At 68.9% G+C, this 56,915-nt stretch carries 52 protein-coding genes (1 of these 52 running past the window's edge); 29 read left to right on the top strand and 23 right to left on the bottom strand.

What is annotated here, in order from left to right:
• On the bottom strand, positions 1-1,157 hold the 5' portion of the coding sequence (locus VNS22_RS21675; protein ID WP_325736175.1) for a TolC family outer membrane protein. 190 nt of this gene lie to the left of the window's left edge; only the first 1,157 of its 1,347 coding nucleotides appear in the window; it begins with the start codon at positions 1,155-1,157; its stop codon lies off the left edge, out of view.
• Between the two features lie 168 nt (positions 1,158-1,325).
• Here VNS22_RS21675 and dinB point away from each other — a divergent pair, with 168 nt between their 5' ends.
• The gene (gene dinB, locus VNS22_RS21670) at positions 1,326-2,417 is read left to right on the top strand and encodes a DNA polymerase IV (protein WP_325736172.1); all 1,092 of its coding nucleotides are present in this window, start codon (positions 1,326-1,328) and stop codon (positions 2,415-2,417) included.
• Here dinB and VNS22_RS21665 read toward each other — a convergent pair.
• Together VNS22_RS21665 and VNS22_RS21660 are read right to left on the bottom strand one after the other, a co-directional pair.
• Positions 2,408-3,127, bottom strand: coding sequence for a hypothetical protein (locus VNS22_RS21665; protein ID WP_325736170.1), 720 nt, complete (start codon positions 3,125-3,127; stop codon positions 2,408-2,410). The two genes, dinB and VNS22_RS21665, sit on opposite strands and share 10 nt — an antisense overlap.
• 27 nt (positions 3,128-3,154) lie before the next feature.
• Complete coding sequence (locus tag VNS22_RS21660; protein WP_325736168.1) at positions 3,155-4,042, bottom strand: pyruvate, water dikinase regulatory protein; 888 nt, start codon at positions 4,040-4,042, stop codon at positions 3,155-3,157.
• A 426-nt stretch (positions 4,043-4,468) separates the two neighbouring features.
• Between VNS22_RS21660 and hemE the strand changes: the two genes are divergently transcribed.
• From hemE to rho, 3 genes are all read left to right on the top strand, one after another.
• Positions 4,469-5,530, top strand: a complete 1,062-nt coding sequence (gene hemE, locus VNS22_RS21655) for a uroporphyrinogen decarboxylase (RefSeq protein WP_325736166.1) — start codon at positions 4,469-4,471, stop codon at positions 5,528-5,530.
• Positions 5,531-5,687: 157 nt separating this feature from the next.
• The gene (hemJ, locus tag VNS22_RS21650; RefSeq protein WP_325736164.1) at positions 5,688-6,119 is read left to right on the top strand and encodes a protoporphyrinogen oxidase HemJ; all 432 of its coding nucleotides are present in this window, start codon (positions 5,688-5,690) and stop codon (positions 6,117-6,119) included.
• 834 nt (positions 6,120-6,953) lie between these two features.
• The gene (gene rho, locus VNS22_RS21645; protein ID WP_325736191.1) at positions 6,954-8,201 is read left to right on the top strand and encodes a transcription termination factor Rho; all 1,248 of its coding nucleotides are present in this window, start codon (positions 6,954-6,956) and stop codon (positions 8,199-8,201) included.
• 21 nt (positions 8,202-8,222) lie between these two features.
• Here the strand turns inward: rho and VNS22_RS21640 are convergent, their stop codons facing one another.
• Together VNS22_RS21640 and VNS22_RS21635 are read right to left on the bottom strand one after the other, a co-directional pair.
• The gene (locus VNS22_RS21640) at positions 8,223-8,549 is read right to left on the bottom strand and encodes a YnfA family protein (RefSeq protein ID WP_325736162.1); all 327 of its coding nucleotides are present in this window, start codon (positions 8,547-8,549) and stop codon (positions 8,223-8,225) included.
• A 1-nt stretch (position 8,550) separates the two neighbouring features.
• Entirely contained in the window at positions 8,551-9,717 is a 1,167-nt protein-coding gene (locus tag VNS22_RS21635) for an FAD-dependent monooxygenase (RefSeq protein WP_325736161.1), read from the bottom strand.
• Positions 9,718-9,813: 96 nt separating this feature from the next.
• On the opposite strand from VNS22_RS21635, the gene VNS22_RS21630 reads away from it, so the two are divergent.
• The 3 genes from VNS22_RS21630 to VNS22_RS21620 are packed head-to-tail and all read left to right on the top strand — an operon-like array spanning position 9,814 to position 11,580.
• Positions 9,814-10,419, top strand: coding sequence for a hypothetical protein (locus VNS22_RS21630; protein WP_325736159.1), 606 nt, complete (start codon positions 9,814-9,816; stop codon positions 10,417-10,419).
• A gap of 10 nt (positions 10,420-10,429) precedes the next feature.
• On the top strand, positions 10,430-11,179 hold the full coding sequence (locus VNS22_RS21625; protein WP_325736157.1) for a sulfite exporter TauE/SafE family protein: 750 nt from the start codon (positions 10,430-10,432) through the stop codon (positions 11,177-11,179).
• Positions 11,176-11,580: a hypothetical protein gene (locus tag VNS22_RS21620; protein WP_325736155.1), complete on the top strand. Its 405-nt coding sequence runs from the start codon at positions 11,176-11,178 to the stop codon at positions 11,578-11,580. The genes VNS22_RS21625 and VNS22_RS21620 overlap by 4 nt, the downstream gene beginning before the upstream one ends.
• Here VNS22_RS21620 and VNS22_RS21615 read toward each other — a convergent pair.
• Both VNS22_RS21615 and VNS22_RS21610 read right to left on the bottom strand, forming a co-directional pair.
• Complete coding sequence (locus tag VNS22_RS21615) at positions 11,570-12,541, bottom strand: quinone oxidoreductase (protein WP_325736153.1); 972 nt, start codon at positions 12,539-12,541, stop codon at positions 11,570-11,572. The genes VNS22_RS21620 and VNS22_RS21615 overlap by 11 nt on opposite strands.
• Before the next feature lie 39 nt (positions 12,542-12,580).
• Positions 12,581-14,617 (bottom strand): thioredoxin domain-containing protein, encoded by a 2,037-nt coding sequence (locus tag VNS22_RS21610; RefSeq protein ID WP_325736151.1) that lies wholly within the window; start codon positions 14,615-14,617, stop codon positions 12,581-12,583.
• Positions 14,618-14,718: 101 nt separating this feature from the next.
• Between VNS22_RS21610 and VNS22_RS21605 the strand changes: the two genes are divergently transcribed.
• Together VNS22_RS21605 and mnmE are read left to right on the top strand one after the other, a co-directional pair.
• The gene (locus tag VNS22_RS21605) at positions 14,719-14,988 is read left to right on the top strand and encodes a DUF6489 family protein (protein ID WP_325736150.1); all 270 of its coding nucleotides are present in this window, start codon (positions 14,719-14,721) and stop codon (positions 14,986-14,988) included.
• Positions 14,907-16,319: a tRNA uridine-5-carboxymethylaminomethyl(34) synthesis GTPase MnmE gene (gene mnmE, locus VNS22_RS21600; RefSeq protein WP_325736149.1), complete on the top strand. Its 1,413-nt coding sequence runs from the start codon at positions 14,907-14,909 to the stop codon at positions 16,317-16,319. Before VNS22_RS21605 ends, mnmE begins: the two co-directional genes overlap by 82 nt.
• A 26-nt stretch (positions 16,320-16,345) precedes the next feature.
• On the opposite strand, the gene VNS22_RS21595 is transcribed toward mnmE, so the two are convergent.
• The gene (locus VNS22_RS21595; RefSeq protein ID WP_325736148.1) at positions 16,346-18,853 is read right to left on the bottom strand and encodes a cation:proton antiporter; all 2,508 of its coding nucleotides are present in this window, start codon (positions 18,851-18,853) and stop codon (positions 16,346-16,348) included.
• A 106-nt stretch (positions 18,854-18,959) separates the two neighbouring features.
• Between VNS22_RS21595 and mnmG the strand changes: the two genes are divergently transcribed.
• Genes mnmG through VNS22_RS21570 form a run of 5 tightly spaced genes read left to right on the top strand, consistent with a single transcriptional unit; the run spans position 18,960 to position 23,875 of the window.
• Positions 18,960-20,819 carry a tRNA uridine-5-carboxymethylaminomethyl(34) synthesis enzyme MnmG gene (mnmG, locus tag VNS22_RS21590; protein WP_325736146.1) on the top strand — a complete coding sequence of 620 codons (1,860 nt, stop codon included), beginning with the start codon at positions 18,960-18,962 and terminating at the stop codon, positions 20,817-20,819.
• A gap of 8 nt (positions 20,820-20,827) precedes the next feature.
• Positions 20,828-21,445, top strand: a complete 618-nt coding sequence (locus VNS22_RS21585) for a 16S rRNA (guanine(527)-N(7))-methyltransferase RsmG (protein ID WP_349261860.1) — start codon at positions 20,828-20,830, stop codon at positions 21,443-21,445.
• Positions 21,423-22,241, top strand: a complete 819-nt coding sequence (locus VNS22_RS21580) for a ParA family protein (protein ID WP_325736142.1) — start codon at positions 21,423-21,425, stop codon at positions 22,239-22,241. Before VNS22_RS21585 ends, VNS22_RS21580 begins: the two co-directional genes overlap by 23 nt.
• Complete coding sequence (locus tag VNS22_RS21575) at positions 22,238-23,143, top strand: ParB/RepB/Spo0J family partition protein (protein ID WP_325736140.1); 906 nt, start codon at positions 22,238-22,240, stop codon at positions 23,141-23,143. The genes VNS22_RS21580 and VNS22_RS21575 overlap by 4 nt, the downstream gene beginning before the upstream one ends.
• 15 nt (positions 23,144-23,158) lie before the next feature.
• Positions 23,159-23,875 (top strand): class I SAM-dependent methyltransferase, encoded by a 717-nt coding sequence (locus VNS22_RS21570; protein WP_325736138.1) that lies wholly within the window; start codon positions 23,159-23,161, stop codon positions 23,873-23,875.
• Here VNS22_RS21570 and VNS22_RS21565 read toward each other — a convergent pair.
• The gene (locus VNS22_RS21565) at positions 23,872-24,669 is read right to left on the bottom strand and encodes a helix-turn-helix transcriptional regulator (protein WP_325736136.1); all 798 of its coding nucleotides are present in this window, start codon (positions 24,667-24,669) and stop codon (positions 23,872-23,874) included. The genes VNS22_RS21570 and VNS22_RS21565 overlap by 4 nt on opposite strands.
• Positions 24,670-24,703: 34 nt before the next feature.
• Here VNS22_RS21565 and VNS22_RS21560 point away from each other — a divergent pair, with 34 nt between their 5' ends.
• Complete coding sequence (locus VNS22_RS21560; RefSeq protein ID WP_325736134.1) at positions 24,704-25,213, top strand: hypothetical protein; 510 nt, start codon at positions 24,704-24,706, stop codon at positions 25,211-25,213.
• Here VNS22_RS21560 and VNS22_RS21555 read toward each other — a convergent pair.
• On the bottom strand, positions 25,204-26,982 hold the full coding sequence (locus VNS22_RS21555) for a long-chain fatty acid--CoA ligase (protein WP_325736132.1): 1,779 nt from the start codon (positions 26,980-26,982) through the stop codon (positions 25,204-25,206). The genes VNS22_RS21560 and VNS22_RS21555 overlap by 10 nt on opposite strands.
• A 137-nt stretch (positions 26,983-27,119) precedes the next feature.
• On the opposite strand from VNS22_RS21555, the gene VNS22_RS21550 reads away from it, so the two are divergent.
• Both VNS22_RS21550 and VNS22_RS21545 read left to right on the top strand, forming a co-directional pair.
• Positions 27,120-28,940, top strand: a complete 1,821-nt coding sequence (locus VNS22_RS21550) for a M3 family oligoendopeptidase (protein ID WP_349261859.1) — start codon at positions 27,120-27,122, stop codon at positions 28,938-28,940.
• On the top strand, positions 28,924-30,300 hold the full coding sequence (locus tag VNS22_RS21545; RefSeq protein WP_325736128.1) for an AarF/ABC1/UbiB kinase family protein: 1,377 nt from the start codon (positions 28,924-28,926) through the stop codon (positions 30,298-30,300). The genes VNS22_RS21550 and VNS22_RS21545 overlap by 17 nt, the downstream gene beginning before the upstream one ends.
• On the opposite strand, the gene VNS22_RS21540 is transcribed toward VNS22_RS21545, so the two are convergent.
• From VNS22_RS21540 to VNS22_RS21505, 8 genes are all read right to left on the bottom strand, one after another.
• Positions 30,272-32,212, bottom strand: coding sequence for a putative bifunctional diguanylate cyclase/phosphodiesterase (locus tag VNS22_RS21540; protein WP_325736126.1), 1,941 nt, complete (start codon positions 32,210-32,212; stop codon positions 30,272-30,274). The two genes, VNS22_RS21545 and VNS22_RS21540, sit on opposite strands and share 29 nt — an antisense overlap.
• A gap of 206 nt (positions 32,213-32,418) precedes the next feature.
• Complete coding sequence (locus tag VNS22_RS21535; RefSeq protein ID WP_325736124.1) at positions 32,419-33,885, bottom strand: aldehyde dehydrogenase family protein; 1,467 nt, start codon at positions 33,883-33,885, stop codon at positions 32,419-32,421.
• On the bottom strand, positions 33,882-34,316 hold the full coding sequence (locus VNS22_RS21530) for a type II toxin-antitoxin system VapC family toxin (RefSeq protein ID WP_325736122.1): 435 nt from the start codon (positions 34,314-34,316) through the stop codon (positions 33,882-33,884). Before VNS22_RS21530 ends, VNS22_RS21535 begins: the two co-directional genes overlap by 4 nt.
• Positions 34,313-34,564, bottom strand: a complete 252-nt coding sequence (locus tag VNS22_RS21525; RefSeq protein ID WP_191058378.1) for a FitA-like ribbon-helix-helix domain-containing protein — start codon at positions 34,562-34,564, stop codon at positions 34,313-34,315. The genes VNS22_RS21530 and VNS22_RS21525 overlap by 4 nt, the downstream gene beginning before the upstream one ends.
• A 54-nt stretch (positions 34,565-34,618) precedes the next feature.
• Complete coding sequence (locus VNS22_RS21520; protein WP_325736119.1) at positions 34,619-35,437, bottom strand: SDR family oxidoreductase; 819 nt, start codon at positions 35,435-35,437, stop codon at positions 34,619-34,621.
• Complete coding sequence (locus tag VNS22_RS21515) at positions 35,430-36,485, bottom strand: N-acetylneuraminate synthase family protein (RefSeq protein WP_325736117.1); 1,056 nt, start codon at positions 36,483-36,485, stop codon at positions 35,430-35,432. The genes VNS22_RS21520 and VNS22_RS21515 overlap by 8 nt, the downstream gene beginning before the upstream one ends.
• Before the next feature lie 155 nt (positions 36,486-36,640).
• Positions 36,641-39,910 (bottom strand): ATP-binding cassette domain-containing protein, encoded by a 3,270-nt coding sequence (locus tag VNS22_RS21510; protein ID WP_325736115.1) that lies wholly within the window; start codon positions 39,908-39,910, stop codon positions 36,641-36,643.
• Positions 39,910-40,800: an ABC transporter permease gene (locus tag VNS22_RS21505; RefSeq protein WP_325736113.1), complete on the bottom strand. Its 891-nt coding sequence runs from the start codon at positions 40,798-40,800 to the stop codon at positions 39,910-39,912. The genes VNS22_RS21510 and VNS22_RS21505 overlap by 1 nt, the downstream gene beginning before the upstream one ends.
• Before the next feature lie 174 nt (positions 40,801-40,974).
• Between VNS22_RS21505 and VNS22_RS21500 the strand changes: the two genes are divergently transcribed.
• Entirely contained in the window at positions 40,975-42,687 is a 1,713-nt protein-coding gene (locus VNS22_RS21500; protein ID WP_325736111.1) for a capsule biosynthesis protein, read from the top strand.
• Here VNS22_RS21500 and VNS22_RS21495 read toward each other — a convergent pair.
• Both VNS22_RS21495 and VNS22_RS21490 read right to left on the bottom strand, forming a co-directional pair.
• Positions 42,673-43,944, bottom strand: coding sequence for a glycosyltransferase (locus VNS22_RS21495; RefSeq protein ID WP_325736109.1), 1,272 nt, complete (start codon positions 43,942-43,944; stop codon positions 42,673-42,675). The two genes, VNS22_RS21500 and VNS22_RS21495, sit on opposite strands and share 15 nt — an antisense overlap.
• A complete protein-coding gene (locus tag VNS22_RS21490; protein ID WP_325736107.1) occupies positions 43,941-44,852 on the bottom strand; it encodes a glycosyltransferase family 2 protein in 912 nt (303 codons plus the stop codon). Before VNS22_RS21490 ends, VNS22_RS21495 begins: the two co-directional genes overlap by 4 nt.
• Positions 44,853-44,984: 132 nt before the next feature.
• Between VNS22_RS21490 and VNS22_RS21485 the strand changes: the two genes are divergently transcribed.
• From VNS22_RS21485 to VNS22_RS21450, 8 genes are all read left to right on the top strand, one after another.
• Positions 44,985-45,653 carry an acyltransferase gene (locus VNS22_RS21485; RefSeq protein WP_325736105.1) on the top strand — a complete coding sequence of 223 codons (669 nt, stop codon included), beginning with the start codon at positions 44,985-44,987 and terminating at the stop codon, positions 45,651-45,653.
• The gene (locus tag VNS22_RS21480) at positions 45,650-46,501 is read left to right on the top strand and encodes a class I SAM-dependent methyltransferase (RefSeq protein ID WP_325736103.1); all 852 of its coding nucleotides are present in this window, start codon (positions 45,650-45,652) and stop codon (positions 46,499-46,501) included. Before VNS22_RS21485 ends, VNS22_RS21480 begins: the two co-directional genes overlap by 4 nt.
• Before the next feature lie 2 nt (positions 46,502-46,503).
• A complete protein-coding gene (locus VNS22_RS21475) occupies positions 46,504-48,381 on the top strand; it encodes an NAD-dependent epimerase/dehydratase family protein (protein ID WP_325736101.1) in 1,878 nt (625 codons plus the stop codon).
• Between the two features lie 9 nt (positions 48,382-48,390).
• The gene (locus VNS22_RS21470; protein ID WP_325736100.1) at positions 48,391-49,188 is read left to right on the top strand and encodes an HAD-IIB family hydrolase; all 798 of its coding nucleotides are present in this window, start codon (positions 48,391-48,393) and stop codon (positions 49,186-49,188) included.
• A complete protein-coding gene (locus VNS22_RS21465; protein WP_325736098.1) occupies positions 49,185-49,628 on the top strand; it encodes a GNAT family N-acetyltransferase in 444 nt (147 codons plus the stop codon). The genes VNS22_RS21470 and VNS22_RS21465 overlap by 4 nt, the downstream gene beginning before the upstream one ends.
• Positions 49,625-50,569 carry a DMT family transporter gene (locus tag VNS22_RS21460; protein ID WP_325736096.1) on the top strand — a complete coding sequence of 315 codons (945 nt, stop codon included), beginning with the start codon at positions 49,625-49,627 and terminating at the stop codon, positions 50,567-50,569. Before VNS22_RS21465 ends, VNS22_RS21460 begins: the two co-directional genes overlap by 4 nt.
• A gap of 99 nt (positions 50,570-50,668) precedes the next feature.
• A complete protein-coding gene (locus VNS22_RS21455) occupies positions 50,669-52,015 on the top strand; it encodes an LLM class flavin-dependent oxidoreductase (RefSeq protein WP_325736094.1) in 1,347 nt (448 codons plus the stop codon).
• Positions 52,016-52,029: 14 nt separating this feature from the next.
• Positions 52,030-52,782, top strand: a complete 753-nt coding sequence (locus tag VNS22_RS21450) for a DUF427 domain-containing protein (protein WP_325736092.1) — start codon at positions 52,030-52,032, stop codon at positions 52,780-52,782.
• A gap of 15 nt (positions 52,783-52,797) precedes the next feature.
• Here the strand turns inward: VNS22_RS21450 and VNS22_RS21445 are convergent, their stop codons facing one another.
• Together VNS22_RS21445 and VNS22_RS21440 are read right to left on the bottom strand one after the other, a co-directional pair.
• A complete protein-coding gene (locus tag VNS22_RS21445; protein WP_325736090.1) occupies positions 52,798-53,175 on the bottom strand; it encodes a hypothetical protein in 378 nt (125 codons plus the stop codon).
• A 617-nt stretch (positions 53,176-53,792) separates the two neighbouring features.
• Positions 53,793-54,089: a GYD domain-containing protein gene (locus tag VNS22_RS21440; protein ID WP_325736088.1), complete on the bottom strand. Its 297-nt coding sequence runs from the start codon at positions 54,087-54,089 to the stop codon at positions 53,793-53,795.
• A gap of 141 nt (positions 54,090-54,230) precedes the next feature.
• Here VNS22_RS21440 and VNS22_RS21435 point away from each other — a divergent pair, with 141 nt between their 5' ends.
• Positions 54,231-54,500, top strand: coding sequence for a hypothetical protein (locus tag VNS22_RS21435; RefSeq protein WP_325736086.1), 270 nt, complete (start codon positions 54,231-54,233; stop codon positions 54,498-54,500).
• Positions 54,501-55,028: 528 nt separating this feature from the next.
• Here VNS22_RS21435 and pucL read toward each other — a convergent pair.
• The gene (gene pucL / locus VNS22_RS21430) at positions 55,029-55,883 is read right to left on the bottom strand and encodes a factor-independent urate hydroxylase (protein ID WP_325736084.1); all 855 of its coding nucleotides are present in this window, start codon (positions 55,881-55,883) and stop codon (positions 55,029-55,031) included.
• 71 nt (positions 55,884-55,954) lie between these two features.
• Between pucL and VNS22_RS21425 the strand changes: the two genes are divergently transcribed.
• Positions 55,955-56,374 (top strand): GFA family protein, encoded by a 420-nt coding sequence (locus tag VNS22_RS21425; protein ID WP_325736082.1) that lies wholly within the window; start codon positions 55,955-55,957, stop codon positions 56,372-56,374.
• 32 nt (positions 56,375-56,406) lie between these two features.
• The coding region (locus VNS22_RS21420) for a DUF599 domain-containing protein (RefSeq protein WP_325736080.1) at positions 56,407-56,915 on the top strand (509 nt) is incomplete at its 3' end.

The raw sequence follows: 56,915 nt of genomic DNA, 5'->3' as shown, positions 1-56,915 counted from the left end.
TCCTGCTCGGCATCCAGCACGTCGAGCACGGTCCGCGAGCCGACCTGCGCCTCCTGCTCCACGCCTTCCAGCGCGATCTGGTTGGCGCGCACCTGGGCCTGCCGCGAGCGGATGTTGGTCGTGCTGGTCTGCAGCGTTTCCCAGGCGGTGGTCACGGTCTCGGCGACGCCGCGCTGGGTCGCCACCAGCTGCTCATCGCGCTGCCGGGCCAGCTGCTTGTTCTGCCGGACCTGAGAGTATTCTGCACCGCCCTGGTAGAGCGGCACGGTGACCTGCACGCCGATCGAGGCATCGCGCTGCCAAGCGAGGCTGGTGGTCGGCTCGTCCGCATAGGAGGCGCTGGCGCGCAGGTCGACTTGCGGCAGCAGCCGGGAGAAGGCGACATCCACGTCGTCCCTGGCCGCGGCCAGGGAGTACTGGGCGGTTGCGATGTTCGGGTTGGCCGCGGCCAGCTCCTGCGCCTCCGCCTCGTTCGCCGGCAGGGCGGCGGGACGGCCCGGCTGGTCGACGTTTTCCGGCTCCTGGGCGATCACTCGCCGGAACGTGGCGATCGAGTTGGCCAGCAGGCCTTCCGCCTCGACCCGCGAGGCCTCGGCGGCGGCCAGGCGCGCCTCGGCCTGGGCGACGTCGGTGCGGGCGACCTCGCCCACGTTGAAGCGGTCGCGGGTCGCCTGGAGCTGGCGCTGCAGCCGCTTCTCGTTGTTGATCGCCAGCTCCAGCACCGAACGGTCGCGCCAGACGCCGGCATAGGCCTGCACGGCGTCATAGAGGACCTGCTGCTCGGTCACGATCAGGTTGGCGCGGTTGGCGCGGACGGTGTTCTCCGAGGCGCGCAGGTTCGCATCCAGCCCGCCGCCCCGGTAGAGCGGCTGGGTGACGCTCAGCCCGATCGCGGAGGAGTCGAGCGTGGCGCCGCCGGCACTCGTGTCGAGATCGACGATGTCGTAGCTCGCCGTGGCGCCGACCTGCGGCCGGTAGCCGGACAGCGCCTGGGAAACCAGCTCGTCCGTGGCACGCAGCTGGGCACGCGCGGCACCGAGGTCCGGGTTGGTGTTGTAGGCGTTGGCCAGTGCTTCCTGCAGCGTCTGCGCCTGCGCCGTACCTGCGACGAGGGCCCCCAGCGCCGAGGCGAGGACAAGAAGACCCTTCAACCGCATGCCTATCTCCCGTTGCGCGCGCCTGTCGGCGGCAATCCTGCTGGGACCGCCGTTACAACTTTGCCAGAGTGATCGCCACCCGCGGCCGGGGCAAGCATGGACAGTATGTCCGATCCGCTACACTCGGCCGCCGTGTAGGGAATGCCACATGATGCGGAGCCGGCGAAGGTGAGCAGGCGCGCCATCGTCCATGTCGACATGGATGCATTCTATGCGTCGGTGGAGCAGCGGGACGACCCGGAACTGCGCGGCCGGCCGGTGGCGGTGGGCGGGCGCGAGGGGCGCGGCGTGGTGGCGGCCGCCAGCTACGAGGCGCGCGCCTTCGGGGTGCGCTCGGCCATGCCGGCCCACGAGGCGCTGCGCCGCTGCCCGGAGCTGCACTTCGTGCGGCCGCGCTTCGACGTGTATCGCGAGGTGAGCAGGCAGATCCGCGCGATCTTCCGCCGCTTCACCCCGCTGGTCGAGCCGCTCTCGCTGGACGAGGCCTATCTGGACGTGACCTGCCCGCTGGACGGGCCGGCCGACCCGGTAGCGCTGGCCCGCCTGGTCAAGGAGCTGATCCTGGCGGAAACCGGGCTCACCGCCTCGGCCGGCGTATCGTTCAACAAGTTCCTGGCGAAGACCGCGTCCGGCATGAACAAGCCGGACGGGCTGACCGTGATCGCCCTGGCCGACGTGGCGCCCTTGCTGGCGGGCCTGCCGGTCGAGGAGTTCCACGGCGTGGGGCCGCGCACCGCGGAGAAGCTGCGCGCGGTGGGCATCGCGTCCGGTGCCGACCTGCGCGCGACGTCCGAGGCCTGGCTGGTGCGCCGGTTCGGCCGCCACGGGGCCTGGCTCGCCCGCATCGCCCGAGGTCTGGACGACCGGCCGGTGGAGCCTGACCGGCCGCGGCGCTCGGTGTCGGTGGAGCAGACCTTCCCGCGCGATCTGACCGACCCGGCCGCCCTGCTGGCGGAGCTGCGCAACCTGACCGAGGATCTCAACCGAAGGTTATCAACGACCGGCTTTCGCGGCCGCTCGATCGTGCTCAAGATCCGTACTGCCGACTTCGTCACCAGGACCCGCACCACCACGCCGCGGCCTTTTCCCCAGGATGTCGAAAATATGTGGAAAATTGCGGCCGGGCTGCTGGAGCGGCCCGAGCTGCCGCGAGGCCCGGTGCGGCTTCTGGGCCTGGGAGTCAGTGATGGGGGCGATGACGCCGATCCCCGCCAGCTCGACCTGTTCGGCCGTTCCCGGCAGAATCCTCCTCAGGGATAGGCACAGTCCTGCATCACCACCTCGATGCCGGGGCTTTTCGCGCCAGGCGCGAAGGTGAACCGGTACTCACGGTTCCCGTCGACCACCGAATGGCCGAGCGGCAGCACGCCTTTGACCAGTTCCAGGTTGCCGCCGATCCGCAGGAGCCGGATCTCCAGGGGCTTGGCCGGATCGAACCCCTCGCCCTGGGTGCCGTCCGCTTGCGTCATGGGCGACGCCGTGGCGCTGACCGTGATGCGGTTGTCGAGGAAGGCCGCGGTCTGCAGCGGGCTGACATCGCTCGGCAGTCGCGGCTGGAAGCGGCGGCGCTCGACGCCCTCGCGGCACTGCCGCTCCGCCCGGGCCTGGCTCACGACGAAGCGCAGCCGCTCCATGGGAACTCCGCCCTCCATCCGCGTGCGCAGCAGGTCGACCAGGGCACCGAACTCGCCGTCAGGAACGTGTTCCTTCAGTTCCCGGATCGTCCGGTGGGCGGCGGTCAGGGCATCGGCCTGACGCTGCTCCGCCTCGGCATGGCGCAGCCCGGCCTGCCGCTCGCGCTCGTCCAGCTCGGCCAGCCGCGCATCGAGCGCCTGCACCAGAGCCTCGCTTCTGGCACTGCCCACCTCCAGGCCGAACCAGAAGACCAAGGCCAGGGCCAGGAGCCCCGCCCCCGGCAGCAGGACCCAGCGATGCCATGGCCGCCGGCGGTGCAGCCGGTGGCTGCTCACCGGCAGCCTCGCCGGCGGCGGCGCTGCTCATTCATCGTCCTGCAGCCAGTCGGCAGCGGCGATCGAGCTCCTGGGCCCGGTCCCCAGCGCCGGGTCGCGCCGGGCCTGCAGGAGCTGCAGCACCGCGGCGGCGGTCTCTTCCACCGAACGGCGGGTCACGTCGATCTCGGGCCAGCCGAACCTGCGGAACATCCGCCTGGCCATCACCAGCTCCTCGCGAACCCGGTCCGCCTCGGCATAGTCGCCGCCGAACTGGCCCTCATCGCCGACCCCCATGTGCTTTTGCCGGTTGCGCCGGATCGAGGTCAGGTGCTCGGCATTGATGGTGAGGCCGACGATGAGCGGCCGCTTCAGCTTCTCCAGGTAGCGGAGCTGCGGCATGTCCGGGACGATCGGGACATTGGCCGCCTTGATGCCGCGATTGGCGAGATAGACGCAGGTCGGCGTCTTGGAGGTGCGTGACACCCCCACCAGCACCACGTCGGCCTCGTCCAGCCGTTCGGGCGCCTGGCCGTCGTCGTGGCGCATCGCGAAGTCCATCGCGGCGATGCGCGAGAAGTAGCCCGCGTCCATCTCGTGCTGCTTGCCGATCTTCGGCATGCCCGACGAGCCCACCATCTGGGTGAGCGCGTTCATCACCACGTCCAGGACCGGGACGCAGGGTACCTCCATCTGGGCGCAGCGCTCCTGCAGGATCTGGCGCAGGTCCGGCGAGATCAGGGTGAAGATCACCATCCCCGGCATCATGCCGATGATGGAGAGCACCTTCTCGAGCTGGGCGCGGGTCCGGACGAAGAACCAGACATGCTCGACCGGGACCACATCCTCGAACTGGGACACGGCGGCACGCGCCACGGTGGTCACCGTCTCGCCCGTGCTGTCCGAGATCAGGTGCAGGTGCAGCCGCAAGGTCATCGTCCCGTCCGCTGGCCCCGGCACGTCATCGGAGCTGTGGATGGATGGTGGATAATTCCACGCCTCCACGGCGGGCCGCCGAACCGTCCGCATCTCAGCCCGTCCATCCACCCATCTCCCGATATTCGACACCCATGGGGAAAGCTTCGACGACCGACGATGCACGCACGGACGATAGCGTCGGACAATCCCCCACTTCCACCGAATCCTTATCCCCCGGGCAAGACGCGGAATGAACTGGCTTTTTTACGGATGTTCCAGCATTTGTACCCAGGACGCGGCGCCCAGCTGGAGGCTGGGCAGATGGCAGGGAGATCCGGGGGACCATCCGGCAATCCCGGTTCAGGCCCTCCCTACAACCACCCCTACAACCTGTTCTTCTCCATTCGAATCGCAAAAGAACAGATTCTTAGGAACTGTTGACCTGTGGACAAATCCGGCTCACCGATCCATTCGGCTGACAAGCTGCTGATCCGGTCTCTCAAGGGTCAGCCGACGACACGCCCGCCGTTCTGGCTGATGCGTCAGGCGGGACGCTATCTCCCGGAATATCGCGAGATACGTAAGGACGTGCCGGACTTTCTCTCCTTGTGCTACAATCCCGCCCTGGCGGTGGAGGTGACCCTTCAACCGATCCGGCGGTTCGGCATGGATGCGGCCATCCTGTTCTCCGACATCCTGGTGGTGCCGGACGCCTTGGGCGTGCAGGTCGCCTTCGCCCAGGGGGAGGGGCCGGTGCTGGCGCCGGTCAGGACGGCTGAGGATCTGGCGAGGCTGAGCCTCGATCAGTTGCACGATCGCCTGAGCCCGGTTTACGCGACACTCAGCCGACTCAGGCGGGAGCTACCCCCGGAGACGGCGCTGATCGGCTTTGCCGGCGCACCCTGGACGCTCGCGGCCTACGTAGTCGAAGGCGGCGGCTCGAAGGACTTCGCGGCCGCGCGCACGCTGGCCCGCTGCCAGCCGGAGCTGTTCGGCCGGCTCATCGAGCTGCTGACCGACGCGGTGATCGCCTTCCTCGACCGGCAGGTGCAGGCCGGTGCCGAGGTGCTGCAGCTGTTCGACAGCTGGGCCGGCGCCCTGCCGCCCGACCAGCTCGAGCTGTGGGCGATCCAGCCGGCACAACGGATCGTGGCGGAGCTCAAGGCCCGGCATCCCGACATCCCGATGATCCATTTCCCGCGCGGTGTCGGTCTGGCGCTGCCCGAGGTGGCGGCCCGGGTGGGAGCCGACGGGCTGAGCCTCGACACGAGCGTGCCGATGGCCGAGGCGGTACGGCTACTGCCGCGCAACCTGTGCCTGCAGGGCAATCTCGACCCTGTCGATCTGGTGGCCGGCGGGGAGGGCATGCTGACGCGCCTTGCGGCGCTGGCAAAGGCCAATCAGGGCCGGCCCTGGATCTTCAACCTGGGCCACGGCGTGCTACAGCAGACCGATCCCGGCGAGGTGCAGCGGCTGGCCGACGCAGTGCGGGCGCTGGACGCCTGATATCGGTCAGAACCCTTGAAATCTTCACCGCTATGGGCCATTGATCAGGGGCGGCACCCTTGCCGTCCCCTGAAAACTTCCCGCTTCATCGACGTTCGCCAGGCTCCTTGATGGAGCCCGACAGGATCGTACGATCGGAAGCGCACGCGAGGTCCGGTTGAGCGACTGGTCGCTCTGGCTGAAATCCCTGCACATCATGGCATTCGCCGCCTGGATGGCTGCGATGTGGTATCTGCCGCGCCTGATGGTGTACCATGTCGACAAGGTCGTCGGCGGCGATTCGTCGGAGACTTTCAAGATCATGGAGCGGCGGCTCCTGAAAGGGATCGCCACCCCGGCCATGATTCTCACCTTCGTGTTCGGGATCTGGCTCGCGATCGTGCAGAACCAGTTCTCCGACGGCTGGCTGCACGCGAAGCTCCTCCTGGTGCTGCTGCTCGCCGGCTGCCACGGCTTCCTGGCCGGCCAAGTCCGGAAGCTGGCTCGGGACGAGCGACCCAAGCCCGCCAGCTTCTATCGGATGATCAACGAGGTTCCGACCCTGCTGTTCGTCGGGATCGTTCTCCTGGTGATCCTCAAGCCCTTCTGATCTCTCGAGTTCTTTTCCGCGAGAACCATCTTGTCCGACGATACGACCGAATCCATCACGCCCTCGCCCGAGACCACGGAAGGACCCGCCAAGCCGACCGGTGCCAGGCGCCGGCGCACGCGCACCCGAAGCGAGCGGGCCAAAGATGCGGCGGCCGCCGAGCTGCCGCTCGACGATGGTGACCAGGATTCCGGTGGCGGTGATGACACAGGCCTGCAGCGGGCGCTGGGACTGGATCCCGGCGTGGACGAGCTGCCGCGCGAGCGGCCGGCCCGCGGGCGCCGGCCCAAGGCCGGGCCGGCATCGAGCGGTGGCGAGGCCGATCCCGTGGCTGAGCCCGCGCCTGGCGGCAGCGATGCCCCTGGCAGGCCGACGGACGTGACGGCGGACCAGGGCACGAGCCGGGATCTTTCTTCCGAGCCGCAGCCGGACATCACCATTCCGCCGATGCCGGGCGAGGAACCGGGCGATGTCGCCCCGGCACCCGCACCGGTCCGGGCCGAGCGGCCGGAGCGTGATGACCGCCAGGACCGCCGCGAGCGCGGCCACGACCGGCCGCAGCAGGACCGGCCGCAGCAGGATCGCCAGCAGGACCGCGGGCCGCGCCAGGACCGGCAGCGGGAGTTCCGCGAGCCGCGCGAGTTCCGCGAACGCCAGGACAACCGCAACAATTTCGAGCGCAACCGCAACGAGTTCCGCCGCGAGCGCGACGACAGCCGCCAGCGCCATTTCGAGCAGCGCCGCGGCGGTGGCCGCCATGACGGCCTGCCGCGGGTGCGCGAGGAGGAGGAGCTGGCCGCCGCGGAGATCGCCGCGGACGTCAACCGGCCGACCATCAACCTCACCGAGCTGAAGCGCCGCTCGCCGGCCGAGCTTTTGACCTATGCCGAAGAACTCGGCATCGAGCAGCCGAGCGCCCTGAAGAAGGGTGACCTGATCTTCGCAGTCCTGAAGCGGCTGGCCGAGACCGACATCGCGATCACGGGCGAGGGGGTCATCGAGATCCTCCAGGACGGCTTCGGGTTCCTGCGCTCGCCGGACGTGAACTACGTGGCGGGGCCGGACGACGTCTATGTCTCGCCGTCCCAGATCCGCCGCTTCGGCCTGCGCACCGGCGACGTGGTCCACGGCCTGGTGCGGGCACCCAAGGAGGGCGAGCGCTACTTCGCCCTGCTGCGCGCCAACACGATCAATTTCGAAGAGCCGGAGAAGGCGCGGCACCGGGTTCATTTCGAGAACCTGACGCCCTACTACCCGACCGAGAAGATGAAGCTCGAGGTCCCGGGTACCAAGGACATGAGCACCCGGATCATCGACATGACCACGCCGCTCGGCAAAGGGCAGCGTGCACTGATCGTGGCGCCGCCGCGCGTCGGCAAGACCGTGCTGATGCAGAACATCGCGCACGCGATCATGGCGAACCATCCCGAGATCTTCCTGATCGTGCTGCTGATCGACGAGCGGCCGGAAGAGGTCACCGACATGCAGCGCACCGTGCGCGGCGAGGTGGTCTCCTCGACCTTCGACGAGCCGGCCACCCGCCATGTCCAGGTCGCCGAGATGGTGATCGAGAAGGCCAAGCGCCTGGTCGAGATGGGCAAGGACGTGGTGATCCTGCTGGACAGCATCACCCGCCTGGCCCGCGCCTACAACACGGTGGTGCCCTCGTCCGGCAAGGTGCTGACCGGCGGCGTCGACGCCAACGCCCTGCAGCGGCCCAAGCGCTTCTTCGGTGCGGCGCGCAACATCGAGGCGGGCGGCTCGCTCACCATCATCGCCACCGCGCTGATCGACACCGGCTCGCGCATGGACGAGGTGATCTTCGAGGAGTTCAAGGGTACCGGCAATTCGGAGATCGTGCTGGACCGCCGGATCGCCGACAAGCGCGTGTTCCCGACCATGGACGTGCAGAAGTCCGGCACCCGCAAGGAGGAGCTGCTGGTCGATCGCGGCACGCTCCAGCGCATGTGGGTCCTGCGCCGCATCCTCAGCCCGATGGGCACGGTGGATGCGATCGAGTTCCTGCTCGACAAGATGAAGCACGCCAAGACCAACGACGACTTCTGGAACACCATGAACTGATCCGGCGGGCCCTGGTCCGGCTCAGGCCGGGCGGGGCCCGAACAGGATCAGGGCCGCACCCAGCAGGCAGACCAGCGTACCGGCCAGATCCCAGCGGTCCGGGCGCACCCCCTCGGCGGCCCAGAGCCACAGCAGGCTCGCGAGGATGTAGATGCCGCCATAGGCCGCAAAAGCGCGTCCCGCGGCGTCTGCCGGGCTCAGCGTCAGCAGCCAGGCGAACAGGGCGAGGCTGGCCATGCCCGGTACCAGCCAGAGGATCGAGCGGCCGAGCCGCAGCCAGGCCCAGAACGCGAAGCAGCCGGTGATCTCGGCCAGAGCCGCGCCCAGATAGATCGGCAGAACCGACATTTCAGGTCCGCATGCCGCGCTGGATGGCGAACCGCCGCAGCGGGCGCAGCCGGTCGAGCAAGGTGAGCGCTGCCCCACGGGCGCGCGTGACCGGCACCAGCTCGTTGGTGAACAGCCGGGCGAGACCATGGGTCAGCCAGATCGAGCGCGTGTTCGGGCCGCGCCGCTGCCGCTCATAGGCGCGCAGGACATCCGGAGAGCCCGGCTCGTCCGGCCGGGCCGCGATGAGCTGCACCAGGGCGGCCACATCCGCGATGCCCATGTTGAAGCCCTGGGCATGGATGGGGTGAACCCCATGGGCGGCATCGCCGACCAGGGCCAGACGTGGTGCCACGTAGCGGTCGGCATGCTGGCCGGAGAGCGGCCAGACACCCACCGGGCTGTCCAGCTCGAGCTCGCCCAGCGCGTGGCCCAGGGCCAGGTCCAGCTCGGCCAGCAGCTGTCCTGGTTCGCCTTCGGCCAGGGCCTTCGCCCGCTCCGGCGTCTCCACCCAGGTGATCCCGGTGCGGTCGGCACGCAGCGGCAGCGTCGCCAGCGGTCCGCCCTTGCGCATCCGCTCCAGCACGGCACCGCCATTGTCGACCGGGTGGCGGACGATGAAGCCCAGGGCGGAGTGGCCATAGCTCCAGCGATGCAACCCGATCCCGGCCAGCTTGCGCAGCCCGGAGCCGCGGCCATCGGCACCGATCACCAGGCCCGCCGGCAGCCGGGCACCTCCCTCGGTACGGATGGTGATGCCTGTGGCGTCGCGCTCGATGGCGCTCACCCGGTCGGTGACCAGGTGACGGCGGCCGGCCCGCTCCAGGAACAGGTCGAGCAGCACCTGGCGCAGGACGCGATTCTCGAATCCCTGGCCGAACGGGACCGGGCCGGGCGCGTCCTCCTCGCGATAGTCGACCTTGGCCGCGCTGCCGACGTCCAGCACCTCGACCCGCCGAATCGGCGTGCCATAGGGAGCGAGCGGGCCCCACAGGCCCAGCCCCTCGAGCTGCAGGATGCTGCCGGCCAGGAGTGCGAGGGTCCGCCCGTCGGGCGGCGCCTTGCGGATCGCTGCCGGCGCCATGGGCTCGACCACCCGGACCTCGATGCCGTGTCCGGCCAGCGCCAAGCCCATGAGCAGGCCGGCATGGCCGCCGCCCACCACCACGACCCGGTCATTCCCGCTCATCGGCCAGCTCCCGCTGCCAGACGTTTCCGGACGCTCGACGACACCGTGACGGGCAGGCTAGGGTCAGGGCCGGTCGGGGAAGCTGCGGTTGGTTCCATGCGTGTCGTTGCCCTTGTCTGCGCCCTGTTGCTGGCTGCCGCCCTGCCGGCGTCCGCCGATCAGGTCACCGATCAGATCGATCTCGGCAAGCAGTACTACGAAGAAGGTGACCTGGGTGGCGCCATCAACGAGCTGCAGTTCGCGATCCAGGACATCCGGTCGCAGCTCGCCGGGCAGTATCGCGCGGGCTTCCCGCCGGCGCCCACGGGCTGGACGTACGAGGACAGCGAAGACGACAGCAGTGCCGCCATGGCGATGTTCGGCGGCGGCACGGCGGTGGCGCGCACCTATACGCAGGAGGGCGGCAACGGCTCGATCGAGGCCCGGATCTCGGTGGACAACCCGATGATCCAGGGGCTGGCGGCGATGATCGGCAATCCGGCGCTGATCGCGGCCAATCCCGGCGCCAAGCGGGTTCGGGTCGGCCGGGACAACGCGATGGTGCAGTTCGAGGAGGGCGGCGACAGCGGCCAGGCCACGCTGATCCTGGGGGGCCGGATCATGCTGCAGCTGGAAGGGCGCGGGCTGGAGAACGGCCAGATCCTGGAGGACATGACCCAGGCCTGGCAGATCGATGCGCTCAAGAAGATCGCCGGGATGTGAGCCCACTTCGTTGAATCAGGACCTGCTCTACTGGATGCTGGTGATCACCGGCGTCCTGATCAGTGCGCTCAGCAAAGGCGGATTCGGTGGCGGGCTCGGCATGGTGTCGGTGCCGCTGATGAGCTGGGTGATGTCCCCGGCCCATGCCGCGGCGATCATGCTGCCGCTGCTCTGCCTGATGGACGCGATCGGCGTGTGGGCGTACCGGCGCAGCTGGAGCCGGCACGCGGTGGCGGCACTCCTGCCCGGCGCGCTGGTCGGGATCGTGCTCGGCACCCTGGCGTTCGACTGGCTGTCGGAGGACGCGGTGCGCATTCTCCTGGGCGCCACCTCGGTGCTGTTCTCGCTGGACTGGTTCCTGCGCCCGGCAGCGCGGATCGGCACCGGCAAGCCGCCAAGGCCGCTGTCCGGCGTGGTGCTGGGCAGTGCCGCCGGCTTCACCAGCACGATCGCCCATGCCGGCGGACCGCCCGCCAACCTCTATCTGGTGCCGCTGCGGCTGAACAAGACGGTGTTCGTCGGTACGATGACCATCCTGTTCGCCGCCATCAACCTCGCGAAGCTGCCGCCCTACTTCATGATCGGCCTGTTCGACCAGTCGATCGTCACCACGATCCTCTGCATGGTGCCGGTGGCAGCTCTGGGCATGCTGGCGGGGGTGCGGCTGCACCACCGCGTCAGCGACCGCTGGTTCTATCCGCTGTGCGTGGGCTTCGTGCTGCTGACGGGGGTCAAGCTGCTCTGGGACGGTTTCATGTGATCCTGCGGCTGACCGGCCTCCTGCTGCTGATCACGGCACCTGCCCTGGCCGGGCCGCGCGACACGCTGCCGCCCTATGCACGCTGCGCCTATGACCAGGAAGTGCTGCACTATTGCGGCCTGTGGAACGACGGCCTGGCCGCTGGGGCCGCACTCGCCTGTGCGGAGGCGAGGGCGGCCGATGGCCTGGACGAGCAGCAGGCCAGTGCTGCCCGGATCACGGCCGCGGTCGCGTTCGACCGCGAATGGCAGAACCGCTCGATCAGCGGCAAGCGGCTGTGGTGCCTGAGCGAGGGGCGGGCGGCGGCGCTGGCCTTCTACGACCGCTGGCTCCAGGACCGGTTCAAGGAGCCGGCCGGGCTCGCGAAGGAGACCCGGCCGGCGGATACGGTCAGGGAATGAGCACCGTGGCACCGGTGGTCTTGCGCGCTTCCAGGTCGCGATGGGCCGCGGCCGCGTCGGCCAGCGGATATTTCTGCTCCACCTGGATTTTCACCGCCCCGCTCGCGACCACGTCGGTCAGGTCCCTGGCGGTCTCGAGCAGGTCCTGGCGCTCGGCGACATAGGAGAACAGGGTCGGCCGGGTCAGGAACAGGGAGCCCTTCTGGGCGAGCAGCCCGGTGTCGAACGGCTCCACCTTGCCGGACGACTGGCCGAAGGTGACCATCATGCCGAGGCGCTTCAGGCAGTCCAGCGACTTCAGGAAGGTGTCCTTGCCGACCGAATCGTAGACCACGTCCACGCCCTTGCCGCCGGTGATCTCCTTGACCCGGGCGACGAAGTCCTCGCGGCTGTAGACGATCGGGTGGTCGCAGCCATTGGCCCTGGCGAGTTCGGCCTTCTCATCGGTCGAGACCGTGCCGATCACCGTGGCACCCAGATGCTTCGCCCACTGGCAGACGATCAGGCCAACCCCGCCGGCTGCGGCGTGGATCAGGATGGTGTGGCCGGGCTCGACGCGGAAGGTGCGGCGCAGGAGATAGCGGGCGGTCATGCCCTTCAGCATCATGGCGCAGGCCACGTCGTCCGGGATCGCGTCCGGGACCGGGACGAGCGGGCCGGCCGGCATCACCCGCATGTCGGTATAGGCGCCGATCGGCCCGGTGCCGTAGGCGACCCGCTGGCCGACCTTCAGGTCGACCCCGTCGCCGGCCGCCTCGATGATGCCGCAGCCCTCGAAGCCCGGCGTGAAGGGCAGGGGCGTGGGATAGAGGCCGGTGCGAAAGTAGCAGTCGATGAAGTTCAGGCCGACCGCGCGCTGGCGCAGCAGCACCTCGCCGGGGCCTGGCTTGGCCGGTTCGAAGCTCTCGGTTTCCAATACCTCCGGGCCGCCAGTCTTGCGCACCATCACTCTGGTCGCCATGCGCCTTCATCCTTCTCGGGTTCGTTTCGCTCCGTGCCGTCAGTTTGCGCCGATCCTGCCCATGCGCAAGGCGGCGGTCGCCAGCTCGTCCCGCAGCGCCGCCGGATCGGTGACCGGAGCGGTGCAGGTCGCGGCGACGCAGACAAAGGCGGTGGGCCGCCCGTCGCGGCTGGACTTGCCGAAGGCCGGATGTCCGTCGGGCAGGGCATCGCCCGCCTCGACCTGCTGGACCACGAGGTGCGGCAGCGGCGTGGTGAGTGCCGTATGGCGCAGTGTGGTGAGCTCGGCCGCCGGTCCCGCCAGCACGATCTGGATGGGCATCTCCAGCGTCAGCCATGCGGCCAGAAAGGCGCAGTGGGCGACCGGCTGTCCAGCCACCTCGCCTGCCACCGAGCGCACCAGCCGATCCGCCCGGTCCCGCCAATGCGCTTGGCCATCCAGGGCGTGCATCAGCGCAAAGCATTCGAGCAGGGTCGCGAGCGCTGCCGGGCTCGGGCCGTCGAATGCGGTCTTCGGGCGGACCAGGAGGTCGGTGGCATCGGTCGGGGCCAGCCGATAGCCGCCATCCGGATCGGCGAACGCCCGCTCGACTGCTTCCAGGATCGTCGCGGCGCAGGCCGTCCAGCGTGCGTCGCCGCTGGCCAAGCCCAGGGCCAGGGCGGCACGGGCCATCTGGGCGTGGTCGTCCAGCAGGCCGAGTTCCAGGCGCCGGCCGTCCCGCCAGGCATGGCGCAGCCCGCCATCGGGCGTGCCCAGCAGATCCATCACGGTGTCGAAGGTTTCCGTCGCCAGGGCCAGCCAGTCCGGCCGGTCGAACACGGTGGCGGCCCGCGCCAGCCCCTGAATCGCGAGGCCATTCCAGTCGGCCAGGATCTTGTCGTCGCGGGCCGGGCGGATCCGCCGCTCCCGCGCCTTCAGGAGTGCAGCCCGCATCCTCGTCAGTGCCGCCTCGTCCTCCGCCGGGGCCAGGCCCGGCTCGTGCAGGCGGTTCAGCACGTTGCGGCCTTCCCAGTTGCCGGCCGGCCGGACGTCATAGTGCCGGGCGAATGTCCCGGCTTCGGCGCCGAGCACGGCTGCGATCTCGGCCGCGTCCCAGACATAGTAGCGGCCCTCCTCGCCCTCGCTGTCGGCATCGAGCGAGGCGGCGAACGCACCGGCACTGCGCATCTCGCGCACCAGCCAGCCGACCGTCTCCTCGGCCCTGGCCTGGAACAGCGGCTGGGGCTCCAGCAGGTGACACTCGGCCAGCAGGCCCAGCAGCTGGGCGTTGTCGTAGAGCATCTTCTCGAAATGCGGCACGCGCCAGAAGGCATCGACCGAGTAGCGGGCAAAGCCGCCGCCCAGATGGTCGTAGATCCCGCCCTGGCAGATCCGCCTGAGGGTATGTAGGACAGTGCCGGCCCTCTGCCGGTCGCCCTGCGCGATCGCGGTTCGGCGCAGCAGATCCAGCATCGGGACCTGCGGGAACTTGGGCGCGCCTCGCAGCCCGCCATGCTCCGGGTCGAAACCGCGCGCAACGGCCTGCGCGGTGGCGAACGCCAGACCGGCCGGCACCCCCTCGCCCGGCTCCGGCCTGCCCAGCACGGCCATCGCCGCCATCATCTGGTCGCGATTGGCCAGCAGCCGCGTCCGGTCCTCGCGCCACAGCTTCGCCAGTTGGGTGAGGACCTGGGAGAAGCTCGGCAGGCCGTGGCGGGGGCTGGGCGGGAAATAGGTGCCGCCCCAGAAGGGTGCGCCGTCCGGGGTCAGGAACATGGTGAGCGGCCAGCCGCCCGGCTGGCCCAGGAGCTGCAGGGCATGCAGGTAGATCTGATCCAGGTCCGGCCGTTCCTCCCGGTCCACCTTGATCGGTACGAACCCGTCATTGATCAGCCGGGCGACCGCCGGGTCCTCGAAGCTCTCGTGCGCCATCACATGGCACCAGTGGCAGGCGGCATAGCCCACCGAAAGGAGGATCGGCCGGTCGAGCTCCTGGGCCAGTGCCAGGGCCTCAGGGCTCCATTCCCGCCAGTGGACCGGGTTGCCGGCGTGCTGCAGGAGGTAGGGACTGGTGGCGTTGCGCAAGAGATTGACCAAGGACCAGCTCCCCTCGTTGGTCGCGACGGTGGCCGGAGGTTGCCGTTGGCCGCCGTCGTCCTAAGGATGTGGAGCGGCGGGACCAACACGGCGAGGCGGACATGAAAGTGAGCATCGACATCGACTGCACACCCGAGGAGGCCAGGCAGTTCCTGGGCCTGCCCGACGTGGCGCCCATGCAGAAGAGCCTGATGGACACGCTGGAAAAGCGCCTGTCGGACGCGATCAACGCCACGGACACCAAGCAGCTCATGGAGACTTGGCTGCCGCTGTCCAAGGGGCTGGAGCAGTGGCAGACCATCTGGGCGCAGATGATGGCGACCGCGACCGGGATGCGGCCACCCTCCCCGCCCAAGGACGACAAGCGCTGACGGGCGACACGATCTGGGCCTGGGCGACGCCGCCCGGCCGCTCGGCGGTGGCGGTGCTGCGGATCTCCGGGCCGGCGGCGCTGCAGGCGCTGGCGGACCTGGGTGTCGGTCGGCCGCCCGCGCCGCGCCGGGCGGTGCTGGCCCGGCTATGCGACGGGCCGGGTGGGCCGCCGATCGACCAGGCCCTGCTGCTGCGCTTTGCGGCCCCGGCCAGCTTCACCGGCGAGGACCTGGTCGAGCTGCAGCACCATGGCGGCATCGGTGTGCGCCGGATGCTGGCGGCGGCGCTGGGCCGGATGCCCGGCTTGCGCCCTGCGGAGCCGGGCGAGTTCACGCGGCGCGCCTATCTGGCGGGCAAGCTCGATCTGGCGGCCGTAGAGGGCCTGGGCGACCTGATCGAGGCCACCACCGCGCGTGGGGTGCGCACGGCGCTCTCGAGGCTGGAAGGCGCGGTCGGGCGCCAGGTCGGCCAGTGGCACGAACAGCTCATGGAGCTGCGTGCCGCGGTGGAGGCCGAGCTGGATTTCGCCGCAGACCAGGCGGATGTCGCTTCCGGGACGCTCGACCGGATCGGGCCGGCCATGGTGCGGCTGCGCGCCGAGCTGGCGGAGGCGCTGGCCCGGGCTCCGGCGGCGGAGCGGCTGCGCCAGGGCTTCGTCGTGACGGTGGTGGGCGCGCCCAATGTCGGCAAGTCCAGCCTCGTCAACCTGCTGGCTGGCCGGGAGGTCGCGATCGTGACGGATCGCCCGGGTACTACCCGCGATCCGGTCGAGGTGGCGCTGGACCTGGCCGGGCTGCCGGTGACACTGATCGACACGGCGGGGCTGCGCGACAGCGACGATCCGATCGAGCAGGAAGGGATGCGCCGCGCCAGAGAGAAGGCCGCATCCGCCGACCTGGTGCTGGAGCTGGTCGATGCCAGCGAGCCGGTGCTGCCGGCACTGCCGGCGGTGCCGCACGCGGCGGGCCAGGCGCGGCTGGTGGTGGCGAACAAGGCCGACCTCGCATCGGTGCCGGCGGATCATCTGGCGATCTCGTGCCGCACCGGTGCCGGGATCGACCGAATGCTGGCGCAGCTGGTCGCCGCCTTGGCGGCACCGGACCAGGCGGAAGCCGGGGCAGTGCCCGTAGGTGCTCGGGCCGAAGCGGCGCTGCGCGACGCGCAGGCGGCGCTGGACGATGCGTCAGGGGCAGTTCACTTGGCCGAGCCGGTGCTGGTGGCCGAAGCGCTGCGTCAGGCGAGCCAAGCGTTGGCGCGGGTGACGGGTGCGGGTGCCGACGCCGAGAATGTGCTGGACCGGATCTTCGCCCGGTTCTGCATCGGCAAGTAGCCGCTTGTGTGTTTCACGTGGAACATTCAGCCGATTGGCTGGGCTGGCTCCTGCCACACGCCCAGCCGCTCGGCTGCCACCCGCCGGATGGCCGCCGCCGCTTGGGGATCCGCAGCCAGGAACCGCTCGAACACGTCGGCATGCAGTTCGAGCAGATGGCAGTAGCCCATCGCGACCACATCGGTCACGCGCGGCTCGCGGGTGAGCAGGCCGAGCTCGCCGAAGAAGTCACCGGTGCCGAGCCGGACCGGCTCGTCCAGGACCACCTCGACGGCACCACTCGCCACGAAGAACATCCGGTCGCCCAGCTCTCCGGCACGTACGATCCGCTCGCGCGGCAGCGCCATGCGTGGCCGGAGCAGGCGGCTGACCGCCTCGATCTGCTCCGGCGCCAGGTCCTTGAACAGCGGCAGCTCGCGGAGGATCGCCGGGATGTCCATGTGCAGGTCGAGCGTCGGCGCCTGTTCCAGCTCGCGGGCGTGCAGCCGGGTCGCCTCCATCAGGTTGCGATAGACCGGTGGGGTGATCAGCCGGTCCTGCAGCATCTGCCGATAGGCATCCTCCTCCATGCGCAGTGCCGCGCGATCCAGATAGCGGGTGCGCAATGCCTCGGCATATTCGGGATATTGCAGCTCGAGCGCCTCGAAGCTGCGATCGATCAGCTCCTTGCGAGCCTGGACCACATGCAGCGCCGTCTCGGCGACCCGTGGCTCGAACAGGGATGGCAGGCGCTCCCGGGCGAACTCGATGCACTCGTTCATGACCCGCCGGCTGATCAGCATGACCTCGAACCGGTCGGCGAGCTGGCGGGCAAGCGGCGTCGACCAGCGAAAGGTACGCTGGATCCAGACGCAGAGCCGCATGTACCAGTCGAACCGGCTGAGCTGCTTGGCGACCGACCGGTAGCCACGCACGCCATCGGTCTGCAGCGCATCCTGGAGCTGATCGGTATTGCCGAGCAGCTGTGCGGCGGTGCGTCGCCCGGCCAGACCCCGGCCGATCTCCTCGACATAGAGCGTGGCCTCGCGGCGCGTGACGGTCAGCAGGGCCGCGGTGAGCTGCTGGGACAGCATGTCGTCGCCGAGCGGTGCCACCCGCCGCGGCTGGGCGAGGCGTTCCTTGTTCAGCCGGTCGATCTCCGGCGAGGTCTCCGGGTCGATGCCGAGCCGCACCGCCTCCAGCCGGAGCTGGTCCAGCATGTTGGTCTGGCTGAGTTCCAGGGCACGGTCGCGCACCATGCGCTCGAGCGGACCGAGCTGGTTCAGCCCGAGCCAGCCGATCAGTGCACGCAGCGTAGTGCCCTGGATGAACAGGGTGAACAGCACATAGGAGACCGCCACCACCTCGACCAGGTGCTTCACCTCGTCGGAGATGCCCGGCAGCTCGGAAACGGCCAGAGCCAGGGCCAGGGTGACGGCACCGCGCAGGCCACCCCAGAGCATCACCATGCGGTAGGCGCTGCGGATCGGGTTGGCCAGCTTGAGCGCGGTGAGCAGCGGGATCACGGCGTAGAGCACGAACACGCGGGCGGCGAAGGTGGCGAGGATGAGCACCACGAGCAGGTAGAAGTCCTGGAGCCGGAACTCGACCAGCACCTTGGGGATCAGCATGGCCGCCATCATGAAGACGAGCGACGCGGCCCAGAAGCCGAGCTGCTGCCAGACATGGTGAATCGAGCCCCAGGACTGGGTGCTCATCCGGCGCCGGCCGAGATAGCCGAATGCCAGGCCTGCGGCGACGGTCGCGACCACGCCGGAGATATGCAGCACGTCCTCGCCGATGATGTAGGCGAGATAGGCCAGCGACACGGACAGGGTGATCTCGGCCGGCCCGGCCTGGTCCAGCCGGGTGAGCAGTGCGGCACCGAGCCGGCCCAGCACCACGCCGAACAGCCCGCCGCCGATGAAGTCCCACAGGAAGGTCCAGGCGATCGCCGTGGGATCGCCGTCATTGCCAGCACGCAGGGCGGCGACGAAGGCGCTGAACAGGGCGATCGCCGCGGCATCGTTCAGCAGGCTCTCGCCCTCGACCAGGTCGGACAGGCGGCGCGGTGCACCTACCTCGCGGAACACCCCGATCACCGCGATCGGGTCGGTGGTGGCGACCACCGCACCCAGCAACAGGCAGCCGGCCAGCGGCACGGCGGTGAACGGGTTGAGCGAGGCGCCGACCACCAGCGTGGTCACCAGCACGGCCAGCACCGCCATGGCCAGCACCGGCACCAGATCGTCACGCAGCGCCCGGGCATCCAGGCTGATCGAGCTCTCGAACAAGAGGATCGGCAGGAACACCAGGAGCAGCATGTCCGGCGGGATGTGCAGATCGGCGAGGTTTCCGATCAGCCCGCCCAGTCCGGGCGTCCAGCCGGGGAACATGTGGGTGTCGGTGAAGAACAGGAGGCCACCGATCGCGATGCCGACGATCGCCAGCAGGGTGGTGGCCGGCAGGCGCAGACGGTCGGCCAGAGCCGGTACGAAGGCGGAAATCCCGAGCAGCACGGCCAGCGCCAACATGGCGAGCACTACGGAGGACATCATGTTTCCCTGCGGTCTGGATTCGCCTATCACCAGCGGGCGCTATGCCTTTGAAGCGGCGCGCGCGCCAATGCGCTAGTTCAATTCGGGCCCGCTGCGACCTGCCATGCAAATCTTCGACGTGATCGTGATCGGCGGTGGCCATGCCGGGGTGGAGGCGGCCGCCGCCGCGGCGAGGCTCGGCGCCCGTACCGCGCTCCTGACCCAGGATCGCCAGGCGATCGGGCGGATGTCGTGCAATCCCGCGATCGGCGGGCTCGGCCGTGGCCAGCTGGTGCGTGAGGTCGATGCGCTGGATGGAATCATGGCACGGGCGATCGACCGGGCCGGTATCCAGTTCCGCATGCTCGCCGCGGACAAGGGAGCGGCGGTGCGCGCACCGCGCATCCAGGCCGACCGCCGCGCTTACGAGGCGGAAGTACAGGCGCTGCTCGCCGAGCAGGACGGCCTGCAGGTGCTGGAGGCCGAGGCAGTCGACCTGATCCTGGAGAACCGCCGGGTCCGGGGCGTGATCGACCAGGAGGGCCGTGCGCTGCGCGCGGCTGCAGTCGTGCTGACCACCGGCACCTTCCTGCGTGGCGAGATCCATCTGGGTGAGGAACGCCGGCCGGCTGGCCGCCTAGGCGAGCGGCCATCAGTGCGTCTGCCGGAGCGGCTGGCGGCAGCCGGCATCACGCTGGGTCGCCTCAAGACCGGCACGCCGCCCAGGCTGCGGCGGGACAGCATCGACTGGGCAGTGCTGCAGGCGCAGCCGGGCGACGAGCCGCCGGTGCCGATGTCGTTCCTGACCGACCGGATCGGCCAGAAGCAGGTGGAGTGCCGGATCACCTGGACCAACCCCGCCACCCACGCGCTGATCCGTGCCGACCTGGCCCGGTCGCCGGTGTTCTCCGGCCAGATCACCGCAGGCGGCGTGCGCTACTGCCCGTCGATCGAGGACAAGGTGGTGCGCTTTGCCGATCGGGAGCGCCACCAGGTCTTCCTGGAGCCGGAAGGAGCGGACGACCCGCTGGTCTATCCGAACGGGATCTCGACCGCACTGCCGCGCGAGGTCCAGCTCGCCCTGGTCCGCTCGATCACCGGGCTGGAGCGGGCCGAGATCGCCCAGTTCGGCTATGCGATCGAGTATGACCATGTCGACCCGCGCGAGCTCGGGCCGGATTTGGCCATGCGCCGCCTGCCGGGCCTCTATCTCGCCGGGCAGATCAACGGCACGACCGGCTATGAGGAAGCGGCGGGCCAGGGGATCGTCGCCGGGATCAATGCGGCGCTGCTGGCGGCGGGGCGGCCACCCTTCATCCTGGAGCGCAGCCAGGCGATGATCGGGGTGATGATCGATGACCTGGTGAGCCGGGGCGTGACCGAGCCCTACCGGATGTTCACCAGCCGCAGCGAATTCCGGCTGAGCCTGCGCGCCGACAATGCCGACCTTCGCCTGACCGATGCCGGGCTCTCCCTGGGCGTGGTCGGTGCGGTGCGCCGTAAGGCGCACCTGACCAAGCTCGAGGCGCTGGAGCTCGGCCGGGAGCTGCTCCGCAAGATCGCGGTGACGCCGGGCGAGGCGGCGGCGCACGGCATCGCGGTGCAGTCGGACGGCCGGCGCCGGGACGGCTTCGACCTGCTGCGCCTGCCGGACGTCAGTCTGGCCCGGCTGGTGCCGCTGGCACCGGCACTGGCCGGTCTGCCCGGCACGGTGCAGGAGCAGCTTGCGATCGAGGCGCGTTATGCCACCTATCTGGCCCGGCAGGAGGCGGAGGTCCGCCGGTTCCGGGCCCAGGAGGAACTGACGCTGCCCGAAGATCTCGACTATCGCGGCATCCCGGGTCTGAGTGCGGAGGTGATCGCGGTGCTGAGCCGGAACCGGCCGCGCTCGCTGGGTGCCGCGGCGCGCATTCCCGGGGTGACCCCGGCTGCGACCGCCCGGTTGCTGCGGTTCGTCGAGCGGCCGGGCGCGTCCGCGGCATGAGCCGGCCGATGTCGCCCGAGGAGTGCGCGGCGCTGCTGCATGTTTCACGTGAAACGCTGGAGCGGCTGCGGCGCTGGGTGGAGCTGCTGGAGCTGTGGCAGCGGCGGATCAACCTGGTGGCGGCCAGTACGCTCGCTGATCCGTGGCGCCGCCATGTGCTGGATGGCGGGCAATTGCGCCTGCTGGCGCCCGACGCCCGGACCTGGGCAGATCTCGGCACCGGCCCAGGTGTGCCGGGCATGATCCTGGCGATCATGGGCGTGCCGGAGATGCATCTGGTGGAAAGCGACCAGCGCAAGGTCGCCTTCCTGCGCGAATCGGCCCGGATCACCGAGACGGAAGTGACGATCCATGCGGTGCGCATCGAGCAGGCCACGCTGCCGAAGCTCGACGTGGTGACGGCACGGGCGCTCGCACCCTTGGACCGGCTGCTCGGTCTGGCTGCACCGCATATGACGGAGGGCACGGTCGCTCTGTTCGCCAAGGGCCAGACGCTGCCGTCGGAATTGACCGACGCAGCGCGGCACTGGCATATGAGGCAGGACGTCCTGCCGAGCCTCTCGGATCCGAGGGGCAATATCCTGCGCGTCAGCGAGGTCGTACGTGTCGACGGTCGTCGAGTTTAAGAGCGGGCCCAAGGCACGCATCTTCGCGGTTGCCAATCAGAAGGGTGGGGTCGGCAAGACCACGACCACCATCAATCTCGGCACTGCCCTGGCGGTGGCCGGCAAGCGCGTGCTGGTGGTCGATTTCGACCCCCAGGGCAATGCCTCGACCGGGCTGGGTGTCGACCGTTCCGTGCGCACCGTGACTGCCTACGATGTGATCACCGGCCAGGCACCGGTTGCCGACGCCCTGACCGAGACCGCCGTGCCGGGTCTCACCCTGATTACCTCGACGGTCGACCTGTCGGCGGCCGAGGTGGAACTGGTGGACGACGGCAAGCGCAGCTACCGGCTCCGCGATGCGCTGCTGCGGCTGGAGGACCGGTTCGACTATGTCCTGATCGACTGTCCGCCCTCGCTGGGCGTGCTGACCGTGAACGGGCTGGTCGCGGCGCACGCGGTGATCGTGCCGCTCCAGTGCGAGTTCTTCGCCCTGGAAGGCCTCAGCATGCTGCTGCGCACGGTCGAGCGGGTGCGGCGCACCCTGAACCCGCGCCTGCAGATGCACGGCATCGTCCTGACCATGTTCGACAAGCGCAACAACCTGTCCGAGCAGGTGGCCGAGGACGTGCGCAGCTTCATGGGCGAGCGGGTTTACGATACCGTGATCCCGCGCAACGTGCGGATCTCCGAAGCACCATCGCACGGCAAGCCGGTGATGCTCTATGATGTGCGCTCGGCGGGCGCCATGGCCTATGCGCATCTGGCCGGTGAGATGCTGCGACGGGATCGACGCATGATGGCGGCAGCACGGTGAAGCATTCCGATCAGACGCCTGGCAGGCGGCGTGGGCTGGGCATGGGGCTCTCCGCCCTGCTCGGCGAGGATGCCGGCACGATTCTCGACAGCGAGCCGCAGGCGGCCAAGCCGGCGCCCAAGGGTGCCAGGCTGGTGCCGATCGAGCAGCTCTCGCCGTCGCGCCACCAGCCGCGGCGCGGGTTCGACGAGGACGAACTGGAGCTGCTGGCGGATTCGATGCGCCGGCACGGCCTGCTCCAGCCGCTGCTGGTGCGCCCGGCCGGCCGGGCTGACGGGTTCGAGATCGTCGCCGGGGAGCGGCGCTGGCGGGCGGCGCAGCGCGCCGGGCTGGCCGAGGTCCCGGTACTGGTCCGCGAGCTGGGCGAGCAGGAGACGCTGGAGATCGCGCTGGTCGAGAACGTCCAGCGCAAGGACCTCACCCCGCTGGAAGAGGCCGATGCCTATCGGCGGCTGGCCGACGAGTTCGGCCATACCCAGGAGGACATTGCCAGCGCGCTCGGCCGCAGCCGCAGCCATGTCGCCAATACCATCCGACTGCTGGGCCTGCCCGAGCCGGTACGGCACCTGCTCGACCAGGAGAAGATCAGCGCCGGTCATGCCCGGGCGCTGCTGGGGGCGGCCGATCCGGCAGCACTGGCCGAGATCGTCGTCCGCGACGGGCTGAATGTCCGGCAGACGGAAGATCTGGTGCGTCGTCAGCAGACAGCCAAGCCGGCCAAGTCTGTCGACCGTCCCGCCGTGGATGCCGACGTGAAGGCGTTCGAGGAGCGGCTATCCCGACGCTTCGGCCTGCCGATCGCGATCCGGCAGAAGAAGGATGGTGGCGAACTGGTGGTGCGCTGGCGCACGCTCGACCAGCTCGACCGGTTCCTGGGGCTGGTGGGCGGCGAGGAAGGCTGAGGCCTGCGACCGTCTATGACCGACCAGGACCGCCGCCACTGGCACCGGGTCGCGCGGCAGTGGATCAGCTGGGCCGGCACGCCGGGTCATGATGCCTTCTGGGCCTATCTTCCGGCGCTGCGCGACTTCATCGGACCTGGACAGGATGAGGTCCTGGAAATCGGCTGCGGCGAGGGGCGAGTTGCCCGTACTTTGACGGCGCTGGGCTATCGGGTCACCGCCACGGATGCGGTGCCGGCCATGGTCGAGGCCGCGGCGGCCGCCCGGTCCGCCGAGCGCCATCTGGTCGCCGATGCCGCCGCCCTGCCGTTCGCCGCGGCGAGCTTCGACCGGGTGATGGCCTACAACGTGCTGATGGACGTGGCGGACATGGCGGCGGTGCTGCGCGAGGTCCGGCGCGTGCTGCGGCCATCGGGGCAGCTGATCGCCTCGATCGTGCATCCATTTCGCGATCGCGGCCGCTTCGCCGGGCCAGAGCCAGAGGCGGATTTCGTGCTGAAGGGCAGCTATTTCGGCCGGGTGCGCTTCGACGGGATCGAGGAGCGGGACGGCAAGGAGATGCATTTCGCCGGCTGGTCGCAGCCGCTGGAAAGCTATGCCGCTGCCCTGGAGCAGGCCGGGCTGGCCATTACCAGCCTGCGCGAGCCGCTGCCCGACCTCGCGGTGGCGCCACGCCTCGTCCAGTCCGCCCGGGTGCCGATGTTCCTCTGGCTGAAGGCCAGGCCGGTCTAGCCCGCCACCAGCCGCCGCATGATTGCAGCGGTCTCGGCGTCCGCCGGGAAGAACGTCTCCAGCGCCAGCTCGGCCAGGGTCACATCCAAAGGTGTGCCGAACACGGTGGTGGTGCTGATGAAGGCGAGCGGGCCGTGGCTGGTCGCAAGGTGCAGTGCCACCGCGATGCCCGGCTCGTGCGCGGCGGTGGTGCCCCGCTGCGGGCCGACCCCCTGGTGGGGATAGGCGGCCAGCTCCTCGAAGAGCCGGCCCAGTTCCGGATCGGCGGTGAGTTCCAGCTGGCGGTGCAGGCGCGACAGCAGATGGGCGCGCCATTCCAGGAAGTTGCCGATCCGCGGGGCCAGCCCCTCCGGATGAAGGGCCAGGCGCAGGGCGTTCACCGGCGGCTCCAGGAGGGCCGGGCTCACGCCCTCCAGGAGCGGCGGGATCGCCCGGTTGTGCGCCAGGATCTGCCAGTGCCGGTCCACCGCCAGGGCTGGATGGGGCTCGTGGCCCGTCAGGATGGTGGCGACCACCTCGCGCGCCGCCGTCAGCTCCGGGTCATCGAGCCGGCGCTCGGGGAACATCGGGGCGAAGCCCGCCGCCACCAGCATGACGTTGCGCTCGCGCAGCGGCACCTCCAGCGATTCGGCCAGCTGCAGGATCATCTCGCGGCTGGGCTGGGCGCGGCCGGTCTCCAGGAAGCTCAGATGCCGTGCCGATACCTCCGCCTCCAGGGCCAGCTCCAGCTGGCTCAGCCGGCGGCGCTGGCGCCACGTCTTCAGGAGATCGCCGATGCTCTGGGGGGTCGTCATGACCCTGTCCTAGCGCTGCCGGCGAGGTGGCGCCATGACCTGCCAGGTAATCGACCGGATGCCGGCAGAGGTGCAGGTTCGGCTGGCCATCCACCGGAGTACCGCCATGACCCGGATCGTGCCGTCCTGCTTCCTGCGCCGCGTCCTCGTGGCCGGTGCTGCCGGCAACCTGCTGGCCGGCAGCGTGGCGACCCTGCTGCCTGCCATGCTCGGCGACTGGCTGCGCCTTCCCGCCATGACGATCAGTGCTGCCGGCCTGTACCTGCTGGCCCAGGCGGTCCTGGGCTTGTGGTTGGCCGGCCGCGGCAGCCTCGCGGAGAGCGCGGTCTGGCTGCTGATGGGCGGCAACGCCGCCTTCGCCTTCCTGAGCATCCTGCCGCTGGCCCTGGCGATGCTGACGCCCAACCTGGCTGGCGTTCTGGTGATCTGCGCGGAGGCATGGATCGCTCTGGCCTTCGTGGAGCTGCAGCATCTGGGCCTCGCCCGCTCGACACGGCTTGCCGGGCGGGAGGCTTATGCTGCGAGGCTCGGGCCTCAGTCGTAGAGGTCGGCGATCTGCGCCTCGTACCGGGCGTAGATCAGCGAGCGGCGCAGCTTCAGACTGGGCGTCATCAGGCCGTTCTCGGTAGTGAACGGCTCGTGCAGGAGCTGCCAGCGCCGGATCCGCTCGATGGGGGACAGGCCGGCATTGGCCTGCTTCATGGCGTCCGCCATGGCCTGGCGGAACTTCTCGTCGCGCACCAGGGCGGCCGGCTCCAGCTTCTGGCCGTGCTCCTTGGCGAAGCGCTTCATGAAGTCCGTGTCCGGCACGATCAGCGCCACCAGATAGGGCTTGCCGTCGCCATAGATCACGACCTGGCCGATTTCCGGACTGAGTCCGAGGATCCCTTCCACCCGCTGCGGGCTGACATTGTCACCCCCGGAAACGACGATGATGTCCTTCTTGCGGTCGGTGATCTTGAGATAGCCGTCCGACTCGAGCTGGCCGATGTCGCCGGTATGCAGCCAGCCGTCGCGCAAGGCGTGCCGGGTCGCCTCCTCGTCCTTCCAGTAGCCCTTCATCACCATGTCGCCGCTGACCAGGATCTCGCCGTCCTCGGCGATCCGGACGGTCACGCCCTTCAGCGGCGGGCCGACCGTATCCAGGCGCACGGCACCCGGCGGGTTCACCGAAATCACCGGCGAGGCTTCGGTCTGCCCGTAGCCCTGCAGGATCGGCAGGCCCAGGGACTGGAAGAACAGGCCGACTTCCTGGTTCAAGGGTGCGCCACCGCTCACCAGCGCCTTGAGCCGGCCACCGAAGCGGGCGCGGATCTTGTCGCGCACCAGGCGGTCGAGGATCCGGTCCATGACCTGCTCGATCGGGTTGAGCCGACCGTTCCGGTAGCGCCTGCCGCCGAGTTCCTGGGTCTTGCCGAACAGCCGGGCCTTGAGCCCGCCCTGGCGCTGGACCTCCATGCTGATCCGCTGGCGCAGGACCTCGTAGAGCCTGGGCACGCAGGTCATGATGGTCGGCCGCGCTTCCAGGAGGTTGGTGCGGATCGTCTCCGTCCCCTCGGCGTAGTAGATCTCCGCGCCCAGGGCGATCGGCAGGAACTGGCCGGCCGTGTGCTCGTAGCTGTGCGAGAGCGGCAGGAAGGACAGGAACACCTCGTCGCCGAGCCCGATGCGCACCAGGAGGTCATGGGCACCGAGGACGTTCGCCATGATGTTGCGATGGGTGAGCATGACGCCCTTGGGCCGCCCGCCGGTGCCGCTCGTGTAGATCAGGCAGGTGACTTCGTCCTCGTCCAGGTCCGGCACGTCGGGCAGCGCCGGCGAGCGCCGGCCCAGCGCCAGCGCGTCCTGCCAGGAGACCGCCGTGACCGGCAGCGCATCCACGCCCGCCAGAGGCTCCATGAACAGGACGGTGCTGGCCTGCCCCTCTGTCCGGGTGATCGCCGGGAGCAGCCGCTGCGCGAGGTTGCGGCCGGAGCAGATCACCAGCTTCGCTTCACTATGCGCCAGCAGGTAGGCATGATCGTCGACCGTGTTGGTGGTGTAGGCCGGCACGGTGATGCCACCCGCGGTGATGATCGCCAGGTCGGCGATGCACCATTCCGGGCGGTTCTCCGACACGAGCAGCACCCGGTCGCCCCGCTCGAGGCCGAGCTGGGCTAGGGCACGGGCCAGATCCTGAACGTCGGCCGCGACCGCGGCATAGCTCTGCGGCCGATAGGTGCCCTCCCGCTTGGCCCAGAGGAAGGGTCGGTCGCCCTTGCGCCGGACGGTCCTCTGGAACATCTCGACCAGGTTGCGGCCAAGCTCCGTCAAGCGCCTCCCCCCCTTCCCGTTCTCGTTCGGCCCCCGGCAGTGCATTGCGCCGGTCCGTCCCCATATCTCCTTCACGCGCGTAAGGGAGAACAGGTGTGCTGTCTATTCGGGTGGATCGGCTGGCGGATCGCGAACAGGTGGCGGCGGGTGGCCTGCCGCATGAGCAGCAGGGACCGGCCTGGGACCTGACCGACCTCTATGCCGACCGTGCCGACCCCCGGATCGCTGCCGACCTGGCGGCGGTCAAGGCGGAAGCCGAGCGGATCGCTGCGAGCTGGCAGGGCAAGGTCGCGGGGTTGAGCGGTGACGGGCTGGCGGACCTGCTGGAGGCGTACGAAGCGCTGGACGACCGGCTGGGCCGGCTGGCCTCGTTCGCCTCGCTCCTGTTCGCCGCGGACCGTGACGATGCCGAGATCGGCCGGTTCTACCAAGGCATCCAGGAGCAGATCACGGTGGTCTCGTCGACCACCCTGTTCGTGACCCTGGAGGTCAACAAGATCGAGGAGGGCGACCTCCAGGCCAAGCTCGAGGGCTCCTCACGGCTGGCGCGCTTCCGGCCCTGGCTGCGCGATACCCGCGCCTGGCGCGAGCACCAGCTGGAGGACGCAGTCGAGAAGGTGCTGCTGGAAAAGCATGTCACCGGCCGCTCGGCCTGGGTGCGCCTGTTCGACGAAACCCTGGCCGCCTTGCGCTTCCCCTTCGACGGCCAGGACCTCACCAGTCAGGAGATCTTCGACAAGCTGTCGTCCAAGGACCGCGGGGTGCGGGAGAAGGCAGCGACGTCGATCGGCGAGGTGCTGGCGAAGAACCAGAAGCTGTTCGCCCGGATCACCAACACGCTGGCCAAGGACAAGCAGATCGAGGACGGCTGGCGAAAGTTTCCGCGCCCGATCAGCTCGCGCAACCTCGCCAACCATGTCGAGGACGAGGTGGTCGACGCCCTGATCGGCGCGGTGCGGGCGAGCTATCCCCGGCTGTCGCACCGCTACTATGCGCTGAAGGCGAAGTGGCTGGGCCTGGATCATCTGGAATACTGGGACCGCAACGCGCCGTTGCCGGAAGAATCCGACGCGCGGCTGCCCTGGACGCAGGCGCGGGACCTGGTGACCGATGCCTATGGCCGCTTCTCGCCGAAGCTCGCCGGGATCGTGACCGATTTCTTCGAGAAGGGCTGGATCGACGCACAGCTCCGCGCGGGCAAGGACAGCGGTGCCTTCTGCCACCCGACCACGACCTCGGTGCATCCCTATGTCCTGATGAACTACCAGGGCCGGCCGCGGGACGTGATGACGCTGGCGCACGAGCTGGGCCACGGCGTCCATCAGGTGCTGGCGGCCAAGCATGGGCCGCTGATGGCGAGCACGCCCCTGACGCTCGCCGAGACCGCCTCGGTGTTCGGCGAGCAGCTCACCTTCCAGGCCCTGCTCGCCGGCACGACCGACCCGGCGGAGCGCCGCGTGCTGCTGGCCGGCAAGATCGAGGACATGATCAACACGGTCGTCCGGCAGATCGCCTTCGTCGAGTTCGAGCGGCGGGTGCATGATGCACGGCGTGAGGCCGAGCTGACGCCGGCGGAACTATGCAAGATCTGGATGGAGGTGCAGGTCGAGAGCCTGGGGCCGGTCTTCCGCTTCCGCGAGGACTATCAGACCTTCTGGTCCTACATCCCGCACTTCATCCATGTGCCGTTCTATGTCTATGCCTATGCGTTCGGCGACTGCATGGTGAACTCGCTCTACGCGGTCTACCAGCAGAACCCGGACGGGTTCGAGCCGAAATACCTGGAGCTGCTTTCTGCGGGTGGGACGCTGCGCCACAAGGAACTGCTGGCGCCGTTCGGTCTTGATGCCACGGACCCGGATTTCTGGAGCAAGGGCCTGAGCGTGCTGGAGAAGCTGATCGACCAGCTTGCCGTGGAACTGAAGGAGGCGGATATCGCCGATGAGCCGACCGCTTAAGCCCGCCCCGCGGTCCGAGAACAGCCTGACCGGACGGGTCGCCCGCTATGCCCAGGTGGGCGGCTCGGTGGCCGGCCAGGCTGCGCGGATCGCCAGCAACCGCTTCCTCAGCCGGCAGACCGACCGGGGTGCCCATGCCAATGACCTGCGCCAGGCGCTGGGCGGGCTGAAGGGCCCGCTCATGAAGGTCGCGCAGATGCTGGCGACCATCCCGGATGCCCTGCCCCCGGAATATGCCGAGGAGCTGGCCAAGCTGCAGGCCTCCGCGCCGCCGATGGGCAAGCCGTTCGTGCGCCGGCGGATGGCGAGCGAACTAGGGCCGGACTGGCGCAGCCGCTTTGCCGAGTTCGACCTGGAGGCGGCTGCCGCCGCCTCGCTGGGCCAGGTGCATCGCGCCACCCTGCAGGATGGCAAGGTGGTCGCCTGCAAGCTGCAGTATCCCAACATCGAATCGGCGGTGGATGCCGACCTCGCCCAGCTCAAGATCCTGTTCGCGGTCTATCGGCGCTGGGACAAGGCGATCGACACGAGCCGGATCTACGAGGAGATCGCCGAGCGGCTGCGCGAGGAGGTCGATTATGAGCGCGAAGCGCGCCACATCGCGCTCTACGACCATATCCTGACCGACGAGCCGCAGGTCTCGGTGCCCGAGGTGGTGCCGGAGCTCTCGACCCGCCGGCTCCTGACCATGGGCTGGCTGACCGGTCGGCCCCTGATGGAGTTCCGCTCGGCCGACCAGGAGACGCGCAACCAGATCGCGATCGCGATGTTCCGCGCCTGGTACATCCCGTTCTACCGGGTGGGCGTGATCCATGGCGACCCGCATCCCGGCAACTACACGGTGCGCAGCGACCTGGGCGTCAACCTGCTCGACTTCGGCTGCGTCCGGGTGTTTCCGCCCTCCTTCGTCAAGGGTGTCACCGACCTCTACTGGGCGCTGGCCAGGGGCGACCGCGACCTCGCCGTCTCCGCCTATGAGCGCTGGGGCTTCCGCGGCCTGTCGAACGAGATGATCGACGTGCTCAACGAGTGGGCCGGCTTCCTGTATGGCCCATTGATGCAGGACGAGCCGCGCCTGATCCAGCAGACCAATAGCGGCCAGTATGGCCGCGAGGTGGCGCAGAAGGTCCACCAGAGGCTGCGCGAGCTGGGCGGGGTCACGCCGCCGCGCGAGTTCGTGTTCATGGACCGTGCTGCGGTAGGCCTGGGCTCGGTGTTCATGCACCTCAAGGCCAACATCAACTGGTACCGGCTGTTCGTCGACCTGATCGGCGACTTCGACGAGGCGGCGCTGGCCAGGCGCCAGGACACGGCGATGCGGGCGGCCGGGCTTACGGGGCTGACCGCCGACCCGGTCTGAGGATCGGCAGGCGGCGGCCAGCCACGTCGGCTGCCGCCAGCGGCGGCGACAGGAGGTGCCCTTGGACCTGGTCGCAGCCGATCTCGACCAGCCGGGCCAGCTGCTCCTCCGTCTCCACCCGCTCCGCGGTGACGCACCGGCCAAGGTCGTGCGCCATGGTCACGACGGCCCGCGCGATCGCCAGCGTGCGCGGGTCCTGGGCGATCCGGCCGACCAGAGAGCCGTCCAGCTTGATCGTGTCGAACGGGAAGCCTGCCAGGCGGGCGAGCGGCATGCGGCCCGCCCCGAACCCGTTGATGGCGATGCCTACGCCCGCGGTCGAAAGGTCATTCAGGCTGCCAATGAAGGCTTCCCGGCTAGGGTCGCCCACCGCCGCTTCGCTGATCTCGATCTGCAGGAGATAGGGTGGCAGCCGGCTCTCGTGCAGCGCTGCCTCGATCGTGGCGACCAGCTCCGGCTGCAGCAGCTCCGGGATGCCGAGATTGACCGCGACCCGCAGCTGCAGCCCCTGCTCCGCCCAGCTGGCGGCCTGCCGGCAGGCGGTGTGCAGCACCCAGCGGCCGAGTGGCCGGATCAGGCCGCAGCTTTCGGCGAGCGGCACGAAGGTGGAGGGTGCGATCGCCTGGCCGCGATCATGCCACCGGCACAAGGCTTCCGCCGCGACCGGGACGAGATCGGGCATGGCCAGGATCGGCTGGTAGACGAGCTGGAGCCGCTCCTGGTCGATTGCCTGCTGCAGCCTCGCCTGCATGCTGCGCCGGCGGCTGAGTTCCTCGTCCATCTCCCGCCGGTAGCGCATCTGCCGGTTCCGGCCGGCGGCCTTGCCCTGGTAGAGGGCCACGTCGGCAGCCCGCAGCAGCTCTTCGTCGCTCGTACCGTCGTCCGGGAAGATCGCCACGCCGATGCTGCACGAGGTCTCGATGTGCCGGCCCTCCCAGTGGAACGGCTGGGCCAGGCTGTCGCCGAGCCGGGTAGCCAGGGCCTCGACCGCCTGCAGGTCCGTCACCCCGACCTGCACCAGCGCGAACTCGTCGCCACCGAGCCTCGCCGGAGAATCCGTTTCACGCACCATGCCGGACAGGGTTCTGGCCAGGTTCTGGAGCAGGGCGTCGCCGCAGGCATGGCCGTGGCTGTCATTGACCCGCTTGAAGTCGTCCAGATCGATCAGCATGAGGGCCACCTTGTCACCGTCCCTGCGTGCCCGGCTCAACGCCTGGCGCAGCCGGTCGCTGAACAGGGCCCGGTTGGGCAGGCCGGTGAGAGCATCATGATGGGCAAGACGGGTAATCTCCGCCTGGGTAGCAATCTGGCTGCTGATGTCGTCCACCATGATCAGGATCGAATCCAGCGATCCGTCGTCGTGGCGCGCAACCGACACGTGCGCGGCGCAGTGGAGGATCCGGCGTTCCCTGGTGCAGGCCCGCAGCGTGATTTGGGCCGAGCTCACCGCCTGGTCACGGATCGCGTCGTACATGGCCAGGCGCCGATTCTGGTCCGCCTCATGGATCAGCCGGAGCTCATCCAGGGTCCGTCCGCACGCCTCCTCGGCCCGCCAGCCGAAGATCAGCTCGGCCTGACGGTTCCAGCCCGCGATCCGGCCCGGATGGCCGTGGCGGTAGTCGAGCTGGATCACCGCGAGCGGCAGGTTTGCGACATGATGGTCCCATGCAGTCCCACCCGCGATCAGCCGCGGCTCCATGGGCGCGGGCGGCGGGATCGTGGCGCTGCTGCGGTGGAGCATGAGCAGCGCGCCGATCAGCCCGAACGCACCCATGGCCAGGTAGAAGAACAGGTTCGGGGTCGGGCCGTCCAGATCGGCCGGCTCCAGGCTACCGGACAGCAGGATGACAGCGGCCAGGAGCGACAGGCCGGCCAGCGGAAAGATCAGGTTGAAGAGGCGGCCGCGCAGCATGCTGTCGCTTCCCCGAAATCCAGGCGTCTGCGTTGCGGAACCGCACATGCCCGGGCCGGTGACGGCCTGGCTGGTGCTCTGGACTGGGTGAACAGCCCTGATCCGAAACTACCAGGACGATAGATGACCGCCCGAAAGGGTTCAATCAGGCTGAAGCATCACACTCCTGGAAGAACAGGCTCCTGTGTCGCCAAGGATGCGGCTGCTCAGGTTCCGGAAGGATCGATGTTCACAGCGATGTTCTTGAGTTCGCTGTAGATGTCCAGCGCCTCGGTTCCGGGTTCTCGTGTGCCGTTTCCGGAAAGGCCGCGACCACCGAATGGCATATGCGCCTCGCTGCCATGGGTGCCGGCATTGATCACTGCCACGCCTGCGCGCACCCGCTCGCAGAACAGGAAGGCTCGGTCGAAGGAGCGGGTATGGATGCAGGCCGTCAGGCCATAGGCGGTTCCGTTGGCCAGTTCCAGCGCATGCTCGAAGCCGTCCGCCCGGTACAGGCAGGTGATCGGCCCGAACAGCTCCGAGTGGGTGAGTTCGTCCTCGGCGGCCACACCTTCCAGGATGGTGGGCATCATGAAGAAGCCCGCCGCGAGTTCCGGCGCATCGGCACGGGCGCCGCCGGCCAGCACCCGGGCTCCCCGCTCCCTGGCCCGGTCCACCGCCGCCTGCATGTTGGCGAGCTGCCGCGCGTTGATGACCGGACCCAGGTCGTCGCCATCACCGTTGCCGAGCCTGAGCGCCCGGGTGGCCGCCACGAACTTCTGGGCGAACGCGTCGTAGATCGGCGCGTGCAGGATGATCCGGCTGCCGGCAGCGCAGCGCTGGCCGGCATTGCTGAAGGCCGAGAGCACCGCCCAGCGCACCGCCTTGTCGAGGTCAGCGTCGTCCATCACCACGAACGGGTTCTTGCCGCCGAGCTCCAGACTGATCTTCTTCAGCCGGGCACCCGCCAGCTCCGCCAGCCGCCGGCCGACCCGGGTCGAGCCGGTGAAGCTCACCACGTCCACCGCGTCGTGCAGCACCAGCGGCTCGCCGGCCTCGGCACCCAGGCCGTGCACGACGTTGAGCACGCCGGCCGGCAGGCCGGCTTCCGCGGCCGCCCGGGCGACCCAGCCCGCCGTGAACGGCGTGTCCTCCGCCGCCTTGAGCACCACGCCGTTGCCGCAGATCAGCGCCGGGAAGACCTTCCAGGCGACGTTGGCAGCCGGCGTGTTGGCCGCGATGATCAGCCCGGCGACACCGGCCGGCGTGCGCACTGTCAGGTTGAGCTTGCCCGCCGTGCCCGAGGGGATGGTCCGGCCGAACAGGCGCTGCCCCTCGCCCGCGAAGAACCGCGCGCACTGCACGGCCGCACCGACCTCGCCCTTGCCTTCCTTCAGCGACTTGCCGGTCTCGGCCGCCACCACCGCGCCGAACTCGTCGGCCCTCGCCTCCATGATGTTGGCGATCCGGTGCAGGATCTGTCCGCGCTGCACCGCCGGCACGGCAGCCCAGCCCGGCTGCGCCGCCTTCGCGGCCTGGACCGCATCGTCGACATCGGCGGCGGACGAGCGCGCGATCTGCGACTGCAGCTTGCCCGTGTACGGGTCGAACTTCTGGATCCGCTCGCCGCTGCGCGCCGGGACCTCGCGGCCGCCGATATGATTGTCCAGGGTGCCGGGGATGGTCGTCATGCTACTGCCTTCGGATCGAACGGGTCGACGAGGGGAACGCCGAACACGGCGAAGTCGTCCAGGTCGCGGGTGGCGACGGTCATGGAATGGGTAAGTGCGACGGCGGCGATCTCCGCATCGGCAAATCCTGCGGGACGGCCACGCATCATTGCTGCAGCACGGATCTCGCCACAGCGTACAGCAGCTGCCTTGTCGAACGGCAATATCCGGCCCGCGAAGCGTCGATTGACCAGATCATTCAGGTGGACCTGAAGTTCCTGCCGACGACGTCCCGCAGGCAGACGTTGAAGGCCGAAGGTGATCTCGTTGATCGTCGTCGCCGTAACGAAAAGCTGTGAAAGTACCTTTCGGGTTACCCAGCTATGCACATGGACGTCAGGCTGAGGTCGCATCATCTCCGACACGACGTTGGTGTCGAGGATGTAGTTCATTCGTCTTCGAACGGGTTCGGAGGGATCGAGTAGTCGTCAGGGATGTCCAGTTCGAAGTCCTCAGTCACCTTCGGACCGCTGCGCAGAAACTCCCATAGTGCCTCACCAGTGAGGTCCCCTGGTGGACCTGCCGCCTCGGTCAGTAGCGCACGGACCTCGGCTTCCATCGACCGGCCGTGCTCCTTCGCCTGCGCCTTGAGGCGCTCGACCACCGCGTCATCGACATTGCGCACCAGGATCGTCGCCATGAGTCACCTCCGACCGCTGCTAGCATGAATGCTAGCACAAAGTCGGCCGACACGTCACCAGGCGGTCCAGCCCCCGTCGATGCGGAACTCGGCGCCCGTCGCATAGCGCGATGCGTCGGAGAGCAGATAGACCATGATCCCGACATAGTCGTCAGGCTCCGCCATCCGGCCGAGCGGCATCTTCTTCAGGTAGCCTTCGAGAAAGCGCGGGTCCTGGTCGGCGAACACGCCGGCCAGCGTCACGCTGTTCACCCGCACGCCCTTGCCCGCCCAGTAGGTCGCGAGATAGCGGGTCAGGTTGTAGAGCGCCGACTTGCTGGCCGAATAGGCCACCGGCTTGAAGAAGGTCTCGGTCTCGCTGCGCCGGTACTCGTAGATCGACTGGTCGGGCGAGACCACGCCGTAGATCGAGCCGATCAGCACGATCGAGCCCTGGCCGGCCTTCGCCATGGCGCCGCCGAACACCTGGCAGCACAGCATGACGCCGGTGACGTTGACGTCCAGCACCTTGCGGAACGATTCGACCGGGTAGTCCTCGAACGGCCCGTTCTCCGACGCAGGCGCATTCGGCGGGCTGTCCAGCGCCGCGTTGGCGATCAGGCCGGAGGGGGTGCCGAGCCGGTCCTCGATCCGCCGCAGCGCTGCCTGGAGGGCCTCCCGGTCGGTGACGTCCGCCGCCAGGGCCAGGGCGCGGCCATCGGCGCACGCCTGTTGCAGGCCGGCCGGCAGGTGGGAAATGTCGTCATGACGATCGAGGAGGGCGACCTTCGCCCCCCTCTCCACCAAGGCTGCCGCATAGGCGCTGCCGAGCTGGCCCAGCGCGCCGGTGACGATCACGACGCGCCCGGCCAGGTCGAACAGCGGATCACGCACGGGCGAGGCCTTCGAGCGTGATGTTGTCGTCCGCTGCCAGCGCCGCCGTCAGCTTCTGGCCGATCACCACGTTCATCTGGTGCGGCGGCAGGCCGTCGTTCGGCGACTTGATTGCGATGTCTTCGCGGGTCAGCACATGGCCCGCTGGCAGGTCGCGGGCAGCCACCAGCTTCTTCGCCATCTTGAACAGCGGCTTCTCTTCCGACGGGTACTGCTTCTTCACCCCGTCGCCCATGGCGACCCGGGCGCGCTTGAGGTCACGCACCAGCTTGCGCATGCCGACCGGCTCCAGGGAGAAGGCGTGGTCGGTGCCCTTCATGGTCCGGTCGAGGGTGAAGTGCTTCTCCACCATGCGCGAGCCCAGCGCGTAGCCGAGCAGCGGCATGGCGATCCCGGAATCGTGGCTGGAGAAGCCGATCACGATGTCGGGGAAGGCGTTACGGAAGGTCTCGATCACCCGGAGGTTCAGCTCCTCCCAGGCCGGCGGGTAGCCCGCGGTGCACTGCAGGATCGCGAGCTGCCGGTTGATCGGCATGATCGTCTCGTAGGCCCGCTTCACGTCGTCCATGGTGGCGCCACCGGTGGACACGATCATCGGCTTGCCGAGCTTCGCGACATATTCGAGCAGCGGCGTGTTGATGATGTCGCCGGACGCGATCTTGAAGGCCGGCATGTCCAGCGCGTTCAGGAAATCGGCGCTCTCGAAGTCGAACGCGGTCGAGAAGAAGGCGATGCCCTTCTGCTTGCAGTAGTTCGCCAGCTCGACATACTGCTTGTCGTCGAACTCCAGGGCCTCGCGATGCTCGCCATAGGTCGAGCCGAAGGCATTCTCGGAGTTGTAGCTGCTCTCGTACATCGACTTGGTGAACAGCGAGCGGTTCTCGCGCTTCTGCAGCTTCACCGCGTCGCAGCCGCACGCGACCGCGGCGTCGATCATTTCCTTGCACTTCTCGACGCTGCCCTGGTGGTTGTGTCCCACCTCGGCGATCACATAGGTATCGGTATCATCGGCGATGCGCCGACCGGCGATGACGAGCTCACGAGACATCGACCACTCCAAGCAAGGCGAACGGCGCAACCGCGTCGCGGCTTCCTGTCTGCACGAAATCTGGGCGCGTCGCGGGTGCGATCTGGTAGCGTCCTGAACGGCCTCGAACAACTGTCATGGACGATCCTGTCGAGGAAGACCGGCTGTCGTCATGGTCAGTCGCCCAGGCCGCGGCGCATCGGGTAGGGCTGGAAACTCTCCGCATCCACACCCTCGATCAGGCAGAGCAGGCAGGTGTGCTTGATCCGGAACAGCGGCCGCGCCTTTGCGAAATCGTGGGCGAAGCGCACCACGCCCGGCGATTTCGCGGCATAGTCGTGCCAGAGCACCACCCCGCCGGGCCGTACCAGCTTCAGGGCGCGCTCGGTGTCGGCCATGACCGCGTCGTAGCTGTGATCGGCATCGACGAACACGAAGTCCATCGTGCCGGCCAGCTCGCCGGGCTCGAAGGTCTTGCTGTCGGTCCACAGCTCGTGGATCCGGGCCGCCTCCGGCTTGCCGCGGTAATAGGAGCCCAGCACGGGTGCGATGCGCGGATCGGCCTCCGGCGGCAGGTTCAGGGTCCATACCTGCACGTCGGGGGCGAGCGCCGCCAGATGCCAGGTGGTGCGGCCCATATAGGTGCCGACCTCGAACATCCGCCTAGCCCCGATCGCCTTGGCGATCGCCGAGACATAGAGCAGGTCGACCTGGTTCTCGTGGGCGCTTTCCTGGTTGATGGCGCCGATCGGCACGCTCACCGCCTCGATGCCCTGGAAGATCTGCGAGAGGTGCAGCTCGCGCACCCGCGAGGCCCTCTGCCAAGCGGCGAACAGGGGTTCCGCGCCGGCCCCCGCACCGGCTGGTGCATTGCGCAGGTATTCCGCCCAGTCCAGCACGTCCTTCAGCCGGAGCGTCACCTGGTTGTGGACATCGATCGCATCGGTATCGGCCGCAGCACTCGCCAGAAGCTCGTCCGCGCGGGCCAGGAAGCCGCGCGCCCGTCCCGCGACGATCGCCATGGCCTGGCGCTGCGGGTCGCTGCCCTGCCAATGGGCCAGGGCATGCTCGACATGCTCGGTGAGCAGCACCGCCGGGCGGGAGAACTCGGCGATGGTGGCGCCTGCCGTGGCGCGCTCCGCCAGCCGCGGATCGTCTGCGGCGAGGTCGCGGCCCAGGCCACCGCCCGGCACCGGCACCCCCAGCAGCATCGGGAGTTCGACATCGTCCAGGTTCTGCCGCGCCCGGCCCAGCGCCGCGGCCAGCTCGCCGGCCATCCGGATCGGGTGGTGATCGCTCTCGCCGGCCTGGGCGCGCAGGGCGGCCACCCGCCCGGCGAAACCTTCCGCCCACTGCCGCAGCTGGCCATGGCGCGCCGGATCGATCGGCTGGGCCTGGGTCACCAGTGCGGCGCTCGCCTTCTCCAGCGCGTTCACCGCCGGGGCGATCCGGGCCAGCCGGGTCTGGAGCGGCTGATTCGGCTGGTCCGGCACCTCGCTGGGCGCGCGCAGCACCTCCTCCCGCGCGGCCCTGGCCCTCAGCCAGCTGCGCTTCAGGTCCTCGGGCGTGGCGTCCGCCGGGGCCGCCTGAAGGAATGCGACGTGGTGCAGGATCTCGCGCAGCCGGGTCGTCACCTGCCGGTGGACGTTCTGGCCGGTCGGGTCCTCGGGTGCCCGGGCCAGAATGGCATCGGCCCGTTCCAGATAGGCGCTGGCGCGCGCCGCTATGATCTCCAGGGCCTGGCGCTGGCGCTGGCGCTCCTGGCTCTGCCAGGCGGCCATGGCCTGGTTGACGAAGGCGGCGAGGCCCACGACCGGCTTGCCGAACTCCGCGATGGCCGGTCCCGGCTGGTCACGCATGGCGATGCGCGGGTCGTCGACCGGCAGGCCGCGTTCATGGACCACGGCCGGCACGGCCACGCCCAGCAGTGCCGCCAGCTCCGCCTCGGCGAGGTGGCGCCGGATGCGGCCGAACGCGGCGGCCAGCCGGTCGGCGACCTGCAGGCTGGCGTCATCGCCGGCAGGCAGGAGGGAACGCAGCGCCGCCAGCCGGGCTTCGCCCGCCTCGGCCTCGCCGGTCAGCTGCTGATGCCGGTCCGCCTCGGGCACGGCCTGTTCCAGCAGCTCGCGGGCATTCTTTTCCAGGACATTGACCGGTGCCGCCATCGCCTGGAGCTGCCCGGCGATCGGCTCCTTGCCGACCTCCACGCGGGCCGGCGCCGGCTTGGGCTTCGGCTTGGCCGGCAGGCTGGCTCCGGTCGACAGGGACCACTCATAGTCCACCAGCAGGTCGCCCGAGAGGCTGTTGGGCAGCCGGTTGGTCGGATAGAACGGCCCCTCCACCACCGGCACCACCGCGGCACCCGCGACCTTGTCCAGGGTCAGCCGGTCGATCTGGAAGGCGATGTCGATCTCGTAGCGGCCGGGCATCAGCGGCAGCTTGGGGATCTCGACGAAGCACCAGCCCTCGCGCGCGACCTTGCCGTCCACCTTGCCCATCAGGTCCGAGGGCGTCGCGAACAGCCGCTGGCCGCGGGCATTGTTGAAGGCGACGTTGAGCGTCACCCGGTCGCTCAAGGGGGTATCGGCGTCGAAGCGGTAGCGCAGCGCCAGGCGCAGCGGCGTACCGGAACGGGCGAACTCGACCGGCTTGCCGCTGCCGTCCTGGATCTGGACCTCCAGGAAGCGCACGCCGCCGGCACCGGTACGGTCCTCGCGCTCGGCCAGGCCCCGCTTCTCTTTGATGCCGTGGACCAGGCCGTGATACTGCTTGATGACCTCGCCGGTCGGACCCAGCGCCACGCACTTGCCCTGGTTCAGGAGCAGGGCGCGGGGGCACAGGGTCGCCACCGCGTTCATGTTGTGGCTGACGAACAGGACGGTGCGGCCGAACTCGGTGGTGAGCTGGTTCATCCGCTTCAGGCAGCGGTCCTGGAACTCCATGTCGCCGACCGAGAGCACCTCGTCGATGAACATGACCTCCGGGTCGAGATGGGCCGCGACCGAGAAGGCCAGGCGCACCCGCATGCCCGAGCTGTAGTGCTTCACCGGCTGGTCGATGTAGCGCTCGACCCCGGAGAAGGCGACGATCTCATCGAAGCGCTTGCGCACCTCGGTGGGGGTCATGCCCAGCAGCGTGCCGTTCATGAACACGTTCTCGCGGCCCGACAGCTCGTCGTGGAAGCCGGTGCCGACCTCGAGCAGGCTGGCGACCCGGCCGCGGATGATCGCCTTGCCGCGCGTGGGCTCGGTGATCCGGGCCAGGATCTTGAGCAGGGTGGACTTGCCGGCCCCGTTCTTGCCGATGATGCCGATCACGTCGCCGGGCTCGGCCTTGAACGAGATGTCGTTCAGGACCCAGACGGTGCGGTTGGCTGCCTCGCCGCTCTTGCGGTTGAGGACATAGCTCTTGCCGAGGTTCTGGACCTCGATGGCGGGCTGGGTCATCAGAAGTGGTCGACGATGTCGCGTTCGGTGCGGCGATACAGGAACAGGGCGTAGGCCAGGAGGCACATTCCGGTGATGAAGGTCCATAGGATCGCCGTGAGCGGCGGCAGGGCCTGGCCGGTCAGCGACGCGCGGAAGCCCTCGATGATCACCGCGATCGGGTTCATCCGGTAGAGCCAGAGATAGCGCTCCGGAATGAAGGCGATCGGGTAGATCACCGGTGCGGTGTACATCCAGACCCGCATGAAGATGGCCAGGATCATGCCGACGTCGCGATGCTTGACGCTCCGCGACGCCGCGAACAGGCCGACGCCCGCAGTCCAGATCACCAGCAGGAGCAGCCAGAGCGGCAAGGTGACGAGGCCGATCCCTGGCGTGGCGCTCTCACCCTCACCCAGCAGGCCCGGCACCAGGATGTAGGTCGCCATCATCAGCACGCCGAAGGCGAAGGCCGCCGCCATGTCGGCGAACTCCACCACCAGCGCCACGATCGGCGGGACCAGGCGCGGGAAGTAGACCTTGGTCATCATCCCGCGATAGCTGGTGAAGCTGGAGGACACGCGGGTGGCCGCCCCGGCGAAGAACAGCCAGGCGATCAGGCCGGTATAGACGTGCAGCGGGTAGGGCAGGCTGCCGCGGTGCAGCTTCAGGACCAGCCCGAAGATCAGCACGTAGACCAGCATCTCCGAGAGCGGCTTGATCAGGAACCAGGCGCGCCCGAGCGTGAAGGCACGGTAGCGGCCCTTGAGTTCGCGGCCGGCCAGATAGCGGATCAGGTGTCGGTACGCCCACAGGTCCCGCCACATCGTGGCGAGGTCCGCCACGCTCTTGTGCTCGATCACGAGAGTCTGCTGCGTCTGGTCCTGACGCGGCGACTGGATGACTGCCATGGACGGGGGACTCTCGATCTCTCATCGGGTCGCACGCGCCGGCCGCAAGGCACCCGGAGCGGCAATTCTACCTGGGCGTGTCCGGCGCGATTGACAGCGCGCCTATCGCATGATCCTAGGCGGACATCAATTCCCCCCTCGCGTCCGGTTCATGGGCGTCTGGAGTTTCCGTCCTTGCTGCAGCGCCTGTTCCGCCGGCTCAAGGCCGAGGCGGCCCCGATCCGTGCCGCCGCCCAGGGTGCCCTGGTCGACTGGGCCAGCCTGATCGAGAAGGACCGCGCCTTGTGGGAGCGGGCCACACGCCGGTCGCACAAGGGCAAGTCGGTCCTGATCGCCACCAACACCGGCGGCCACGCCCTGGTGACCCTGCTGGAAAGCGTGCTCGCGGTCTCCCTGGCACTGCGTGGCGCCAAAGTCCACCATCTCCTATGTGATGCAGCCCTGCCCGGCTGCCTGCAGGCGATGTGGACCAATCTCAAGGGACCGGAGGACCTGGTCGACCGGCGTCTGGCTGAGCGGCTGTGCAAGCACTGCTTCAAGACCGGCTCGATGGTGTTCGAGCAGCTGCCGATCGAGCACCACACGCTCGGCACATTATGCGACGACCGGGCCAAGGCCGAGGCACGCCGTCTCGCCGAGACCCTCCCGGCCGACCAGATCCCGACCTACGTGCTGGATGGCATGGCGGTGGGCGACCATGCCAAGGCCGGTGCCTTGCGCTTCTTCGCCCGCGGCACGCTCGAGAACGAGCCTTTGGGCGAGCCGGTGCTGCGCCGCTATTTCGAGGCATCGCTGATCACCGCGTTTGCCATGAAGGCGCTGTTCGCGAAGGAGCGGATCGACGCCGCCGCCTTCCACCACGGCATCTACGTGCCGCAGGGCATCGTCGGCGAGGCCTGCCGCCGGCAGGGCGTCCATGTCGCCAACTGGGTCGCGGCGTATCGCAAGAACTGCTTCATCTTCAGCCACCACGACACCTATCACCACACGCTCATGGACGAGCCGGTGTCCGAGTGGGAGAACCTGCCGTTCGACGACGCGCAGGAGCAGCTGATCGTCGACTATCTCAAGAGTCGCTGGTCCGGCACGCGCGACTGGATCTGGTTCCACGAGAAGCCCGACGAGGATGTCGAGAAGCTCATCAACGAGCGCAAGATCGACCGGAACAAGCCGATCATCGGCTGCCTGACCAACGTGTTCTGGGACGCCCAGCTCCACTACCCGGCCAACGCCTTCCCCAACATGGGGGCCTGGCTGATCGAGACGGTGCGCTGGTTCGCCGAGCACCCGGAGCTGCAGCTCCTGATTCGGGTCCACCCGGCCGAGATCCGCGGCACGGTGCCGGCCCGGCAGAAGGCGGTGGAAGAGATCGCCAAGGTCTTCCCGGTGCTGCCGCCCAACGTCCACGTGATCGGGCCGGAGGAGCAGGTCAGCACCTATGCGGCCATGCTGCTGTGCGATTCGGCGATCGTGTACGGCACCAAGACCGGCGTGGAGCTGACCTCGCTGGGCATCCCGGTGATCGTCGCGGGCGAGGCCTGGATCCGCAACAAGGGCCTCACCACCGACGCCCGCTCGGTGGAGCATTATCGCGAGATCCTGGGCGGGCTGCCGTTCGGCCGCCGCCTGGACGCGGCGACGGTCCGCCGGGCCCGGATGTACGCCTACCACTTCTTCTTCCGGCGGATGCTGCCGCTGCCCTTCCTGGTGCCGTCCAAGTCCAAGGCCATGTACGACCTGGGCATCACCAGCCTGGAGGAGCTGATGCCGGGCCACCATCCGGGCCTGGACGTGATCTGCGACGGCATCCTGAACGGCAGCCCGTTCGTCTACCCGGCCGAGACGCTGGGCCTGCACGACGCCGAGCCGGCCTCAGCGGCGGCCTGACAGCCAGCCCTTCAGCCGCCCGAGCACGGAGGGTGCCGCCGCCACCGGCACCGGCCGGTCGGCGGCCACCGCGGCCACCCGCCGGCGCAGGGCATGCACGGCACCCCGCTGGCGCTGGACCAGGTCGGCCATCGCCGGATCCGCGGCCAGCCGGTCCAGCTCCCGCTCGAACTCCGGCAGCAGCACGGCCGGGTCGTGGCGCTGCGGGTCGTAGCGCTGGCGGGTGATGCCGGCCAGGTCGACCAGCCGCCTGGCGCAGGCCAGCACGTTGGCCTCGGCGTCGAACGGGACCGGCTCGATCCGGCCGGCCCAGGCATCGTCCATCGCTTGCGCCAGCGCGTCCGGGTCGTCCGCGCCGAAGAAGCGGGCATCCGGCGCCTGCTCGCGATGGACCGGGAACTCCGCCAGCAGCAGCGGGCGGTGCAGGACCTTGGCCTCCTCCACCACCGAGCTCCAGCCCTCGAAGCGGGACGGCTGGATCACGGCCACGCAGTCGCGCAGCAGGGCCAGCTGGGTGATGCGCGGGATGCGGCCCAGCACGTGGCAGCGCCCGGCCAGGCCATGGCGCTCGATCAGCCCGCGGATCCGCGCCTCGTTGTCCGGCCAGCGCGGGTCCTTGGTCTCACCGGTGAACACCAGCCGGGCCGTCCGGTCCCGGCAGCGCGCCAGGGCTTCCACCGGCAGTTCCAGGTTCTTGTGCCGCCACCACTGATTGCAGATCAGCAGGTAGCGCTCCGGCGCCTCCTCGGCGCGCGGCAGGGCCGCCACCTCGGCCGGGTCGACCAGGGCCGGAAAGGGCAGGCGCACGGTCGGCACCATGGCGTCCCCGACGATCCGGCGCGTGTCCGCCTCGGCCATCGCGGAGGAAACGGCGAGTGCCGGTGTTCGGGTCGCCAGCAGCCGGAAATGCAGGTCGCGCCGGGCGTACTCAGCCTGGTCGAACAATTCGGGCAGGTAGCGGCACTGCCAGTCCGGGATCCAACCGGCCCAGGGTGCCCCGATCGGCGCCTCGAACAGCTGGGTGGCCGAGTAGACCAAGTCCAGGTCGAGGTTGGCCGCGCGGTCGAACGGCTCGACCGCCGCCGCCAGGTGCCGGTTGGCCTCGGCGATCGGCTGGCCGCGCTCGTCCGCCACCAGCAGCACGACCTCTGGCCGCTCGATGGCCGGCAGGCGGGACAAAGCGGTGGCCCAGGCCAGCACATAGTGGATGCCGCCGGTCCACAGGGGATTGCTCAGGACGCGCAGCCCGATCCTCACGACGCACTCGCCTCCAGACTCTGCTGCCGGATCGACCCGAACACCCGGTCGGCCGTGCCTTCCGGATCCTGCCAGTCATATTCCTGCCGCGACGGCAGCTCCCGCTTCGCCAGCTCCTGCCAGCGCTGCACGTACACGTCCCGGTCGGCGGCCATGGTCGCGTTGTTCTGCACCCTCAGCGCCTCGCCGGGATCGACATAGTGCTCGACATGAGCGTCCGGCACGTCGTGAATCGACCAGCCCCGGTCCCACATCTTCAGGCAGAGATCGCTGTCGGCCTTGTAGAACCGGTACGCCTCGGCATCGATCCAGCCGACATCCGCCATGGCCCGGCGCAAGAGGAAGCCATGGTTCACCATCATCCGCCCGCCCAGCGTCCGGCCCACGAAGAAGCGCTGGTCGTCCGGCCAGTTGCGGAACGGGAAGGCCAGCCCCCCTACCCGCTCGCCCTTCGCTTCCAGCGCCGCCAGCCGGTCCAGCCCCGCCTGGAGTGCGCCCGGCAGCACGAGGCAGTCGTCGGAGATCATGCAGACGATCTCGGCATTGGCCGCGCGAAACGCGAGGTTCATGAAGAAGCCCCAGCTGCGCTTCGGCAGAGGCCTGCCCTGCCATTCCCCGCGATTGTGCTGGACGATCGTGATGATGTCCTTCTGCGCGGTGAGCCAGGGCAGCGTCCCGTCCGTCGAGCCGCCGTCGATCGCCACGATCTCGACTTCGGCCGCCACCTGCTGCGCCCGCACGCTCTCGATCGCGGGTACCAGCAGATGCAGCCGGTCGAGCGTGCCCAGCACCACCGAGATCTTCGACAGGTCGGTCGGCCGGTACGCGGTCGCCGCGGGCCGGGGCGTCGGGGGCTGGGGCGGCGGGCCCCCGGTCGTGGCACGGCCAAACGGCCAGGTCAGGCGCATGAGCAGGACAGACTCGCGTTCTTGAACCGGTTGCCGTGCCCGTCTAGAACCTCTCGCGATGAGACGCCATCCGCGCCGACCATTTGGCGCCTGGGCGAAGATCCACCCCCTCGCGAACGGTCACCAGGCCGCATGCCGGCACTCTCTCCCTTTGACCATGCGTTCGCCGACGGGCCCGTGTTCCTGGAGCCGTCCGGCTTCCTCGCCGCCTTCAAGATGACGCGCTCGCTGGCCGCCGCACGCCGGCTGCAGGCGGTCTGGCGCTCCTTCCATGCGGCGGGCCAGCTGGGCCCGGACATCCGGCTGGGCCTGGACGCCCGGCTGGTCAACCGCAACAAGCGCGAGGCCGTCAGCATCGGCCGCCACACCGTCAGCCGCGCGATCATGCGCCTGGAGCCCACCGGCCGGCTCACGGTCGGCGAGCGCTGCTATTTCGGCGACGGCGTGCTGATCTCGGCGATGAACCACATCCAGATCGGCGACGGCACCCTGTTCGCCCATGGCGTGCAGGTGTTCGACAACAACACCCATCCGATCGATGCGGAGGAGCGCGAGCGCCACTTCGCGAAGATCCTGGGCTTGTCGAAGAACACCGACTATCGGATCGCCCATGCATCGGTGACCATTGGCCGACGCTGCTGGCTCGGCATGAACGCCATCGTGTTCCGGGGCGTGACGATCGGCGACGATACCGTGGTGGCGGGCGGCTCGGTCGTCTCCACCGACCTTCCCTCCGGCGTCATCGCCAGCGGCAACCCGGCCGTGCCGGTCCGCAACCTCAAGGAGTTCGTTGCCGCATGATCCGGCGCCTGTTCCGTTCCCAGCCCGCCCAGACCCCCGTCTCCACGCCCGAGGAACGCGCCGCCTGGGCCAAGCCTGCCTATGGCAAGGACGCGGCGCGCTGCGAGGCGGTCTGCTACAGCGCGGCACCAGGCGAGACCGAATGGTATCCGCCGGTCATGGCCGGCGCCGAGACCTTCGCGCTCGATGCCGCCTCCGCCGCGACGCTGAAAGACGCGCTGGAGATCATGGGCAAGCTCTCGCCCGACGACTACACGCGCTACCTCACCCGGTTCTACACCGAGGGCCTGAAGCGCTTCGGCGACGACTGGATCTATGCCGACATCGTCACCGTCCTGCTCACCATGTCCAAGGCACTCAGGCCCCGGCGCTACCTGGAGATCGGCGTGCGTCGCGGCCGCTCGGTCTGCACCGTGGCGAGCCAGACGCCTAGCGTCGACGTGGTCCTGTTCGACATGTGGATGAAGAACTATGCCGGCATGGAAAACCCTGGCCCGGATTTCGTCCGGGCGGAGCTGAAGAAGGTCGGCCATACCGGCAAGGCCGAGTTCATCGACGGCAATAGCCATGTGACGGTGAAGAAGTATTTCACCGAGAATCCAGGCACCTATTTCGACCTGATCACCGTGGACGGCGACCACACCGATCCCGGTGCCGCCGAGGATCTGGCCGACGTCCTGCCGCATCTGGCCGTGGGCGGTGCGGTGGTGTTCGACGATGTCAGCCACCCGGTCCATCCGGGCCTGGCGGAGGTCTGGCGTACGCAGGTGGCGAACGACCCGCGCTTTTCCGCCTGGACCTTCGCGGACGCCGGTTACGGCGTGGGCTTCGCGATCCGCAAGCACTGACGATGACCGGCAAGCGGGTCGACCGCCTGGCCCTGGTGACCGGCTGCTTCGGTTTCCTCGGCGGAATGGTGGTCGAGGAACTGGTGAAGGCCGGCTGGCGGGTGGTCGGGATCGGCCATGGCCGGCGCGGCCTGCCGCTCGCCACGGCGGTGGAGGGCGAGGTCACCAAGGCGAGCCTCCAGGAGCTGATCGCGTCCTCGGGCAAGCCGCAGCTCGTGGTCCATTGTGCCGGCACCGGCAGTGTCGGCAAGGCGCAGGCCGATCCGTTCGGCGAGTTCCGGCGCTCGGTGGTGCTGACGGCGGATGTGATCGAGGTGTTGCGCGAGGCGGCGCCGGACGCGGTGCTGATCTATCCCTCCTCCGCGGCGGTCTATGGCGAGAGCGGCCATCCCGCCACCGAGGACGACCCGCTGCGGCCGGTCTCGGTCTATGGCAGCCACAAGGTCGCCTGCGAGGAACTCTTGCGCTCGGCCGCGCGCGATCTTGGGCTCAGGACCCGGATCGTGCGCTTCTTCTCGCTCTACGGGGAGGGCTTGCGCAAGCAGCTGCTCTGGGACACCTGCGTCAAGCTCGCGGACGGCCAGCTCGACCTGCAGATGTACGGCACGGGTGACGAGACCCGCGACTTCATGCATGGCCGGGACGCCGCGCGGCTGATCGTGCGGCTGGCCGATCCCGAACTCGGCGACTGCGTCCTGGTCAATGGCGGCACCGGCACGGCCACCACGGTGCGCGCGATCGCCGACCGGCTCGCCACTGCGACCGGCCGGTTCGTCAACCTGAACTTCGGTGGCCAGGAGCATCGCGGCAACCCGAAAAGTCTGGTCGCCAACGCCGACCGGATGATCCGCGAGCTGGGCTTCCGGCCGGGCGTGGCGCTGGCCGAGGGGATCGGCAGCTATGCCCGCTGGGCGCTCAACGAGCTCGGCATGCGCGAGGGGCTGCGCCTGCCGGATCACTCCACCGCCAAGCTCACCGTGGTGGTGGGCACCTGTGACCGGTGCGGGGACCTTTCCGACCTGCTGGACAGCATCGAGACCCACACCCACGTGCCGCATCTGGTGGTGGTGAGCGATGCCGGCAGCACGGACGGCACACTGGAGATGCTGGAGCGGCGCAAACAGGCCAACCTCGTGGTGGTCCGGGAAGGCGAGCGGCGCGGCCAGGCCCGGGCGCTGAACGAGGTCTTCGCCAGGGTCGAGACTCCCTATGTCTGCTGGGTGTCCGACGACAATCTGGTGACCGAGGGCGCCCTCGACCGGGCCGTGGAGATCCTGGAGAACAACCCGAACATCGGCATGGTCGGCCTCAAGGTCCGCGACCTGGTGGGGCCGTTCGTGAAGGCGCCCTATATCGGCGGGATCGGCGTCGCCGGCGTGCTCAACGTCAACCAGGGCGTGCTGTCGAGCGAGCTCCTGCGCCGACTGGGCGGGTTCGACGAGGAGTTGCGCGACTACGGCATCGACCCCGATCTCACCCTGCGCGTGCTCAAGGCCGGCAAGGAGGTGGTATTCACCAAGGAGATCGCGATCCTGCACCGGCGCGGCTGGCCGAGCGACCCGAACAGCCCCGAGGCCAAGCGCCTGGCCGAGAAGCACGAGCGGGCGCGCCGGCTGCTGGCGGCCAAGCACAAGGATCTGGGCGGCGACATCCGTGGCTGGAAGCTGAAGCTCTATGCCTGGAAGCTACTGCGTGCCGTGCCCCTCCTGCGCCCGCGCCTGAACATCAACGCGCTGCAGCCCGTGCTGGGCCATACCCCGCGCGACTGGCACAACGCCTTCAACGCCCGCTGGATCCACCCGCTGGATCCGCTGCGCTGCCGCTCCAAGCACTATCACCTGGTCCAGCGGATGCGCCCCGGCACCGAGCCGGGCTCCTAGGAGAACGACATGCAGCCCCTGGCCGCGATGCCCGCCGCCACCCGCAGCGCCTGTGCCGGCCTGTTTACCGACATCGACGACACGATCACGACGGAGGGGCGGCTCACCCCTGCGGCCTATGCGGCGCTGGGCCGGCTGCAGGAGGCGGGGATCACGGTCGTACCCATCACCGGCCGGCCGGCCGGCTGGTGCGACATGGTGGCGCGCTTCTGGCCGGTCGACGGGGTGGTCGGCGAGAACGGGGCCTTCTTCTTCCGCTACGACCATGCGCAGCGCCGGATGATCCGGCGCTTTGCCCAGGACGAGGCCGTGCGCGCCGCCAACCGTGCGCGGCTGGTGGCGATCCGGGAGCGGGTGCTGGCGGAGGTGCCGGGTGCCGCCGTCGCCTCCGACCAGCTCTACCGCGAGGCCGACCTCGCCATCGACTTCTGCGAGGACGTCCCGCCTTTGCCGCGCGAAGCGGTCGACCGGATCGTCCGGATCTTCGAGGAGGCCGGTGCCGTGGCGAAGGTCTCCTCGATCCACGTCAATGGCTGGTTCGGCGACCACGACAAGCTGACCATGTCCAGGATCTTCGCCGAAGAGGCGCTGGGCATCGACCTGGAGGCGGAGCGGGAGCGCTTCATCTATGCCGGCGACAGTCCGAACGACGCGCCGATGTTCGGCTGGTTCCCGAACGCGGTGGGGGTCGCCAACGTCCTGGGCTTTGCCGACCGCATGCCGGCCTTGCCAGCCTATGTCACTCCGTCCGAAGCTGGTGCCGGTTTCGTCGAACTGGTCGACGCCATCCTGGAGGCCCGTGCATGACCCGCATCGTCCCGATCACGCCGGAGCATCGGGACGACTGGGAGCGCCTCTACGCGGCCTACGCCGCCTTCTACAAGGTCGAGCAGACGCCCGAGATGCGCGCCCGGGTGTGGGGCTGGCTGCAGGATCCGGACCATGAGGTGACCGGCTTCCTGGCGCTGGACGACCGCGGCAAGCCGATTGCGCTGGCCCATTTTCGCCCCTTCGCCCGCCCGCTCGCCGCCAGCACCGGCGGCTTCTTCGACGACCTGTTCGTCGACCCCCAGGCCCGCGGCTCCGGTGCTGCCCAGGCGATCTTCGCCGCGATTGCGGAGGAAGGCCGAAAGCGCGGCTGGTCGGTGATCCGCTGGATCACGGCGGAGGACAACTACCGCGCGCGCAGCGTCTACGACCGGGTGGGCACCAAGACGAAGTGGGTGACGTACGACATCCCGCTGTGAGTCTCCGACGACAGGCCGTCCCGGCGCTCGCGGCGGTTCCGGACAGCGCCGCCTATCGCCAGGGCGTCCTGCTCGTGGTGCTGGCCACCTGCTTCTTCAGCCTGTCCGGGGTGCTCGTGCGGCTGACGGAGGCGGCCGGGAGCTGGCAGATCATCTTCTACCGCTCGCTGGCACTCACCGGTACCATGCTGGCCCTGCTCGCGATCCACTACCGCCATCGGCTGGTGGCCGCGATCCGCGAGGCCGGCTGGGACGCGCTCCTGGCCGGTGCCGCCTCCAGCGGCACGCTGGTCCTGTTCATCCTGTCGCTCGAGACCATCACGGTCGCCAACGCGCTCTTCATGTCCGGCATAGCGCCCTTCGTCACCGCCCTGCTCGGCCGGATGTTCCTGAAGGAGCCCATCCCGGTCATCACCTGGGTCGCGATGATCATGGCCATGGCCGGCATCCTGGTGATGGTCGAGGGTGCGGTGAGCTTCGACCGGCTGGTCGGCAACCTGCTGGCTCTGGGCAGCGCCATCTGCTTCGCGCTCATGAGCTTCTTTCTGCGCCGGGGCCGGCAGGGCGACATGCTGCCGGCCAGCCTGGCCTCCGGCGTGATCTCCTCCCTGCTGGCACTGGTGGTCCTGCTCGGCAGTGCCGGGGGCATCGGCGCCAGCTTCGCCGTCACCGGCCGCGACCTCGCCTTGTGCGTGACCATGGGTGTGGTCCAGCTGGGCCTGGGCATGGTCTGCTATACGCGCGGTGCGCGGCACATGCCGGCGGCTCAGCTGCAGCTCGTCGCCATGGCCGAACTGGCCCTCTCGCCCTTGTGGGTGTGGCTGGTCGTGGCGGAGGTGCCGCCGCCGGCGGTACTGCTGGGCGGCATGCTGATCCTGGCGGCGACCTTCGTCCAGGCGATCGCCGGCAGCTGGAGCAGGCAGCCGGCCGGCACGGGCTGATCGCCCGCCTCGCCGGTTTCTGCCGCCACCCTCGGGTGTTAATCGGGTCGGGCGAGATCATTCTCCTGCGGGGCCCAAGATCGGGGATGACGTCCAGCGATGGCACCGAGCAAGTCGATGATACTGAGCGCCTTCTTCTTCAATCCGCAGGGCGACCATCGGGTGGCCTGGCGGCATCCGCACGCACCGGGCGCGGAAATCCTCGACCTGGCCTACTACCGCCGACTGTGTGAGACCGCTGAGCAGGCGAAGCTGGACGTGCTGTTCGTGGCGGACGAGGTCGCGATCTGGGACCAGCTGCCGAGCGGCATCGCGCACTATGCCAATGTGCGGCTGGAGATGTTCACCCTGCTGTCCGCGCTGGCCGCGGTGACCAGCGAGATCGGGCTGATCGGCACGGCTTCCACCACCTATAACGAGCCGTTCCACATCGCCCGCAAGTTCGCCTCGCTCGACTTCATCAGCCAGGGGCGGGCCGCCTGGAACATCGTCACCTCGGCCATGGACGAGGAGGCGCTGAACTTCGGCCGCGACCGGCAGCTCGAGCACGGCACCCGCTACGGGCGCGCCCATGAATCCGTGGACGTGGTGAAGGCGCTCTGGGACAGCTGGGAGGACGAGGCGCTCCTGATCGACAAGCAGAGCGGCTGCTTCGCCGATCCGGCCAGGGTCCACCATCTCGACCACCATGGCGAGTTCTTCAAGGTCCGCGGCCCCCTCAACATCCCGCGCCCGCCGCAGGGCCATCCCGTGCTGGTCCAGGCCGGCTCGTCCAATGACGGCAAGGAACTGGCCGCCCGCCACGCCGACATTCATTTCGGCATCTTCCGCAGCCTCGACGAGGGCCTGGCCTATCGCGCCGACATGAACCAGCGCCTGGCCAGGCACGGAAGGGCACCCTCGGAACTGAAGATCCTGCCCGGCCTGCAGCCGATCGTGGCCGACAGCCGGGACGAGGCGGCGGACAAGGCGGAAGCGCTGAAGGACCTGCTGCTCGACAAGGTCGCGGTCGATCTCCTCTCCTACTGGACCCGCACCGACCTGTCCCGCTATCCGATCGACGGGCCGCTGCCCGACCTGCCCGGCGAGGACGGGTTCGCCTCGGGGCACACCAAGCTGGGCCTGATCCGCGACGCGGCGCGGCAGGGGCTCACCATCCGCGAGCTCGGCCGCAAGATGGCCAATACCGGCTCGGTCGCCACCGTCTCGGGCACCGCCACCGACGTTGCGGACCGGCTGGAGGAATGGTTCCTTGCGGGTGCGGCGGACGGCTATAACCTGATGTTCCCGCTCCTGCCCGAGGGGCTCGACCTGTTCGCGGGCCGGGTCGTGCCGGAACTGCAGCGGCGGGGCGTCTTCCACACCGACTATGCGCCTGGAACGCTGCGCAGCCGGCTGGGCCTGTCTCGCCCCGCCAACCGGTTCGCCGCGGGCCCGGCCAGCTGAAGGAGCCTCCCCTGTTGGACGACGACAAGCTGGGCAGCGGTGTCCTGATGGTCCTGCCCTGCCAGAAGCGGGTCCGGGCCGTGTTCGCCGGCAAGGTGGTGGCCGACAGCCGCAATGTCCTGATCCTGCGCGGCCAGGGCATCCTGCCGGTCTACTACTTCCCGCGGATCGACGTGAAGCCGGCGCAGCTGCGCTCCACCGGCCTGGGCGGCGGCCCCGGCCGGGCGGGTCCCGTCGAGCGCTTCGACCTGGCCAGCGAGGACCGCGAGGTGTGCGACGCCGCCTGGAGCCACCCGCAACCGGCCGATCCGGTGCTGTTGCCGCTCAAGGACCACATCGCCTTCGTATGGGGGGCGGTGGACGCCTGGTTCGAGGAGGACGAGGAGGTGTTCGTGCATCCGCGCGATCCGCAGGTCCGTATCGACACGCTGCAGAGCTCGGCACACATCCAGGTGGTGCTGGCGGACGTCGTGCTGGCCGAAAGCCACCGCCCGCTCGTGCTGGTCGAGACCAACCATCCGGTGCGCTACTACCTGCCCCCGGAGGATTGCCGCCTGGACCTCCTGGCCTTCTCACCCAGGACGACGCGCTGCCCCTACAAGGGGACGGCGTCCTACTGGTCCGCGGTGATCGACGGGACGATCCACGAGAACGTCGCCTGGACCTACCGCAACCCGATCGCGGAGATTCCGCGGATCAAGGACCTGATCGCCTTCTATCCGGAGGCGGTGGACGCGATCCTGCGTGACGGGGAAAAGCTCGCCTGAACCACGGGCAGGCGGTCACGCTGCGCGCGGCGGGCCCTCGTCCGGATCGGGCGTGGCCACAGCCGTGCCAGGCAGAATCATCCGCTCGACATCGTCCACGATGCTCTGCATCAGCTGGTACTGCTGGCTCTCGTCCGGCTCCTTCAGCCACCAGCGCATGAATGCCAGCTTCCCGCGCAGATCGTCGACGCTGCTGCTGGCCGTGGTGACGATCCGCTCGTCGAGCTCGTCCCAGCTCCGGCTCAGCAAGGCGTGCAGGTCCTGCTGTGCGTGCTCGTCGACCGACCTGAGCCGGTCGATCAGCCGGTTACGCTCGTGCCACAGCTCCAGGAGGTTCGGCCGGCCGAGGGGGGCTGAGTCATCGAAGGTGTTGGGGCTCTTTATGGACGACATCGAGTATCCTTTCCCCGTTGGCCGGCAGGGGCCGCGGGACGGCGAACAATGCGGACGGACCAGGACGAAAATAGGCGCCTGGTCGACTTGACCTCCGGTGCATGACGGCCCTGGCAGGCTCCGGCGCGGCACCATCTAGGTGAAGCCGGTAGTTCACCTTATAGGAGAAAATCAAGCTGCCTACCTTCGCCAGAGCTGGAAGTTCCAGGAAAGGCCAAGGATTGACAGGAGGGTCCCACGATTTCAGGTTGTGACTCTACTGGTCGATGTGGCAATCTGCCTGCGTCAATTTGTACGGGTAAGGTTCAAGATTTTCACGTACTGACGCTTCGCCGGCAGTTGCACTGCGGTGCCGGTGGAAACGGAGCGTGGTTACGAATCGCATCGGAGCTGGAGACAAGCGGTACTCGGTTCAGGGTCGTTGTTATTCATGCGATCACCACCGGCCTGACCGCTCCGGGTCTGCGCGATGCACACCATTATCAATTCAACTTGCATAGTCCGTGGCGGCCGAAGACATCTGCCGCACTCGCCCGACAATTACTGTCGGGGCCCGCCGGGTCGTCTGCCAAAGGGGGGACGACCCGGCGGGAACTTCTCCTGGCCGGGTCGCCGGTTCAGCCATCCAGATGCGCGATGATCTCACGGTACGCGGCTTCCGGAAAAGCCTTCAGCGTCGTGGTGCGCACATGGCCCAGCTTGCCCAGGCGCAGGACGAAGCGCGCCGAGGTGGCATCGTCCGGCGCGTCATAGATCACGACCAGGTCGTAGCCGCCCATGGTGAGGAACACCTGGCGGAAGTCACCGTCCATCTCGCGCAGCAGTGCCCGGGCCTTGTCCAGCCGGCCGGGTGATTCCTGGATGTTGGCCATACCTTTGTCGGTGTAGTTCATCAGCGCGATGTAGGTGGACATTGCCCTGCTCCCTGGTTGGCGTCGGGGACCAGCCGGAGCGGTCCTCGGCCTCGCAGGTACGAGCTTACCGGATTTGCGAAAACATGCGACGCTGCCAGCCTGGCCAGACCGTCCTGGCCGCTTCGCAACGGCGGTCCGCGCATGAACCGAGCGCGCTTCCTGCACCTGGCTTGGCTGGCCGTCCTGCTGGCGGGGTTGCCGTCGACATCGTCCGACGGCCATGCCGACCGTGCCTGTCCCTGCCGTCATGCCGGCGGCATGGCGGAGCAGGGCGACATCGTGTGCCTGGACGTGAACGGAAAGCGGCAGCTCGCTCGCTGCGAGATGGTGCTGAACAATGCGTCCTGGCGCCCCCTGGGCATCGACTGCGACGTCACGTCCGGCCGGACGGCTCCTTCGGCGACGGGCTGATCGGCCGGGGCGCAGTCACTGCCGGCGCGGCGACGGAAGCCCTGTCGCGACGAGAGGTTTGGGTCGGCATACGGGCCAGTGATGGCTTCCCGGCCCAACGAGGCACGGCAACATGGCGGGCCATGACCGCCCCCGTGGCTGGAAGTAAGATCGCGGCACTTATCGTGGCCGGGACCGTGGCTTCGGCCAGGATCGCTATCCGGGCGAGGAACGCGACTTCGGACGTCGCAGTACAGCCGGTTCTATGACGAAGGTGACGACCGAGACTGCCGCCAGACCTATGGCCGCGGCCTCGCGGAAGGTCCTTATCGCGGCGGCTACGGCCAGGAGTGCTATCGCGGCGACCGTATCCGGGGGGGAAGCACGTGCAGAACAACCTGCGCGTCCAGCAGCACTCGGCGACCGGCGAACGGGTCAGGGTCTACTGATACCGGGTCAGGCCCGGCCAGCCGAGCCTGCCGATCACGAAGCCTCCCCGCAGCATTGCAGCGGGGAGGCTTTGCAGGTGGGCCGGGATTCCTCGGGTCGTCAGTTCCGGCCGATCGTGCACTCGATCTGGCCGTGCGGCTCGTCAGTCGCGGTAAACACCTGGTTGTGGTTGTCCATCCCGAACGGCTCCAGGTTCACGAGCAGGTAGTGCTTGTTCGGGCAGGCCAGCGTGATCTCCTCGATCTCCGGCACCGCCTTCAGGGCAGCCTTGCCCATCCGGTACAGGCTGTCCTGGATGCTCTTGCTGTAGGTGCTGCCGAACACGCTCAGCATCGTGTCGAGGATCCGGGCCCTGGCCGCCTCGTAGTCGGGCGGCACGCTGTGCCATCGCCAGGACGCATCCATCGCGGTGGCGGCGATGCGGTCGTCGGTTTCCTTGAGCGTCGTGAACGGCTCCTTCACGAAGTTGGCCCAGCCGGAGCCGGTCGACTTCATGAAGGTGAAGCCGGTGATGCCCGATTCGGTGAGCAGCGAGCTGCGGGTCATGGTCGCGCGGGCGAACGGCGTGCCGTTGCCGTCCAGGGTGAAGGCGTGGGGCTGCGGCTGGCCGGCGGTGACGAGGCGGCGCCACACCGTCTCCTGGCTGGTGACATTCGCGCCGTCTAGCATCGGGTACTGGTGGAGGAGGCGCCGCGCGATCGCGGTGCAGAACGCCTCGTTGCTCCAGTCCAGGTGCTCAGCCGCCACGACGTTGACGATGTTCTTGATCGTGTCGGTGCAGATCGACTTCGCATTGTCGGCATGGGTGAACGTATCGGCGAAGTCTCCGGTCACCATGGCCTTGACCGTAGCCTCGCGGACCTCGTGCCAGCCATCCGGCCGGCCCGGAACCTGGCGCTGCACACGCAGCACGCGGACACGCCCCTTTCCGTAGGTCTTGCGGACGAGCGTCATGACGGTTGGCCCTCCGGAGGCGGTCGATCTAAGGTTGCGGCACAGTCTGGGCACCCTGGAACGGCGAGGCAATGACCAGCAGGGACGTGACGGGATCGATCCGCGGTGGCTGCCTGTGCGGCGCGGTGCGCTACCGGGTGGACGGGCCGCTGAGGGCGATCTCGATCTGCCATTGCGGCCAGTGCCGCCGGGCGCACGGCTATCTCGGCGCCTACTCGGCGGCCGCACCCGACCGGCTGACCGTGACCGACACCGGGCAGCTCGGCTGGTACCGCTCCTCGGCCATGGCAGAGCGCGGCTTTTGCCGGCAGTGCGGCTCGCCGCTGTTCTGGAAGCCCGCGCATGGCCGGCACATCTCGATCAGTGCCGGCTCGATCGACCAGCCGAGCGGCCTCGTGATCGAGCGGCACATCTATGTCGCGGACCGGGCCGACTACGAGGTGCTCGATCCCGACGCACCGGACCACTGGCCGGGCGGCGAAGCGCCGTGATCCCAGCCACCATGCCGGCCTGACACCCGCCCATGACCGATGCGGCAATCCAGTCCGCCGGGCGCTGGGCCGACCTCGTCGCCTGCGTGGTCCTGATCGGCGGCTGGCTGCTCTATCCCCACGTCCTGGCGCTGGTCGGCCGCCGCCGCATCACGCTGAACGAGGCGATGGTCGAGATCCGCCAGGACTGGATGGCGTCGATGCTCAAGCGGGAGAACCGCATCACGGATGCAGCCCTGGTAGGTCATGTGCTGTCCAGCGCATCCTTCTTCGCCTCCACGACCGTGCTCGTGATCGGCGCGTTGATCGGAGCACTCGCCAACGCGCAGACGATCGTGGCCACGCTCGGCCAGTTCCTGCTCTCCCACCCGCCGACGGTCTGGCTGACCCAGCTCAAGATCGTCGTGATCCTGACGATCTTCATCTACGGCTTCTTCAAGTTCACCTGGGCGATCCGCCAGTACAACTACCTGATCGCCCTGATCGGCGCCGCACCGCCGGCACCCATGCCGGAAGCCGCGATCGCCCCGCTCGCCAGGAT

Origin of the sequence: Geminicoccus sp., assembly GCF_035556675.1 — a bacterium.
In the GTDB taxonomy this organism is placed as follows: Bacteria; Pseudomonadota; Alphaproteobacteria; order Geminicoccales; family Geminicoccaceae; genus Geminicoccus.
Note: the sequence above shows the minus strand (reverse complement) of the source record. Positions and strands in the feature narration are given on the sequence as shown.

Bases quoted from the DNA above. Each gene is read 5' to 3' on its own strand.
- VNS22_RS21660 (WP_325736168.1), bottom strand. From the start codon at position 4,042: ATGACCTTGCGGCTGCACCTGCACCTGATCTCGGACAGCACGGGCGAG.
- VNS22_RS21640 (WP_325736162.1), bottom strand. From the start codon at position 8,549: ATGTCGGTTCTGCCGATCTATCTGGGCGCGGCTCTGGCCGAGATCACC.
- VNS22_RS21635 (WP_325736161.1), bottom strand. From the start codon at position 9,717: ATGAGCGGGAATGACCGGGTCGTGGTGGTGGGCGGCGGCCATGCCGGC.
- VNS22_RS21630 (WP_325736159.1), top strand. From the start codon at position 9,814: ATGCGTGTCGTTGCCCTTGTCTGCGCCCTGTTGCTGGCTGCCGCCCTG.
- VNS22_RS21615 (WP_325736153.1), bottom strand. From the start codon at position 12,541: ATGGCGACCAGAGTGATGGTGCGCAAGACTGGCGGCCCGGAGGTATTG.
- VNS22_RS21605 (WP_325736150.1), top strand. From the start codon at position 14,719: ATGAAAGTGAGCATCGACATCGACTGCACACCCGAGGAGGCCAGGCAG.
- VNS22_RS21595 (WP_325736148.1), bottom strand. From the start codon at position 18,853: ATGTCCTCCGTAGTGCTCGCCATGTTGGCGCTGGCCGTGCTGCTCGGG.
- mnmG (WP_325736146.1), top strand. From the start codon at position 18,960: ATGCAAATCTTCGACGTGATCGTGATCGGCGGTGGCCATGCCGGGGTG.
- VNS22_RS21585 (WP_349261860.1), top strand. From the start codon at position 20,828: ATGTCGCCCGAGGAGTGCGCGGCGCTGCTGCATGTTTCACGTGAAACG.
- VNS22_RS21570 (WP_325736138.1), top strand. From the start codon at position 23,159: ATGACCGACCAGGACCGCCGCCACTGGCACCGGGTCGCGCGGCAGTGG.
- VNS22_RS21565 (WP_325736136.1), bottom strand. From the start codon at position 24,669: ATGACGACCCCCCAGAGCATCGGCGATCTCCTGAAGACGTGGCGCCAG.
- VNS22_RS21560 (WP_325736134.1), top strand. From the start codon at position 24,704: ATGACCTGCCAGGTAATCGACCGGATGCCGGCAGAGGTGCAGGTTCGG.
- VNS22_RS21545 (WP_325736128.1), top strand. From the start codon at position 28,924: ATGAGCCGACCGCTTAAGCCCGCCCCGCGGTCCGAGAACAGCCTGACC.
- VNS22_RS21540 (WP_325736126.1), bottom strand. From the start codon at position 32,212: ATGCTGCGCGGCCGCCTCTTCAACCTGATCTTTCCGCTGGCCGGCCTG.
- VNS22_RS21535 (WP_325736124.1), bottom strand. From the start codon at position 33,885: ATGACGACCATCCCCGGCACCCTGGACAATCATATCGGCGGCCGCGAG.
- VNS22_RS21530 (WP_325736122.1), bottom strand. From the start codon at position 34,316: ATGAACTACATCCTCGACACCAACGTCGTGTCGGAGATGATGCGACCT.
- VNS22_RS21525 (WP_191058378.1), bottom strand. From the start codon at position 34,564: ATGGCGACGATCCTGGTGCGCAATGTCGATGACGCGGTGGTCGAGCGC.
- VNS22_RS21515 (WP_325736117.1), bottom strand. From the start codon at position 36,485: ATGTCTCGTGAGCTCGTCATCGCCGGTCGGCGCATCGCCGATGATACC.
- VNS22_RS21510 (WP_325736115.1), bottom strand. From the start codon at position 39,910: ATGACCCAGCCCGCCATCGAGGTCCAGAACCTCGGCAAGAGCTATGTC.
- VNS22_RS21505 (WP_325736113.1), bottom strand. From the start codon at position 40,800: ATGGCAGTCATCCAGTCGCCGCGTCAGGACCAGACGCAGCAGACTCTC.
- VNS22_RS21490 (WP_325736107.1), bottom strand. From the start codon at position 44,852: ATGCGCCTGACCTGGCCGTTTGGCCGTGCCACGACCGGGGGCCCGCCG.
- VNS22_RS21485 (WP_325736105.1), top strand. From the start codon at position 44,985: ATGCCGGCACTCTCTCCCTTTGACCATGCGTTCGCCGACGGGCCCGTG.
- VNS22_RS21480 (WP_325736103.1), top strand. From the start codon at position 45,650: ATGATCCGGCGCCTGTTCCGTTCCCAGCCCGCCCAGACCCCCGTCTCC.
- VNS22_RS21475 (WP_325736101.1), top strand. From the start codon at position 46,504: ATGACCGGCAAGCGGGTCGACCGCCTGGCCCTGGTGACCGGCTGCTTC.
- VNS22_RS21470 (WP_325736100.1), top strand. From the start codon at position 48,391: ATGCAGCCCCTGGCCGCGATGCCCGCCGCCACCCGCAGCGCCTGTGCC.
- VNS22_RS21465 (WP_325736098.1), top strand. From the start codon at position 49,185: ATGACCCGCATCGTCCCGATCACGCCGGAGCATCGGGACGACTGGGAG.
- VNS22_RS21455 (WP_325736094.1), top strand. From the start codon at position 50,669: ATGGCACCGAGCAAGTCGATGATACTGAGCGCCTTCTTCTTCAATCCG.
- VNS22_RS21445 (WP_325736090.1), bottom strand. From the start codon at position 53,175: ATGTCGTCCATAAAGAGCCCCAACACCTTCGATGACTCAGCCCCCCTC.
- VNS22_RS21440 (WP_325736088.1), bottom strand. From the start codon at position 54,089: ATGTCCACCTACATCGCGCTGATGAACTACACCGACAAAGGTATGGCC.
- VNS22_RS21435 (WP_325736086.1), top strand. From the start codon at position 54,231: ATGAACCGAGCGCGCTTCCTGCACCTGGCTTGGCTGGCCGTCCTGCTG.
- pucL (WP_325736084.1), bottom strand. From the start codon at position 55,883: ATGACGCTCGTCCGCAAGACCTACGGAAAGGGGCGTGTCCGCGTGCTG.
- VNS22_RS21425 (WP_325736082.1), top strand. From the start codon at position 55,955: ATGACCAGCAGGGACGTGACGGGATCGATCCGCGGTGGCTGCCTGTGC.